This window comes from Streptomyces sp. NBC_01275 (genome assembly GCF_026340655.1).
In the GTDB taxonomy this organism is placed as follows: Bacteria; Actinomycetota; Actinomycetes; order Streptomycetales; family Streptomycetaceae; genus Streptomyces.
The window spans coordinates 9445777-9502055 of record NZ_JAPEOZ010000001.1 but is presented as its reverse complement, the minus strand read 5'-3'; the positions used below and the strand labels follow the sequence as shown (position 1 = coordinate 9502055).

Annotated in this window: 49 protein-coding genes and 7 pseudogenes (2 of these 56 only partly in view); 29 read left to right on the top strand and 27 right to left on the bottom strand. The window is 69.8% G+C overall.

All coding sequences use genetic code 11. The annotated features are described in order from the left end of the window. Positions 1–498, top strand: partial view of an NAD(P)-dependent oxidoreductase gene (locus OG562_RS41730; RefSeq protein WP_266407403.1) — the 3' portion only. Its footprint begins 330 nt before the window's first position; the window shows 498 of its 828 coding nt (coding positions 331–828); the start codon falls outside the window, past its left edge; it ends in the stop codon at positions 496–498. An 11-nt stretch (positions 499–509) separates the two neighbouring features. Here OG562_RS41730 and OG562_RS41725 read toward each other — a convergent pair whose 3' ends face one another. Continuing rightward, complete coding sequence (locus tag OG562_RS41725) at positions 510–665, bottom strand: hypothetical protein (RefSeq protein ID WP_266407401.1); 156 nt, start codon at positions 663–665, stop codon at positions 510–512. Between the two features lie 284 nt (positions 666–949). On the opposite strand from OG562_RS41725, the gene OG562_RS41720 reads away from it, so the two are divergent. Together OG562_RS41720 and OG562_RS41715 are read left to right on the top strand one after the other, a co-directional pair. Beyond that, positions 950–2416 carry an amidase gene (locus OG562_RS41720; protein WP_266407399.1) on the top strand — a complete coding sequence of 489 codons (1467 nt, stop codon included), beginning with the start codon at positions 950–952 and terminating at the stop codon, positions 2414–2416. Between the two features lie 423 nt (positions 2417–2839). Then, positions 2840–3055 (top strand): annotated as a pseudogene (locus OG562_RS41715) (AMP-binding protein); the annotation flags it as partial. 48 nt (positions 3056–3103) lie between these two features. Here the strand turns inward: OG562_RS41715 and lpdA are convergent. The 3 genes from lpdA to OG562_RS41700 form a co-directional block, all read right to left on the bottom strand. Beyond that, positions 3104–4516 (bottom strand): dihydrolipoyl dehydrogenase, encoded by a 1413-nt coding sequence (gene lpdA, locus OG562_RS41710; protein ID WP_266407397.1) that lies wholly within the window; start codon positions 4514–4516, stop codon positions 3104–3106. 91 nt (positions 4517–4607) lie between these two features. Next, complete coding sequence (locus OG562_RS41705) at positions 4608–6053, bottom strand: NF041680 family putative transposase (RefSeq protein WP_266404929.1); 1446 nt, start codon at positions 6051–6053, stop codon at positions 4608–4610. A 178-nt stretch (positions 6054–6231) separates the two neighbouring features. Beyond that, complete coding sequence (locus OG562_RS41700) at positions 6232–7407, bottom strand: saccharopine dehydrogenase NADP-binding domain-containing protein (protein ID WP_266407396.1); 1176 nt, start codon at positions 7405–7407, stop codon at positions 6232–6234. A 96-nt stretch (positions 7408–7503) separates the two neighbouring features. Between OG562_RS41700 and OG562_RS41695 the strand changes: the two genes are divergently transcribed. Next, complete coding sequence (locus OG562_RS41695) at positions 7504–8133, top strand: TetR/AcrR family transcriptional regulator (RefSeq protein WP_266407394.1); 630 nt, start codon at positions 7504–7506, stop codon at positions 8131–8133. Positions 8134–8183: 50 nt separating this feature from the next. On the opposite strand, the pseudogene OG562_RS41690 reads toward OG562_RS41695, so the two are convergent. Together OG562_RS41690 and OG562_RS41685 are read right to left on the bottom strand one after the other, a co-directional pair. Then, positions 8184–9245 (bottom strand): annotated as a pseudogene (locus OG562_RS41690) (LLM class flavin-dependent oxidoreductase). Next, positions 9245–9484: pseudogene (locus OG562_RS41685) on the bottom strand (SRPBCC family protein); the annotation flags it as partial. The pseudogenes OG562_RS41690 and OG562_RS41685, both read right to left, overlap by 1 nt. Positions 9485–9555: 71 nt before the next feature. Between OG562_RS41685 and OG562_RS41680 the strand changes: the two are divergent. After that, on the top strand, positions 9556–10452 hold the full coding sequence (locus OG562_RS41680) for an SDR family oxidoreductase (protein WP_266407392.1): 897 nt from the start codon (positions 9556–9558) through the stop codon (positions 10450–10452). A gap of 48 nt (positions 10453–10500) precedes the next feature. Here the strand turns inward: OG562_RS41680 and OG562_RS41675 are convergent, their stop codons facing one another. Then, positions 10501–11184 (bottom strand): TetR/AcrR family transcriptional regulator, encoded by a 684-nt coding sequence (locus OG562_RS41675; protein WP_266407390.1) that lies wholly within the window; start codon positions 11182–11184, stop codon positions 10501–10503. A gap of 209 nt (positions 11185–11393) precedes the next feature. On the opposite strand from OG562_RS41675, the gene OG562_RS41670 reads away from it, so the two are divergent. The 3 genes from OG562_RS41670 to OG562_RS41660 are packed head-to-tail and all read left to right on the top strand — an operon-like array spanning position 11394 to position 14798. Continuing rightward, positions 11394–12368 carry an enoyl-CoA hydratase/isomerase family protein gene (locus tag OG562_RS41670; protein WP_323187621.1) on the top strand — a complete coding sequence of 325 codons (975 nt, stop codon included), beginning with the start codon at positions 11394–11396 and terminating at the stop codon, positions 12366–12368. A gap of 7 nt (positions 12369–12375) precedes the next feature. Then, positions 12376–13296, top strand: coding sequence for an alpha/beta hydrolase (locus OG562_RS41665; RefSeq protein WP_266407388.1), 921 nt, complete (start codon positions 12376–12378; stop codon positions 13294–13296). Positions 13297–13331: 35 nt separating this feature from the next. Next, positions 13332–14798 carry a class I adenylate-forming enzyme family protein gene (locus OG562_RS41660; RefSeq protein ID WP_266407386.1) on the top strand — a complete coding sequence of 489 codons (1467 nt, stop codon included), beginning with the start codon at positions 13332–13334 and terminating at the stop codon, positions 14796–14798. A 229-nt stretch (positions 14799–15027) separates the two neighbouring features. On the opposite strand, the gene OG562_RS41655 is transcribed toward OG562_RS41660, so the two are convergent. Further along, complete coding sequence (locus OG562_RS41655) at positions 15028–15900, bottom strand: alpha/beta fold hydrolase (protein WP_266407384.1); 873 nt, start codon at positions 15898–15900, stop codon at positions 15028–15030. Between the two features lie 65 nt (positions 15901–15965). Between OG562_RS41655 and OG562_RS41650 the strand changes: the two genes are divergently transcribed. Continuing rightward, the gene (locus tag OG562_RS41650; RefSeq protein WP_266407382.1) at positions 15966–16571 is read left to right on the top strand and encodes an ABATE domain-containing protein; all 606 of its coding nucleotides are present in this window, start codon (positions 15966–15968) and stop codon (positions 16569–16571) included. A 34-nt stretch (positions 16572–16605) separates the two neighbouring features. Here OG562_RS41650 and OG562_RS41645 read toward each other — a convergent pair whose 3' ends face one another. Next, the gene (locus tag OG562_RS41645; RefSeq protein WP_323187671.1) at positions 16606–17079 is read right to left on the bottom strand and encodes a helix-turn-helix domain-containing protein; all 474 of its coding nucleotides are present in this window, start codon (positions 17077–17079) and stop codon (positions 16606–16608) included. A 139-nt stretch (positions 17080–17218) separates the two neighbouring features. Between OG562_RS41645 and OG562_RS41640 the strand changes: the two genes are divergently transcribed. From OG562_RS41640 to OG562_RS41630, 3 genes are all read left to right on the top strand, one after another. Beyond that, positions 17219–18232, top strand: coding sequence for an NADP-dependent oxidoreductase (locus OG562_RS41640; RefSeq protein ID WP_266407380.1), 1014 nt, complete (start codon positions 17219–17221; stop codon positions 18230–18232). A gap of 360 nt (positions 18233–18592) precedes the next feature. Next, the gene (locus OG562_RS41635; RefSeq protein WP_266407379.1) at positions 18593–19093 is read left to right on the top strand and encodes a hypothetical protein; all 501 of its coding nucleotides are present in this window, start codon (positions 18593–18595) and stop codon (positions 19091–19093) included. Between the two features lie 315 nt (positions 19094–19408). Further along, the gene (locus OG562_RS41630; RefSeq protein ID WP_266407377.1) at positions 19409–19870 is read left to right on the top strand and encodes a hypothetical protein; all 462 of its coding nucleotides are present in this window, start codon (positions 19409–19411) and stop codon (positions 19868–19870) included. A gap of 639 nt (positions 19871–20509) precedes the next feature. Here the strand turns inward: OG562_RS41630 and OG562_RS41625 are convergent. Further along, positions 20510–21349 carry an alpha/beta fold hydrolase gene (locus OG562_RS41625; protein WP_266407375.1) on the bottom strand — a complete coding sequence of 280 codons (840 nt, stop codon included), beginning with the start codon at positions 21347–21349 and terminating at the stop codon, positions 20510–20512. A 145-nt stretch (positions 21350–21494) separates the two neighbouring features. Between OG562_RS41625 and OG562_RS41620 the strand changes: the two genes are divergently transcribed. Further along, on the top strand, positions 21495–22109 hold the full coding sequence (locus tag OG562_RS41620; protein ID WP_266407373.1) for a TetR/AcrR family transcriptional regulator: 615 nt from the start codon (positions 21495–21497) through the stop codon (positions 22107–22109). 87 nt (positions 22110–22196) lie between these two features. Here the strand turns inward: OG562_RS41620 and OG562_RS46110 are convergent. Together OG562_RS46110 and OG562_RS41615 are read right to left on the bottom strand one after the other, a co-directional pair. Continuing rightward, positions 22197–22393, bottom strand: a pseudogene (locus tag OG562_RS46110) (IS5/IS1182 family transposase); the annotation flags it as partial. A gap of 109 nt (positions 22394–22502) precedes the next feature. After that, the gene (locus OG562_RS41615; protein ID WP_266407372.1) at positions 22503–23090 is read right to left on the bottom strand and encodes a TetR/AcrR family transcriptional regulator; all 588 of its coding nucleotides are present in this window, start codon (positions 23088–23090) and stop codon (positions 22503–22505) included. Positions 23091–23150: 60 nt separating this feature from the next. On the opposite strand from OG562_RS41615, the gene OG562_RS41610 reads away from it, so the two are divergent. Then, positions 23151–23969, top strand: coding sequence for an SDR family oxidoreductase (locus OG562_RS41610; protein ID WP_323187620.1), 819 nt, complete (start codon positions 23151–23153; stop codon positions 23967–23969). Between the two features lie 244 nt (positions 23970–24213). Here OG562_RS41610 and OG562_RS41605 read toward each other — a convergent pair whose 3' ends face one another. The 4 genes from OG562_RS41605 to OG562_RS41590 form a co-directional block, all read right to left on the bottom strand. Beyond that, positions 24214–25047, bottom strand: a complete 834-nt coding sequence (locus tag OG562_RS41605) for an enoyl-CoA hydratase/isomerase family protein (protein ID WP_266407369.1) — start codon at positions 25045–25047, stop codon at positions 24214–24216. 116 nt (positions 25048–25163) lie between these two features. Then, positions 25164–25970 carry a strictosidine synthase gene (locus tag OG562_RS41600; protein WP_266407368.1) on the bottom strand — a complete coding sequence of 269 codons (807 nt, stop codon included), beginning with the start codon at positions 25968–25970 and terminating at the stop codon, positions 25164–25166. A gap of 31 nt (positions 25971–26001) precedes the next feature. Beyond that, complete coding sequence (locus OG562_RS41595; RefSeq protein ID WP_266407367.1) at positions 26002–26868, bottom strand: alpha/beta fold hydrolase; 867 nt, start codon at positions 26866–26868, stop codon at positions 26002–26004. 83 nt (positions 26869–26951) lie between these two features. Continuing rightward, a complete protein-coding gene (locus tag OG562_RS41590) occupies positions 26952–27947 on the bottom strand; it encodes an NADP-dependent oxidoreductase (RefSeq protein WP_266407365.1) in 996 nt (331 codons plus the stop codon). Positions 27948–28105: 158 nt separating this feature from the next. Here OG562_RS41590 and OG562_RS41585 point away from each other — a divergent pair, with 158 nt between their 5' ends. Then, positions 28106–28729, top strand: a complete 624-nt coding sequence (locus tag OG562_RS41585) for a TetR/AcrR family transcriptional regulator (RefSeq protein WP_266407363.1) — start codon at positions 28106–28108, stop codon at positions 28727–28729. A 204-nt stretch (positions 28730–28933) separates the two neighbouring features. Here OG562_RS41585 and OG562_RS41580 read toward each other — a convergent pair whose 3' ends face one another. Together OG562_RS41580 and OG562_RS41575 are read right to left on the bottom strand one after the other, a co-directional pair. After that, positions 28934–29944 (bottom strand): enoyl-CoA hydratase/isomerase family protein, encoded by a 1011-nt coding sequence (locus tag OG562_RS41580; protein ID WP_266407360.1) that lies wholly within the window; start codon positions 29942–29944, stop codon positions 28934–28936. Positions 29945–30010: 66 nt separating this feature from the next. Continuing rightward, positions 30011–30625, bottom strand: a complete 615-nt coding sequence (locus OG562_RS41575; protein ID WP_266407357.1) for an iron-containing alcohol dehydrogenase — start codon at positions 30623–30625, stop codon at positions 30011–30013. A 147-nt stretch (positions 30626–30772) separates the two neighbouring features. Here OG562_RS41575 and OG562_RS41570 point away from each other — a divergent pair, with 147 nt between their 5' ends. The 4 genes and pseudogenes from OG562_RS41570 to OG562_RS41555 all read left to right on the top strand — a co-directional run bounded on the left by OG562_RS41570 (position 30773) and on the right by OG562_RS41555 (position 35542). Next, positions 30773–31684: an alpha/beta hydrolase gene (locus OG562_RS41570; RefSeq protein WP_266407355.1), complete on the top strand. Its 912-nt coding sequence runs from the start codon at positions 30773–30775 to the stop codon at positions 31682–31684. Positions 31685–31867: 183 nt separating this feature from the next. After that, complete coding sequence (locus OG562_RS41565; RefSeq protein ID WP_266407354.1) at positions 31868–33757, top strand: propionyl-CoA synthetase; 1890 nt, start codon at positions 31868–31870, stop codon at positions 33755–33757. 76 nt (positions 33758–33833) lie between these two features. Beyond that, positions 33834–34232, top strand: a pseudogene (locus OG562_RS41560) (ATP-binding protein); the annotation flags it as partial. A gap of 242 nt (positions 34233–34474) precedes the next feature. Next, the gene (locus OG562_RS41555) at positions 34475–35542 is read left to right on the top strand and encodes an alkene reductase (RefSeq protein WP_266407352.1); all 1068 of its coding nucleotides are present in this window, start codon (positions 34475–34477) and stop codon (positions 35540–35542) included. 202 nt (positions 35543–35744) lie between these two features. Here the strand turns inward: OG562_RS41555 and OG562_RS41550 are convergent. Together OG562_RS41550 and OG562_RS41545 are read right to left on the bottom strand one after the other, a co-directional pair. Continuing rightward, positions 35745–36071: pseudogene (locus OG562_RS41550) on the bottom strand (PaaI family thioesterase); the annotation flags it as partial. 1 nt (position 36072) lies between these two features. Further along, positions 36073–36495, bottom strand: a pseudogene (locus tag OG562_RS41545) (TetR family transcriptional regulator); the annotation flags it as partial. A 271-nt stretch (positions 36496–36766) separates the two neighbouring features. Between OG562_RS41545 and OG562_RS41540 the strand changes: the two are divergent. Beyond that, a complete protein-coding gene (locus tag OG562_RS41540; protein WP_266407350.1) occupies positions 36767–37663 on the top strand; it encodes a ThiF family adenylyltransferase in 897 nt (298 codons plus the stop codon). A gap of 353 nt (positions 37664–38016) precedes the next feature. Here the strand turns inward: OG562_RS41540 and OG562_RS41535 are convergent, their stop codons facing one another. After that, positions 38017–39195 (bottom strand): acyl-CoA dehydrogenase family protein, encoded by a 1179-nt coding sequence (locus OG562_RS41535; RefSeq protein WP_266407348.1) that lies wholly within the window; start codon positions 39193–39195, stop codon positions 38017–38019. A gap of 184 nt (positions 39196–39379) precedes the next feature. Here OG562_RS41535 and OG562_RS41530 point away from each other — a divergent pair, with 184 nt between their 5' ends. Both OG562_RS41530 and OG562_RS41525 read left to right on the top strand, forming a co-directional pair. Further along, positions 39380–41359 carry a PE-PGRS family protein gene (locus OG562_RS41530; RefSeq protein ID WP_266407346.1) on the top strand — a complete coding sequence of 660 codons (1980 nt, stop codon included), beginning with the start codon at positions 39380–39382 and terminating at the stop codon, positions 41357–41359. A 61-nt stretch (positions 41360–41420) separates the two neighbouring features. Then, complete coding sequence (locus OG562_RS41525) at positions 41421–41984, top strand: histidine phosphatase family protein (protein ID WP_266407345.1); 564 nt, start codon at positions 41421–41423, stop codon at positions 41982–41984. A 131-nt stretch (positions 41985–42115) separates the two neighbouring features. On the opposite strand, the gene OG562_RS41520 is transcribed toward OG562_RS41525, so the two are convergent. After that, entirely contained in the window at positions 42116–42490 is a 375-nt protein-coding gene (locus OG562_RS41520; RefSeq protein ID WP_266407343.1) for a ferredoxin, read from the bottom strand. Positions 42491–42589: 99 nt separating this feature from the next. Here OG562_RS41520 and OG562_RS41515 point away from each other — a divergent pair, with 99 nt between their 5' ends. After that, positions 42590–42955 (top strand): DUF6479 family protein, encoded by a 366-nt coding sequence (locus tag OG562_RS41515; RefSeq protein WP_266407340.1) that lies wholly within the window; start codon positions 42590–42592, stop codon positions 42953–42955. Between the two features lie 55 nt (positions 42956–43010). On the opposite strand, the gene OG562_RS41510 is transcribed toward OG562_RS41515, so the two are convergent. Next, positions 43011–43871, bottom strand: coding sequence for a fructosamine kinase family protein (locus OG562_RS41510; RefSeq protein ID WP_266409809.1), 861 nt, complete (start codon positions 43869–43871; stop codon positions 43011–43013). Between the two features lie 187 nt (positions 43872–44058). Here OG562_RS41510 and ppk2 point away from each other — a divergent pair, with 187 nt between their 5' ends. Beyond that, entirely contained in the window at positions 44059–44862 is an 804-nt protein-coding gene (gene ppk2 / locus OG562_RS41505; RefSeq protein WP_266407338.1) for a polyphosphate kinase 2, read from the top strand. Positions 44863–44982: 120 nt separating this feature from the next. Then, entirely contained in the window at positions 44983–46737 is a 1755-nt protein-coding gene (locus OG562_RS41500) for a PAS domain S-box protein (protein WP_266407336.1), read from the top strand. A 120-nt stretch (positions 46738–46857) separates the two neighbouring features. Here OG562_RS41500 and OG562_RS41495 read toward each other — a convergent pair whose 3' ends face one another. From OG562_RS41495 to OG562_RS41485, 3 genes are all read right to left on the bottom strand, one after another. Next, on the bottom strand, positions 46858–47829 hold the full coding sequence (locus tag OG562_RS41495; protein WP_266407335.1) for a RimK family alpha-L-glutamate ligase: 972 nt from the start codon (positions 47827–47829) through the stop codon (positions 46858–46860). A gap of 482 nt (positions 47830–48311) precedes the next feature. Then, a complete protein-coding gene (locus OG562_RS41490) occupies positions 48312–48803 on the bottom strand; it encodes an RpiB/LacA/LacB family sugar-phosphate isomerase (RefSeq protein WP_266407333.1) in 492 nt (163 codons plus the stop codon). 337 nt (positions 48804–49140) lie between these two features. Beyond that, positions 49141–50031: a hypothetical protein gene (locus OG562_RS41485; RefSeq protein ID WP_266407331.1), complete on the bottom strand. Its 891-nt coding sequence runs from the start codon at positions 50029–50031 to the stop codon at positions 49141–49143. A 133-nt stretch (positions 50032–50164) separates the two neighbouring features. Between OG562_RS41485 and OG562_RS41480 the strand changes: the two genes are divergently transcribed. Together OG562_RS41480 and OG562_RS41475 are read left to right on the top strand one after the other, a co-directional pair. Further along, entirely contained in the window at positions 50165–50689 is a 525-nt protein-coding gene (locus tag OG562_RS41480) for an SMI1/KNR4 family protein (protein WP_266407329.1), read from the top strand. A 295-nt stretch (positions 50690–50984) separates the two neighbouring features. Next, positions 50985–53987 (top strand): glycosyl hydrolase 115 family protein, encoded by a 3003-nt coding sequence (locus tag OG562_RS41475; RefSeq protein WP_266409807.1) that lies wholly within the window; start codon positions 50985–50987, stop codon positions 53985–53987. 33 nt (positions 53988–54020) lie between these two features. Here OG562_RS41475 and OG562_RS41470 read toward each other — a convergent pair whose 3' ends face one another. Beyond that, positions 54021–54743: an IclR family transcriptional regulator gene (locus OG562_RS41470; protein WP_266407327.1), complete on the bottom strand. Its 723-nt coding sequence runs from the start codon at positions 54741–54743 to the stop codon at positions 54021–54023. Positions 54744–54930: 187 nt separating this feature from the next. Between OG562_RS41470 and OG562_RS41465 the strand changes: the two genes are divergently transcribed. Together OG562_RS41465 and dmpG are read left to right on the top strand one after the other, a co-directional pair. After that, positions 54931–55875 carry an acetaldehyde dehydrogenase (acetylating) gene (locus OG562_RS41465; protein ID WP_266407325.1) on the top strand — a complete coding sequence of 315 codons (945 nt, stop codon included), beginning with the start codon at positions 54931–54933 and terminating at the stop codon, positions 55873–55875. After that, positions 55872–56279: the beginning of a 4-hydroxy-2-oxovalerate aldolase gene (dmpG, locus tag OG562_RS41460; RefSeq protein WP_266407324.1), read on the top strand. Its footprint extends 615 nt past the window's final position; 408 of the gene's 1023 nt are visible here — the first part of the coding sequence; the start codon lies at positions 55872–55874; its stop codon lies off the right edge, out of view. The genes OG562_RS41465 and dmpG overlap by 4 nt, the downstream gene beginning before the upstream one ends.

The window sequence follows — 56279 nt, the reverse complement described above, 5'->3', positions numbered from 1 at the left end:
GAGACGAAGCGGTACGACCTGATGCAGGACATCAACACGCGCGGCACGTTCCTGCTGAGCAAGGCCGCTATCCCGCACCTGCGCAAGGCGGGCAACCCGCACATCCTCACGCTCTCCCCGCCGTTGAACCTCGCGCCGCACTGGGTGGGGAAGCACCTCGGTTACACGCTGTCGAAGTACGGCATGAGTCTGTGCACCATCGGGCTCGCCGAGGAGCTCGCCGCCGACGGCATCGCCGCCAACTCGCTGTGGCCGCGGACCCTGATCGACACAGCCGCCGTGCGCAACGTGGTCGGCGGCGCCGGACAAGCCCGTAGTCCGCGGATCATGGCGGACGCCGCGTACGCCATCCTCACGCGTGACGCGCGGAAGTGCACCGCCAACCTGTTCATCGACGACGAGGTCCTGTCGGACGAGGGCGTCACCGACCTGTCCGTCTACAGCCCTGCCGACTTCGAAGGTGATCTCGCGCTCGACATATTCGTCGATCCGGCCTGATCCCACACTGCTCAGTCGATGAACGCGAGGGCGTTCTCGATGCCCTTCTCGATGCCCTTCTCGAGGACCTCAGCGGCGAGCTTCGAGTCGAAGGCGGCACGGGACAGCTGCAGCGACCCAGGCCTTCGCAGCGGCCGGTCTAGTCGAGCAGGGCTGCGGAGGGACATCCGCCGCCGCGCTGGTCCCGGCGCTCGGGCGACAGATAGCCGCGAACGAGATCCTCGAGTCCCGGGCAGCCGGGCAGCCGGGCAGCAGAGTGCCGTACCGCGCCGCCTGCGTGCGTAGCTCCTCCGCGACGACGTTGGCGACGAGGTCGTCCCTTGATGCCACAGGATCCTCCGTTCATTCCGCAGGGCCATTGCCTTGCACGTCGTCCCGAGCCTATGGTCTGTCGAATGTAATGTTATGACTCACATTTGATGGTGCGTCAGAGTCAGAGATGAGGCATGCCGTGAGTGACGTCCCCTTCCAGCCCGCAGTGGAGCAGTCACGCGCGCTGGCCGCGGGTGAGATCTCGAGCCGGGAACTCGTCGAGCTCTATCTTGAGCGGATCGCCACCCATAACACCGCGTTGAACGCGGTGGTGACCCTTGACCCCGAGCGGGCCCGTCGCGAGGCCGGGGAAGCGGACGCCGCGCGGGCGGCCGGGCGAGACCTCGGTCCTCTGCACGGTGTGCCGATCACGGTCAAGGACAGCTTCGAGACAGCCGGGATGCGCACCGTCTGCGGGCGAACAGACCTCAAGGACTACGTGCCCGACCAGGACGCCGAGGCGGTCAAGCGGCTGCGTTCGGCCGGTGCCGTGATCATGGGGAAGAGCAACATGCCTCCGGGCAACCAGGACGTCCAGGCCGACAACCCGGTGTTCGGTCCTTCATCGAACCCGTGGGACACGACCCGTACCTCGGGCGGATCCGCCGGGGGCGGCGCCGTCGCCACCGCCGCGGGCCTCACGACGTTCGACTTCGGCTCGGAAATCGGAGGATCGACCAGGATCCCGTCCCACTTCAACGGCCTGTACGGGCACAAGTCGACCTGGCGGTCGATACCCCTCATCGGGCATGTGCCCTACGGCCCGGGCCCGGGACGATGGACCGAGGCCGACATGGGCTGCGGCGGCGCGCAGGTCCGCGACGCCCGTGACCTCGTCCCGATCCTGCGGGCAACGGTCGGGCCCGCCGACTACGACGGCGGTTTCAGCTACACACTCGCACCGCCGCGCGCGACCAAGCTCGCCGACTTCCGGGTCGCCGTCTGGAGCGAGGATCCCTCGTGTCCGGTCGACAGCGACGTCGCGGCAGCCGTGGACGATGCAGTCACTGTGGTGCGGGCGGCCGGCGCGAAGATCACGGTCCAGCCCGCCGGCCTCCCTGTCGACATCGCGACGAATCACGGGAAGGCCTTCCAGCCCCTGCTCTTCGGCGCGGGCGACCGCACCGGCCTCGCTCCTGCCTCCAGCGCCGCAGTGCTGGCCCGGTTCGTCCAGCACCCGCGGGGTGACGCCGGTCCCGCCCTGCTCGGAACCTTCCAGTCCCACTATCACTGGCTGCAGGCCCACATGGTGCGCAATGAGATCCGGCAGCGATGGTTCGAGTTCTTCCAGGACTTCGACATTGTTCTCATGCCGGTCACCCCGACGGCCGCCCCCGCCCACCACAACAAGCTGATCGACTGGTTCGGGCGGCCATTCGAAGTCGAAGGTGTGCGACGCCCTTACTGGGACCAGGTCAAGTGGAGCGCCGTCGCCAACGTCTCCGGGGGGCCGGCGACGACCATCCCGGTGCGCCGAGGCAGGAGCGGACTGCCCATCGGTCTGCAGGCCATGGGCCCGAGCGGGGGCGATCTCACCACCATCGAGTTCGCCGCCCTGCTGGGCCGGGAAGTGGACGGCTTCGTGCCGCCTCCGGCCTTCGTCTAGATCCCCACCACTGGACCCTGACCACCCGCCCGAAAATCCCGAAGAACGACGATGCACAGCTTGAGCCGCAACGCGTCACGACTGCTGACGGATTCCGCGTCCCGCTACCCGGAACGCATCGCGATCGTCTTCGTCGACGACCGCATCACGTAGGAGGCCCTCGACGCCGCGGCCAACCGGGTGGCGAACCTGCTCGTCTCGCGCGGGATCCAGCCCGGGGACAAGGTCGCGCTGTCCTGCCCCGATTCTCCAGCATCTACTTCGGCATCCTCAAGGCCGGGGCCGCGGTCGTGCCGCTGAACGTGCTGTTGAAGGGCCGCGAGGTCGCCTACCTCCTTACCGGCTTCGACGCGAAGGGTGTACTTCGCCTTCGAGGGAACCCCGGAGCTGCCGATCGGGAAGGCCGCCTGGGAGAAATTCCGGATGAGGGACTGCACTGAGTTCTTCCTGATCGAGAGCGGCGGCGCGCCATGGTCCGGGGACGAGACGCCGGAGTCCAACACCTCGGTCGTAGCCGAGCAGCCCGTGACGTTCCGGACGGTCGAACGCGACGAAGACGACACAGCGGTGGTCCCCTGCACGTCCGGCACCACCGGCCACCCCAAGGGCGCGGAGCTGCGTCACCGCAACGTGTATGACAACGCGCTCGCCGGCATCGACCTGTTCGTTCGAGGGGGCAGCGCCCTGCTACATGTTGATCATGTGGCCCGCGAGGCCGTGGACGGCTTCCTTGACCGCCTCGCCGAGGGTGGGGTGGGCGTGGACGTTGCGGGCGACCTCATGGACGGTGAGGTCCCACTGCTGGGCCAGCGTCAGTTCGGGGAGCAGCTCGGTGACGTCCGGGCCGATGAGGTGAGCGCCTATGAGCTCGCCGTACTTGGCGTCACTGATGAGCTTCACGAAGCCGGTCGCATCACCCAGGCCATGAGCCTTGGCGTTCGCGGTGAACGGAAACTGAGCCACCTGGACGTCGAAACCCTGCTCCCTCGCCTGTTCCTCGGTGTAGCCGAAGCTGGCGATCTGCGGCTGGCAGAAGGTGGTGCGCGGGATCATGACGTAGTCCAGCTCCATGGTCTCCGCGCCTGAGAGCGTCTCAGCGGCGACCACTCCCATCGCCTCAGCGGCGTGCGCGAGCATGAGCTTCGCGGTGACGTCACCGATGGCGTAGATGTGCGGAACGGACGTACGGCAGCGCTCGTCCACATCGATGGCGCCGCGCTCCGTGACCTTGACGCCGGTGTTCTCCAGGCCGTACCCGGTCACGTTCGGGGCGAAGCCGATCGCTTGGAGGACCTTGTCCGCCTCCAGGACCTGGCGGGCACCGTCCTTTCCGGTGACCGTGACGCGGACCTGCTGCCCGGAATCATCGATCGACTCGACACGGGTCGAGGTGAGTACGTCGATGCCCAACTTTCGGTACTGCTTGGCGAGTACAGCGGAAACCTCGGCGTCCTCGAGGGGAGCGACTCGGTCCAGGAACTCCACGATCGTGACCTGCACACCGTAGTTGTGCAGGACGTACGCGAATTCGATGCCGATGGCGCCGGCGCCCGCGATGACGATCGACTGCGGGAGGTCCTCCGCGAGGATCTGCTCCTCGTACGTCACCACGCGCGCGCTGCGCTTGGTGCCGGGTAGCAGCTTCGGGGTGGCGCCCGTCGCGATGATGCAGTGGTCGAAGCCTATGGTGCGGGAGTTGCCGTCGTGGTCGGCGACCAGAAGCGTGTGCGGGTCGAGGAACGTACCGCGGCCGGCGACTTCCGTGATCTTGTTCTTCTTCATCAGGTAGTGGACGCCCTTGACCCGGCCGTCCGCGACCTTCCGACTACGGCGGAACGCCTCCCCGTAGTCGAAGGAGACCTCACCGTCGACCTTGATGCCGAAGGTCTTCGCCTCGCGCGTGAAGAGGTGCGCCAGTTCGGCGTTGCGCAGCAGGGCCTTGGTGGGGATGCAGCCCACGTTCAGGCAGACGCCGCCCCAGTACCTCTCCTCGACGACCGCGACGCGCTTGCCCAGTTGGGCGGCCCTGATGGCGGCCACGTACCCGCCTGGGCCCGCGCCGAGTACGACGACGTCGAAGTGCTCACCCTGCTCGTCCATGGACCTTTCCTTTCCACTGGGACGGTCGACTCCACGTCAGTGGCCGACTCGCTCCCGATCGCACAACCTGTTCATCAACTCAGCTTGGCGTTTATCCTCGGCGGGCTTGGTGTTCCTTGATCGATTCAGCACGTTTGACCGTCTTGCCGACGTCGTGACGTGTGGCCCGCTGCCTGTTCTTCGAGCCGGGAGGCCGTCCCGGTCCCGGCTTGGACGGTTTCGGTGCGGCCGACGGACGGGCCGCCGTCGCGCGGACGTTGCGAAACCCCCGGCGGACGCGGGCGGGGGTGAGGCGGCGGGGTGCGGCGGGTCGCTCCCAGGGGCGGCGCAGGTCCTCGGTGAGTGGGCGGGCGAGGCGGAGCTGGGTGTGGGCGGCGATGATGAGCCAGGTCCACAGATCGGCGCTGTCGGCGTGGCGGACCTTCGGTGCCGTCCAGCCGAGGGTCTGCTTCAGGAGTCTGAAGGTGTGCTCCAGGTCGAATCTGCGGAGAAAGGACTGCCACCAGCGGTCCACGTCCGCCGGTGTTGCGGCGTTGGCGGAGCACCACAGCCAGACCGGTTTCGGGTCGCGGTCGCCCGGCAGGCGCTCGACCTGGAGGCGGATCAACATGCCGTGCAGGATGGGCAGTTCCTCTTTGGCGTGGTTCAGCCACGGGCCGCGGTGGGTGAGCCTGGGGTGCATGCGGTCCCAGGCGATCGTCTCGGCCTTGCCGTAGCGGGTGGTGTCCGTGACTGTGGTGACGTCGGGCTCGTGCCAGCTGTCAGGCTTGGCGAAAGTAAGGACACCGCCGTGCCGACGGGGTCGCCCGCCCTTCGGGCCGGAACGGGTCGGGCCCGGGTCGCGGAGCATGACCCGGTCCGAGCGCAGGCGCCCGAGCAGCATCACCGGCAGGTCGGCCAAGGCGTGGGTGAGGTAGGCGACGTCGTAGCCGGCATCCATCACGATGAGGATCTCCGGGTCGCCCGGCCGCCAGTGCCCGGCCTGCGTCAACCGCTGAACGACATCGCGCAGTTGGGCGGCAGTGACGAGCGTCGCGTCGTCGGCGGGTCCCAGGCGCACGGCGTCCAGCAGCGCGACCCAGGAGGTGCGGCCGGACTCCAGCGCGGCAACGAAGGAGTACGGCCAGCCCGGCACGAACTGGTCCGTCTTGCGGTCACCACGTCCGTAGACGTGGCAGAACAGCCGATCGTCGCTGGTCGGGGCATCAGGACGGAGCCAGTTGCTCACGTCCACGGCCAACACGATCCGCCCGTCGGCCGCCTTCGGCAGCGGCAGGCCGGCCAGCGTGCGACGTAGGCGCGTCGGCTCCAGCCAACCGCGGTCCAAAGCCGCGTACAGCGCACCGTGCCCGCGCCGGTGCTCGACCGCCAGCGACAGCTCGACCAGCGTCTTCACCGGCCCGTCCGCGCACAGCACCGCGTCAGTGAGCTCGAAGAGCGCATCCGCGCGAGCGTAGAGGCATTCGTAGAACTCGACCCGAAAGCGGGACAACACGTCCAACGCCTCACCCGCGGGCGCATCAGCAGACAGACTCATACACAGCGGCCGTTCTCTTGTACTTCGTGACTCGACATCTCGAAGCGTGGAGAACGGCCGCCTCCGCTGTCCCGGAAAGAACCGCAGATCAGCAGGTCGGGTGACCTGCAACGTTAAACGCCAAGCTCAGTCGCTGTGGTTCAACGCCCCGGTGCCGTGATCAATGCCCACGCAGCGATCACCGACGTGCCGAGGCCCCGTCGACTTCGTGTACTCCCGCCTCGGCGGCACCGAGCCTGAGGGTGTCGAGCCCGAAGGCCGCGACCGGACCGTGCACACCGGGCTTGAGGACGGCATCCGGCGCCGCCGCACGGACTGCGCCCCACGCCAGGAGGGAGCCCGTCATCTCGTAGGGATCAGGTCCGGTGAGGGCCGTCGTGGCCAGGGGACGACCCTGGCCGTCGCGGGCGACCGCGATCACCAGGGAACGGCCGTCGGTGTCCGGCTCACGATGTGCTCCCGGGAGCCTCCCGGACCACCGCGTCAGGGCAGCCCGCACCTTCGCCGACCTCAGCAAGGGCGCCTGGAGCGTGGCGGCGATCTGTACCGGACGCGTCCACCGCCCGAGCCAGCCCATCCCCACCTCGACGCTCTCCAACCGAGGGAAGACCTCAGGCAGGCCGAGATGCTCCGTGCCCGGGACGGTTATGGCCGGGCGTCGCACACCGGCGTAGCGGAAGGTGAGGACACGCTTGGCGGCCCGCTCGTCGACCAGTCGGGAAGAGGCTCCAGGGCGTGGAGAGCGGTAGGCGAACCCGTCCTCGGCCGCCGCGGCGACCAGCGTCTGGCGCGTGCCACCCGTGGTCAGGTCCCAGGAGTCGCGCAGGGTGCTCCGGTAATGCAGCTCACTCCCGCGCCCCGAACGGGTGATGAAGTAGCCGATCTCGACATGGCATGCGCGCTCGCCCGCCTGTTCCAGGGCCAGGGCGCCGGCGAGATTGCCGGGCACGTAGTCGTAGCCGAACGCGGGCACGAGAGTCGCTCCCCGGGCGGCCGCGACGGAGTCCAGCTCAAGGAGGACCCGGCGGGCGAAGGGGCCCTCCCCCGTGGAGTCGAAGTAGCGCGCTCCCGCCCGCGCGGCAGCCGTGACCGTGGCCATGCCCAGTTGCATGAACGGCCCGACCGTGGAGACGACCACATCGCTGGGGCCCAGAAGGCGCGTGAGGTGGGCGGAAGAGGTGAGGTCCACTTCTGCCACCGGCAGTTCCGCCTCGAAGCGGTCGGCCAGGGTCAGCATCTTCGTTCGGCTTCGCCCGACCAAGGTCGGCTTCTCACCTCGTGCGAGCAGTTCCCTGAGAACTCGCCGCCCCGTGTACCCCGTCGCGCCGAGCAACAAGATTCTGCGCTTTTCCACGGCTACGTCTGCCTTCCGGGGGGCACTGTCACGACGACGACTGACCGACCACGAGTCATTCACTGACTCCCGGTCATTGAATATACGATGGTCAACATGAGAGGGCCAAACCGACGACAGCTGTATGCGGAGCAGACCCGGGCGGACCTGGTGGCGGCCGCGCGCAAACTCTTCGTCGAAAACGGGTTCGCGGACACGTCGGTCGAGGCCATCACCACGGCGGCGCAAGTGAGCAAGGGCACCTTCTACCACCACTTTCCGGACAAGAAGGCGATGTTCGCCGAGCTCTACACGGAGCTGCTCCAGCGGGTCGGAGCGCTCGCCGACGCGGCGTCCGAGGCGATCCGTGCGACGCCGGGCGAGCCTGCCTTGGCCGCCGTGTCGAACCTCACGCACGCCTTCTTGCGGCGGACCATCGACGATCCCCTGCATCGAGAGCTGATGGCCCAGGCGCCCTCGGTGCTGGTGGAGCAGTACCGGCACATCAACGACACGGTGGCCCAGCCGCCGATTGAACGGCTCTTGACCGTCCTGGCCGAACGCGGTGACGTGGAACCGGACGTTCCGGTCGCCACCGTCGCCCGGATGCTGTTGGCCGTCCTGTGCGAGGGCAACCAGATCATCGCCGCCGCGGCGGACCGGGAGGACGCCCTGGCCAGGACGTTCCACACGATCACCCTGCTGGTGTCGGGCCTGGCGGCAAACGGCGTCAGCGCGCACGGTTGACGTCGACCAACGCCTGCAACAGCACTCCTCGACTGCACCCGGCCGTGCCGCTACCGTGCCGCCTCGTCCTCGATGTCACGGACCAGGTCGATGGCCCGGCCGAGAGTGGTGAGCCGAGCGTCGAGAGTCTCTCCGGCCGGATAAAAACGTACGGTGTCCACACCGGCGTCGCGCCACACACGCAGCCGCTGGCGCACCATGGCCTCGGTTCCGATCAGAGTGGTCGCCAGGACCATTTCGTCGGTGACCAAGCCGGCCGCGCCGTCCCGGTCCCCGGCCTGCCAACGTGTCCGGACTTCGGCCGCCACCTCGGCCCAACCCTGGCGGCTGTAGGCGCTGTTGTAGAAGTTCGTGGTCGCGGAACCCATGCCGCCGAGGCTGAAGGCAAGTTCCTTCTTGCGTCCGGCCACCATCGCGCTCAGCGCGTCCTCGTCGTCCGCGAAGGCGACCTCGGCACCTTGGCAGATGTCGAGGTCGGCACGGGCGCGACCGGCGGCGGCCAGGCCCTGGTCCAGGTGGTCGAAGTACGCCTCCTTGGCGCCCTCGGGCACGAAACTGGTGCCCAGCCACCCATCGGCGATCTCACCGGTCAGGTGCAGCATCTTCGGCGAGAGAGTGGCGAGGTAGACCGGAATGTCATGCTCGGCACGCATCGACAGACGCATGGGCTTCGCCTCCGCGCCCGGCAGTGGAATCCGGAACTCCTGTCCTGAGTAGGAGACTTTGCCGCCCGCGGCGGCCTCCCGCACGATCTCGACGGTCTCCCGCATCCGCACCAGCGGCCGGACGAAGGGCACGCCATGCAGCCCCTCGATCACCTACGGCCCGGAGGGGCCCAGTCCGAGAAGGAAGCGCCCCTGGGAGATCTGCGACAGTGTGATCGCGGCGCGGGCGATGGCCATCGGCGTGCGGGTGCCGAGTTGGATGATTCCGGATCCGAGGAGCATGCGCTCGGCCTTCGCCGCGAGGTAGCCCAACGGCGAGGGAGCCTCGGAGCCCCACGCCTCCGCCACCCAGCAGATGTCGAGACCGAGCTTCTCCGCCTCGGTGACATAGGCGACGATCTCCCGCCAGTCGCTCCCGGAAGCTTCGATCGTGGTGGAGGTACGCATCACAGCCTCGCCTCGCCCGCGGGCTGGGCCCTCTCGGCCAGCTTCTTGATCTCTTCGAGGGTGATGGTCATGTTGGCCTCGAACTCCCGCATGCGCACGAAGACGATCTTCTGCTCCTTCTCCGGCATGCGATCGATGGCGAAGGAGAGGCCCGAACGGGCCGGCCCCATCTGCATCCATTCGCTCAGCAGAGTGCCACCGCCCTGCGGCTCCAACGTGAACCGCCAGATCGCCGTTGGGTTCTGCGAGCGACGACAGTTCATACAGGCGACATCTTGCGCTCAATAAATAACGAAGTTATGTTGCGGCCATGAAACGTGACTTGCTGGGCAGAAAGCTGGTTGTCACCGGAGCGGCGCGCGGCATCGGCGAGAAGGTGGCCCGCCTGGCCATCGCCCGAGGCGCTCAGGTGACCTTGATCGGACTGGAGCCCGATCGGCTCCGTGACCTCGCCCGCGATCTGGGCCCCGCCGCTTCCTGGCGTGAGGCCGATGTGCGCGACGGCGCCGTCCTGCGTTCAGCGATCGACGAGGCTGCGGGGGTCATGGGCGGCATCGATCTCGTCGTCGCCAATGCCGGCGTCGTGGCGTACGGGACCGTGCGACAGACGGACGAGGCGTCGTTCGAGCGGGTCCTGGACATCAATCTGAACGGTGTCTTCCGGACCCTCAAGTACGTGACGCCCCATCTGGAGCGCAGCCGGGGACACGTGCTGGTCGTGGCGTCCGCGCTGTCCTTCATGCCGCTGGCGGCGATGGCCTCCTATGGCGCCAGCAAGGCCGCGGCCGAGCTGCTCGCCCTGACCTATCGCCAGGAGGTGGCGCACCTCGGCGTCACGGTCGGCCTGGTGCACCCCTCCTGGATCGACACCGACCTCGTCCGGGGTGCCGAGGCGGACCTCCCCTCGTTCCAGGGCCTGCGCAACCGGCTTCCCTACCCGGGCAATGTCACCACGAGTGGCGACCGGGCGGCTGCCGCGATCGTCGACGGGCTCGTGCGCCGCCGCAGCCGCGTGTACGTCCCGCGCGCGGTCGTCGTGGCCAACTGGGCCAAGGCAGCGCTGAATTCGCCACTGGCCTGGCCATGGGCGAGGCGCTTCGCGGCCCGTGCCGTTCCGTCCCTCGAACGGGAGGTCGCGGCGCTGGGGAGGCATGACCAGCTCACGCCGGGCACCGGTACCTCTGCCGCGGAGACCAAGTCGCCCTAGCCGCACATGGGTGGTCCCGCGCGGGACAGCGACCTGCCCTACCGACTTTCACCGACCTTGAACGATCGAGTCGTAAAGGCGCGCGCCCGCCTCGTGCGAGGCTTCGGCCCGTTCCCGCTCGTCGCCCAGACCGACAGAGAAGTTCACGCCCATCGGCAGCATCACCTGCACCACGGGGTCCTCGAACTCGCCGAAGTGCTCGGCCAGCTCAAGGGTGACGTACCCGTGGACCAGACTCCACAACTGGGCGGCTATGACTTCAGGTTCCTGCCGCTCGGCCCTGCCCGAGTCCACGAGCCGTTGACATGCCGCGGTGATATGGACGTGGGCATCCCGGAAGGCCGGCGAATGTCCGCTCAAGCGAAGGTCCGCGTCCGACAGCGGCCGGTACGTCGCACGAGTGGACAGGCCGAACATCAGGTCGTACAGGTGAGGGTTCTCGTGGGCCACTCGACGGCAGGTCAAAGCCATGGCGAAGAGATCCGCGATCGGATCATCCGTCACCGGCACCTGGGCGAACGCCGCGCCGAGCTCCCTGAAGCCGCGGTCGGCGACGGCGCGCATCAGTTCGGGGATCCCACCGAAGTGGCCGTAGACGACCATCGTCGACAGCCCGCTCGCGGACGCCACCGTACGCGCCTTAATGGCCGACGGCCCCTGTTCGGCCAGCAGGCCGACAGCGGCTCGCACGAGCCGCTCCGGTGCGTCATCGAGTTTCGGCCGCCCTGCCATGCCTCTCGCGCCTCCACCATTGACACTCTTGAAATAACTTGGTTATCTAACTCGTCACGGCAATAGTACACATCTCTAGTGACGTGCCGTTTTGGACACGGGTGCGCTCCCCGGACGGGCTTCACGCACTGTCCCGGACTCCTGGCGCCGGCAGCCCCTCCCTCACCCGCTTTGCCCTCCCCCATGAACCCAGCACGGGAGCAGAATCCATGCCATACAAAGACAAGGGTCATCTGGAGATCGAGGACCGCGGAGCCATCCTCGTCGTCCGGGTCGACGGCGGCCCGCACCAGTTGTTCGGCCTCGACATCGCCCAGCAGCTGGACAAGCTGGTGAACCGGGTCGACCGCGATCCGAGCATCCGTGCCGTCGTCTTCACCGGGGCACATCCCGAGCGGTTCGTCAGCCATGCCGCGGTCCGGTGGCTGCAGGAAGAGGGCGCCGCGAGCCCGACGGTCGGCCGACGCGGTGCCGCCGCCGTCGTGCGCATGGCCAAGCACGTGGACCGGTCCCGTCTCCTCGGGTCCGTGATGCGCAGAACCCCTATGCGCGGGGCCCTCCAACTGGAGCGTCTGCACACGACCTTCCTCCGGATGAACGCCAGCGGTGTCCTCTTCGTCGCCGCCCTCAACGGTTCGGCTCTCGGCCTCGGCGCCGAGTTCGCCTGGGCCTGCGATCTTCGGGTCATGGCCGACGGGGACTTCTTCATCGGCCAGCCCGAAATCCTCCTCGGCATCATCCCGGGCGGAGGCGGCACCCAGCGGCTGACCCGCCTGATCGGCACCCACCGGTCCCTGGCCGCGATCCTCGAAGGCAAGCCGTTCACGCCCGCGGAGGCGCTCGCCAACGGGGCGGTCGACAAGGTCGTGCCCCAGGACAAGGTCGTCGCGCAGGCGGTCGAACTCGCGGAGCACTTCGGGCGGCGGTCGAAGGGGTCGGTCGCGGCCGCCAAGAGGTCGGTGTACCTCGGCGGCTCGATGCCCCTGGAGGACGGACTCCACGTCGAACGCGCCGAGTTCTTCACCCGAGTCATGTCGAAGGACGGTCAGGAACTGATGCTCGACTACATGAAGACGACGGACGCAACCGGCGAGCTCCCGCTCTACAACCCGGACACCTACGGCCAGGCGCTCGCCTCGGGCAGCGTGCCCGGGCACCGCTCGACGAAGACGACGCGGCGGTGAGCAGACGATGACCACCGCGCACTCCTTCACCCGCCACGACATCACCTTCCCCTCCGGCGACAGCACCTGTGCCGGATGGCTCTACCTCCCGACCGGCGTCACCTCCCCGCCCGTCGTCATCCTCGGGCACGGCCTCGGCGCCACCCGCGAGATGCGCCTGGACGCCTTCGCCGAGCGTTTCGCCCAGGCCGGCATCGCCGCCGTGGCCTTCACCTACCGGCACTTCGGCGACAGCGGCGGCCACCCGCGCCAGCTCCTGTCGATCAAGCGTCAGCTCGCCGACTGGGACGCCGCCATCGCCTACGTCAAGGCCCGCCCCGACGTCGACCGCTCCCGCGTCGCGGTGTGGGGCAGCTCCTTCGGCGGAGGCCACGCCATCACCGTCGCCTCTCGGCATCCCGAACTGCGCGCGGCCGTGTCCCAGTGCCCGTTCACCGATGGTCTCGCCTCCGCGCTCGCGCTCGGCCCGGTCGCCTCGCTCAAAATGACCCCCGTGCTCGCTCGGGACATGGCGGCCAGAGTGCGCGGCAAGGCACCCGCGATGGTTCCCATCGCCTCCGCCCCCGGTTCGCCGGCCCTCATGAACGCTCCGGACGCCCTGCCCGGATACCAGGCGCTGCAACCGGCGGGGACGACGTTCCGCAACGAGGTGGCGGCACGGGTCATTCCGACCATCGCCACCTACCGGCCCGGGCGTGCGGCGAAGAAGGTCGCCATGCCGATCCTCTTCTGCGTCAGCAACACCGACTCCGTCACGCCTCCCGCCCAGACCCTCCGGTACGCGCGCACCGCACCCCGGGGAGAGATCAGGAGGTACGACGCCGGCCACTTCGACTTCTACACCGGCGAGACCTTCGAGGCCCTGGTCCGCGACCAGATCGAGTTCCTCACCCGGCAGCTGCACCCCGCGCCGGCATCGACTCCTTGACCGGATCGCACAACACCGAGACAGGTACGCCCGCCATGAACTTCGCTTCACTGCCCGACCGTCGCGCCGCTCTCGACCCCGATGGGGCAGCGGTCTCGGACGGGCGCCAGTCACTCACCAACACTCAGTTGCTGGACCGCGTCCGTGCGGCAGCGCGTCAGCTCCAGGACCTCGGCGTCGGTCCCGGTGATGTCGTGGCCCTCAAGCTGACGAACCGCATCGAGTTCGTGCTGCTGTTGTTCGCCGCCTGGCGGATCGGCGCCACCATCACGCCGGTCAACCCGAGCATGACCGACGTCGAGGTGGACCGACAGGTCAAGGACTCCGGTGCGCGTCTGCTGGTGGTCGAAGACCGCGAGGCGCCCGTCACGGACGGTACTGCCCTACTCGCCGTCGGCGCACTGTACAAGGAAGGGGCGAGTTCGGATCACGCACCGCATGTGGACTCGTCCGCGCTGGCTCTTCTCATATACACCAGCGGCACCACCGGGATGCCCAAGGGCGTGATGCTGGACCACGCCAACATCGACGCCATGACGGAGATGGGCCGCCTGTCCCTGGACATCGGGCCCGCCGACCGGTGCCTGCTGATCCTGCCGCTCTTCCACGTCAACGGCATCGTGGTCAGCATTCTCACCCCTCTTCTCGCGGGGGCGAGCGTCGTCATCGCGGGCCGCCGGTTCGACCCACACAGCTTCTTCGACCTCGTCGAGCAGGAGCGCCCCACCTTCTTCAGCGCCGTGCCGACGATCTACGGCATGCTCGCTGCGCTCCCGGACGACGTGCGGCCCGACACATCGTCGCTGAGGTTCGGAGTCTGTGGCGCCGCACCTGCCTCCACCGAGCTGCTGAACCGGTTCGAAGCCCGGTACGGGTTCCCTCTTGTCGAGGGGTACGGCCTGTCCGAAGGAACCTGCGGGTCCACCATCAACCCCGTCGCGGGCCCGCGACGTGCCGGCACCGTGGGACTTCCCTTCCCCGGCCAGGAGATTCGGATCGTCGACGCCGAAGGTTCCGAGGTGGGGCCGGGCACGGACGGTGAGGTCCTCGTGAAGGGCCCCAACGTCATGCGCGGCTATCTCGGCCGCCCCGAGGAAACGGCCAGAGTCATCGTCGACGGCTGGTTGCACACGGGCGATGTGGGTCACCTCGACGCCGAGGGCTATCTGACCCTGGTCGGGCGCTCGAAGGACATGATCATCCGCGGTGGGGAGAACATCTACCCCAAGGAAATCGAGGACGTCCTCACAGGCGACCCGTCGGTGCTCGAAGCCGCCGTGATCGGCGTACCCGACGAGAAGTGGGGAGAGGTGGTCGTGGCCTACATACAGCCGCGACCAGGCGTGGCCGTCGATCCGACGGCGCTGCGGGAGCTCTGTGCGCGCAGCCTCACCGGCTTCAAGCGTCCGACCGAGTTCTTCGTGGTGGAGGCCATAGCGAAGAACGCGGTCGGGAAGATCGACAAAGTCTCCTTGCGCGCTGCCCACGTCGCGGCTTCCTGAGATTCACCGCGCGCCGAACCTGGATGCCCAGGCAGCGCCTATCCGACAGCGCGGCCGCGGGGACGCTTCGGCGGGTGTCCCGGTCTCGGCCAGGATCTGACTGAGGGGCGGCCCAACCGGAAGCAACTGGGCCGCCCCCTCGGTCCGGGAGGCTGCTCGGACGACTTGCCCCGGCCGGCCAGTGAGACTGTGGACCCGCAGGGGCGCCGCTCCCGTCACGATGGCAGGGTCACCGACTCGCCTCGTCGGCCAGGAACGACCGCAAATGGCCCAGCAGCGCCTCCGGTTGCTCTTCCGGGATGAAGTGGCCGCACTCCGGGATTTCCGCTCCGGTGACGTCGTCCGCGTAGTCGCGCCAGATCTCCAGCGTCGGCAGGCGGGAGGGCAGCCCTGCGGAACCCCAGAGCGCCAGTACCGGCATGGTGAGGCGGCGGCCCTCGGCGGCGTCGATGTCGTCGAGGGCGACGTCCTGCTCCATGGCGCGGTAGTCGTCGAAACTCGCGCGCATCGCACCCGGGCGGGAAAAGGCTCGGACATATCCGTCGACCGCTTCGGGTGTCAGCCCGTGCCGGTTATAGGTCCACCGCTCGAAGAAGTACTCGAGATACCCGCGTACGTCGTGCCCCACGAGCCGCTCGGGAAGGTCGGGCTGCATCTGGAACAGCCAGTGCCAGTACCCGGAGGCGAGCGAGGCGTCCAGCCGGCGGAACATCTCCCGGGTCGGCACGATGTCGAGCACAGCCAGCCGTTCCACCTGCTCGGGGCGGTCCAGAGCCCAGCGGTGCCCCACGCGGGCGCCCCGGTCGTGACCCACGACGGCGGTCGTCTCGAAGCCGAGTGCTTCGACGAGGCCCGCTATGTCGGCGGCCATCCGCCGTTTGTCGTATCCGGTCGAGGGCTTGTCGCTCAGGCCGTAGCCACGCAGGTCGGGTGCCACAACGGTGTGGTCGGCGGCAAGCTCCGCCAGCACCGGCTGCCAGCAGTCGGAGGTCTGCGGCCAGCCGTGGAGCAGGACGAGCAGAGGACCGGATCCCGCTCGGAGGTAGTGCAGGCGGACCCCGTCCACCTGCGTCACGCCTGTGGTCACAGTGGGCTGTCCCATGGATGCGCCTCCCCGGCATGAACTAACCCTCTTAGGGGGTTAAACCTAACGTGCAGAATGAAGGCGTGGCAACGGACGACACGTGGATCTGGGACGGCGGGCGGGTCTGTCTGGACTTCACCAACACCCTCCGCCACCGGTGGCGACCCACACCGGGGGAGACGCTCCGGAACCCGGGCGATCTCACCCTCTGGCTTCAGCGGGCCGGACTGCTCACACCGGGCATCCCGGATCCCGTGGACGCCGCCGTCCTGGCATCGGGCCGACGGCTGCGCGAGGCGGTCGACCGGGCCGTACTCGCGGTCTCCGACGGCCGACTGCCCTCCTCCAGCGACGTCGTGCTGCTCAACGGATCGGCAGCACAGGCGCCGCGGTCGGCGCCGCAAATCACCATCAAAGGCGGCCACTTGGAGCCCGCTGGCACCACGACCATGGCACCTGATCCCGCGACCGCGCTGGCACTGATCGCGCAGGACGCCGTAGACCTGCTCCTGTCGACCGAGATCCGGCGCGTACGCGTGTGCGGCGCGGACACGTGCGCCCTACGCTTCCTGGACCGCTCCCCCGCCCACAACCGCCGCTGGTGCTCGATGTCCCGCTGCGGCAACCGCACCAAAGTCCGCCTCCACCAGGCCCGAGCCGGACGGAGTGAGCGCACCCCGGCGGACTGAGCCCACCCGGACTCCTACCGCCACCGCGCTCGGCTCACTCCGCGGGCCTCAGACGAAATGCGGGGCCGGGGACACTCTCGATGTCCTCCGCCTGCACGGCGTGGCCGCGTTCGCAGCGGATCTGGGCATCGACGTGCGCACCGCATCCGCGGTGTCGCGTCAGTACGGCAGGGCCCTCCGGGTCGGCGCGGTAGCGGTCGCCCCACTGCAGGAGCCCCATCACAGCCGGGACCAGATCCACGCCCTTGGGTGTGATCACGTACTTCGGCCGACTCCGCGAACCCGGCTCCTTGTAGGTCTCGGTGGCCAGGATCCCTTCCTCGACAAGCATCCGGAGCCGGGCAGCGAGAAGGTTGCGGGGACAGCCGAGGACGCGTTCGAAGTCGCTGAAGCGGGACGAGCCGTACCAGACCTCGCGCAGGATCAGGATCGTCCACTTCTCACCCACGACCTCAAGGGTCCGGGCGATCGAGCAGTTCGACATGTCCCGGTCGAGTCGGGGGTCCATGCCGGCGTCCTGAAGAGCTTCGGTCCTCGCATCCATGGGGGTGATTCTAACTCGACCTGAGTTTACTTTTCCATACTCAACAAGTAGCGTCATGACCGCACGCAGGCTACCGAGAAGATCATGTGGAAAGGCGGCCGGCATGAAGGCATTCGTCGTCGAGAAGTACGGCAAGGACGGCGTGCGCGCCGCCGAGGTACCCGAGCCCAGCGTCGGAGACCGCGATGTTCTGGTCAGGGTGAGCGCCGCGAGCATCAACCCGCTGGACAAGATGGTCCGCAACGGGGAGTTCAAGCAGCTGTTGAAGTACAAGCCTCCGTTCGTGCTCGGTCATGACGTGGCCGGCGTCGTGACGCGCGTCGGTTCCGCCGTACACGGCCTCGAAGTCGGCGACGAGGTCTACGCCCGTCCGCGCGACCTGCGGATCGGAGGCTTCGCGGAGTACATCGCGATCGACATGGACGACGTCGCGCCCAAGCCGGCCTCGCTCACCCCGCAGGAGGCGGCCGCGGTGCCGCTGGTGGCCCTGGCCGCCTGGCAGATCCTCGTAGACCAGGCCCATGTGAAGCAGGGCCAGAAGGTGCTCATCCACGCCGGTGCCGGCGGTCTCGGATCGACGGTCATCCAGCTCGCCAAGCACCTCGGTGCCACCGTGGCGACGACCGCGAGCACTGATTCCGAGAAGCTGGTCAGGAGCCTCGGTGCCGACGTCGTCGTCGACTACACCAAGGAGGACTTCTCGAAGGTGCTGTCCGGCTATGACCTGGTGCTGGACGCCGTGGGCGGGGCGAACCTGGAGAAGTCGCTGACCGTGCTGAAGCCCGGCGGCCTGGCTGTCAGTGTCGTGGGCCCGCCGGACGCCGGGTTCGCCAGGCAGCTCGGCGCTCCCTCCTTCCTGGGTCTGGTCATGAACGTGCTCAGTCGCAAGATCCGCAAGCAGGCGAAGGCGCTGGGCGTGCGCTACCAGTTCTTCTTCATGCAGGCCAATGGCTCCCAGTTGCGCGAGCTCGGTGCCCTCTACGACAGCGGGAAGCTCCGCCCGGTCATCGACAGCACCTTCCCCTTCGATCAGACGCTCGAGGCGATGGCGTACGTCGAGCAGGGTCGCACCACTGCGGGCAAGGTCGTGGTCTCGATGACGCCCGACAGCAACTGAGATCAGGCCGGCCACACGGCTCCTCCTGACATGATCACGCGGGGCCGACGACGCGACGGCAGGGGCGAGAGACGCTCGCCGCGTCGGGCGGAACAACATCGACGGCTCGCGTGTCTCGACGCTCATGACGGACACGGGAGTTGTCCAACGGCGCCCTCTGCTCCGACCTCGAATCCGAGGGCTGCCGGCGGCCGCGGCAGTCTGCGGAGCCCCGTGCCCCGCGTGCCTTGTTGTCGCGTGCCTTTGGTTATGCGCTGTTGAGCTGTCCACGGACTGTCGTCCAACGTCATGTCGATCACCGGTTGGCGAGCGCATTTCACCCGTCGAGACCTGGCGTGGCCGCGCGAAAGGACCCCGTTCATGCGGGAGTTCAGCTCCCTGTTCGCCGATCTCGGTGAGGGGTTGGACGATCTGGGGGTGCCCGAGGGGCAGCCGTTCCTGATCAGCCCGGCGGGCGGGTACGACGTGGCGCTGAACCGGTATTTCTCGGTGTGGCCGGCGTCTTCGCCGTGGAACACCCAGGCCGCCCGTGCACCCGGGACCTGCGCACGTACTTCGACTTCCTGTGGTTCGTGCGAGGCAGGCGGGACTGGCGTGATGCGTCCATGGACGACCGGGCAGCGTTCGAGTGGTGGCGTCGTGACGAGCGTGGACCTCGTTCGGAAGACACGGAGTTGGGACCGGGAGGTGTCCACGGTCGACCAGTTCTACCTGTGGGCGATCGAGCAGAACCTCGTCAGGGCGAGTCCCATCCGTCAGCGCGCGGCTTCGGTGGGTCGCCGTGACGGGACGGGGCTGCCGGCACGATGGTGCGGCAAGTGCCGGCCGAGACGTCGCGCATGGGGCCACGACGCGAGGTGAAGCGGCTGCCACCGAAGTCGTATCGGCTGTGGCCCAATGTCGGGCTGTGCGGCTTCGACTCGAAGGAGATGCCAAGGCGCGGGTTCCGTGGGAGGTGGGCGGCGCGGAACGCGGCGTACGCGGATTCGATGGTTCGTACGGGGCTGCGGTTGTGCGAGCACTCGGCGCTGACGGTGTTCGATCTGCCGCAGCTGCCGTCTGCGGATCAGGGATCGTCAACGCGCGAGCGGTGCTGCCGCACGCGATCTCCAACGGGAGGTCGGGCCGGGCGGTGTACTGGCCGGTGCCCCGCAGTACCGCCACCAGCGCACCCAGATGTTCGAGGGCTACGCCGGCACTGGCGACTCCGGCTTCCGCGACAAGGCCGAGGCCGAGGCCGAAGAAGCCTTCGCCCGCGGCCAGTTCCTCGCCGAGCTGGGCGCAGACGACGACCGGCCGTCCCTCACGGGGCCCGCCGGAGAGGAAGCCGAAGCCCGGCTCGCCGAGCTCGCCCGCCACACCGTCTTCGACGGCCGGGTCGTCACGGACGAAGCCCGCCTGCGCCGCATCCCGGCGCCGGCCCGGCCTACGACGCCGACGGAACCCTCCGGATCCGACGTACGTACGGAAGCCAACCTGAGCCGGCTACGGAAGGAGCACACCGACCTGCGCCGCACTCTCGCTCCGTACGAGGAGGCCGTCCGCCAGCTGGCTACCGAAATCGACGCACCGCGCAGCGGCGGCACCGTTCTTCCACTGCCCAACCGCAGCAGGCCCGCGGCACCCGGGCCCTCCTGAATCCGACACCCCCGCAGGCGCCTGGCGTGCGAAAGGACGCTGGGCGGGGCGCGAGCCGACTACCGATGATCAAGGAATCACCGGCTGGACAGCGGACGAGATCCAGACCGGCGTTGCGCTGATGACCGAGCTCGGGCAGTTCGGCGCCGGCCGGTCGGGCCCTGTACGACCCTCGTCTCGGCGAGCGGAGCCTCTGGGACTGGTCCGGCGACTCTCCCTGCCGCCCCGGGCCGACTCGCCCAGCAGACCGGCCCGGGGCACGCTGGAAGGAGCGGCGTCGCCCACGTCCTCAAGGCCGGCAGCGAGGACATCGAGTGGCTCTACCCGGACACCACGATCGAGCGGATCGCCGCCCAGTGGCTGGAAGTCAGGTGCTCGTCGTCGTGGTCACCGACGGCGCGGCCGACGCCCACGTCTTCCACGCCCGTGCGGCACGTATCAGCCGTCCCGGCCGGAAGGTCGCGGCGGTGGACACCGTGGGAGCGGGCACGGCTGCCGGGCGATGGCACACCCCGCCTCGATCACGTGGGATGCGCCTACCTCAGCCAGCCGCTCCGGCGGCCGGGGTCCGGCCTGCCGGATTCTCGCGCAGCTGGTCAAGCCGGCGAAATCAGCGACTGCGCCGAAGCCCCGCAGGTCTTACTCGTCGAGGAACTGAATGGCGTGCTTCAGGAACCGCTCGGGATACTGGAACTGCGCTCCATGCCCGGCATCGGGGTAGATCAGCAGCTGAGCGTTGGGGATGTTCTGGGCGAGGTGCCAGGAGTTGATCGAGGCGATCATCACGTCGTTCTCGCCGTTGAGGACCAGCGTCGGCTGGGTGATCGCGTTCAGGTGGGCGTAGGGGTTCTCGCCCGGCAACGGTTCCGCGTAGGCGACGGTCGCTTCGAACTGCGCCTGTGCGACTTCGGGCGAGCTCGGCGGGTCCTGGTCGACCCGCTGGTGGCGGCGCTCCCAGAAGGCCTTGCCCGCTTGCTTCGCGGCTTCCGAGCGGCCGAAGAACAGGAAGAGGAAGTCCTCCAGGGTGGGGACCGGGTTCAGGGCGTACTGAGGCACCTCGGGGTCACTTGTCGGGTCCCCGCCTCGGAGGCCGGTGCCGAGCAGGAGGAGCTTGCGCACCAGCTGGGGGTGGCGCAGCGTGACCTCCTGCGCCTGGAAACCGCCGAGCGAGAAGCCGAGCAGGTCGACCTGCTCCAGCCCCAGCGCCCGGATGACCGCGGCGATGTCATCGGCCATGTCCTCGATCCGGTTACGCGGCGTGCCCGACGACGAGGCGACGCCGCGGCCGTTGAACAGGATGACCTCACGGCCTTCGGCCAAGCCGTCGGTGAGCAGCGGGTCCCAGTTGTCCATCCCCCCGCGGAAGTGCTGGACCAGGAAGATCGGAACGCCCGAGGGCTTGCCCCAGCGCCGGTAGGCGAATCGGTCGCCGTCGACCTCGATGTACTGAGTCGGTGCGGTCACATGCCTGTCACTCATGGCCTGAGCCTTTCTGGAGGGGGTGAGCAATAGAATGACGATCGTAATCTAAAAAGTCAACCTCTTTGATGTCGATCGACATCTATGCATGGTGGACCGTCGAGCGACGAGCGACGAGCGTCGACCGAAGAAGGGACGGCTGGACATGCGGGTCACCAAGGCACAGGCAGAGCAGAACCGTGCCCACATCGTCGCGACAGCCTCCAGGCTGTTCCGGGAGCGCGGCTATGACGGTGTCGGCGTGGCAGAACTGATGGCAGCCGCCGGGTTCACCCATGGCGGGTTCTACAAGCACTTCCGCTCCAAGGCCGACCTGATGGCCGAAGCGTCCGCAATCGGGCTCTCGCAGACCGCGGCGCAGGCCGAGGGCCGGGACGCCGCCGAGTTCGTCGAGCGCTACGTCTCGCGGGAGCATCGCGACGGGCATGGTGACGGCTGCACGATCGCGGCCCTCAGTGGCGATGCCGCACGTCAACCGGCGGACATCCAGAAGGAGTTCGCGGCGGGGATCGAGAGCCTGCTGACGGTTCTCCAGGCCGCCGCCCACGGTGACGCGCCTGGGGATGCGGACGGGCGCGCGGCCCGTATCGCGATGATCGACATGCTCGCCCATTCGGTCGGCGCGATCATGTTGTCGCGGGCATGCCCGGACGGTTCTCCGCTGGCGGATGAAATCCTCGATGTCTGCCGCAAGGAGATTCTCGCGTCACTGGCACAGGGCAACAGCGACCAGCCGGCGGCAAGGCGTCCAGAAACCTGACTGCAGCCGACCGACGCAAGCCCAGCTCAGTTCCATGAGCAGCACGAGGCCGGCTCCCAGTCGCCTCAGTAAGAACACCGGCAGGGCCACCCCGCCGCCCTTTCGGGCGATCTTCTGCAACGCGCGGTCCAGGCGCGGGGCACGGGCGGCCAGCAGGCCCACGACCGCCGCACCCACCGGCTCACGGTGGTGCGGCGCACCCCGTTCCCGCCGGCCAGATCGCCGGGCCGCTGGTCACAACGCAGCACCGCCAGCACGATGCCGACGATCTTCCAGGCGAGCAGATGCCGGTATGGGCGGCAACGGCCGGATGACCTGCCATTCGGGGATTCGGGCCATGCCGCAGCCTAGGACTACCCGGATGGTCGCCTGGGCCTGAGGCCGGGCCGCGCTTCAGCGAGGCAGCAGGACCTCAACCTGACCCCGGATGTCCTGCACGATCTCCTCGACGCTCAAGGCGATGTTCACGCTCGCCGCCATGCTGAGGAACATCACGGCGGACACGATGTGTGCCAGCGTCGCGGCGTCGCCCTCTGCGACCCGCTCGTCTCGGCGCAGCACGGCGGCGACGGCCTCCTCGGTCTGCGCGACGATGGCGAGTGCCGCGCCGTGCCGGGGCTCCTCGGGGTCGCCGAAGACCATCTCTCGCAGGTAGGTGCGTCCGTTGTCGATCTGGATGCGGTTGCACTCGACGATCGGCCGGACGATCGCCAGCACCGCGTCCAGCACGACTGGGACGGTCTCGGCGTCCGCCCGGCCCCGCTCAAGTGCTTCGACGTACTTGGCGTTCTGGACAAGGAGGAGGAGTTCGCCCTTGGTCTTGGCATAAAGGAACAGGGTCCCGGTGCCGATGTCGGCCTTGTCCGCGATCTGCTGGGTCGTGACCTCGTCGACGCCGCGTTCGGTGAACAGTTCACTGGCGGCAGCGACGATGCGGTCGAGTTTTTCTTGCTTGTTCCGCTCGCGCCGTCCGAGAGGCATGGCGGTGTCCTCCAGGTATAGTTTCTGACTGCAATCAGTTATGATTGTACTCAATATAACGTGGGCTCAAATGTGGCTCCGCTCATTCTCCCATCGCGGGACGACGTTCGTCGCTCCATCCGTGCACCGTCACGCACGTCGCATCCCCCTCGGAAAGAAGGAACCCATACCCTCCCTCGATGGAGCAGTCGTCCTCGTCCCGGCGCCAATGGCGGTCTCGGCACCCACTTCGTCCACGACGCCCTGGCGCGCGGCGCCGTCAAGGTCTACGCCACCGCCCGCTCCCCCCGCGCCTGGGACGATGACCGCATCGTCCCCCTGACCCTTGACGTCACCGACCGCACGTCGATCGACGCGGCCGTGGCCGCCGCGGCGGATGTCACCGTGCTCGTCAACAACGCGGGCGCCACCCCGCCGAGCGCGAGCCTGCTGGACGTCACCGAGGCGGACATCCGGGCGAACATGGAGACGAACTTCTTCGGACCGGTCTTCCTCGCCCGCGCCTTCGCACCGATCCTCGCCGCCAAGAAGGGGTCCGCCCTCATCGACGTGCACTCCGTTGCCAGCTGGTATGCCTTCGGCGGCGCCTACAGCGCGTCCAAGGCCGCACTGTGGTCGGCCACCAACTCGCTGCGCATCGAGTTCGCACCCATGGGCGTCCACGTGACGGGTGTGCACATGGGCTACGTCGACACCGATATGGCCGCGCACGCCGAAGGACCCAAGATGCTGCCGACGCAGCTGGTGACGACGGTCTACGACGCCGTCGAGGCCGGAGAATACGAGGTCCTGGCCGACGACTTGACCAAGGGGGTCAAGGCGGCTCTGAGCGGCCCGGTCGAGGCACTTTACCCGGACCTGCACAGCACGGACGCCTGAGCTTGATCTTCGGTCCCGACGTGATCTCTTCACGTCGGGACCCAGTGATCCCTGTTCGAAAAGTTGGACGGCCGGTGTCCAGAAGCGGTGCACCGTCGCGGCCGTCGAGCGGTGGATGACATCGGCGGTCGATCCGGCAGCCCGATCCGACCACGATGCCGAAGACGTCGGAAATCAGGTGGGCCCCGCGGCAAACGAGGACGGACGCGGCATCGGCCGCGTCCGTCCTCGTTTTCGATGGGTGTCAGCGTTGCTGGTTGGCGATGCCGATGTAGTGCCCGAGCCGGTACTCGAAGTCGATGCCTGCCTGTTCGACGACGGCCTGCGTGCCTGCGGCCCGGGTGAGGAAACCAGGGAGGGTGAGTGAGTGGGCGAACTCACCGTACGCGGCGACCAGGTCCGCGTCCGGGGGCAGGGTCGCCCGGTTGATCTGGGCCTTGGCCGAGGCGAGTGAGGTGCGGTCGAAGGAGGCGAGTCGGGCGACGACGGTGCCGACGAAGGCGTCGAGTTCGCTGTCGGGGAGGGCGCGGGTGACCCAGCCCCAGCGTTCGGCGGTGTCGGCGTCGTAGTCGTCGCTGGTGAGGATGGCCTCCAGGGCGCGGTCGCGTCCGATGGCCCGGGGGAGGCGTTCGGAGCCGCCACCGCCGGGCAGCAGTCCGCTACCGACCTCGGGCTGTCCGAAAATCGCCTTCTCACGACTGGCGTAGCGCAGATCGAGGGCGAGGGCGAGCTCGTTCCCGCCCCCGCGGGTGCGTCCACGGATGGCCGCGATCGTGATGTACGGCGCTTTGGAGAGTTCCAGGACCAGATTCGTCCATGCCGGCACCGCGTCCGGGTCCTCAGAGGCGGGGAAGTCGGCGGCGGCGGCCAGGTCGAAGTGGTTGTAGAAGAAGTCGGGGGTGGCGCTGTCGAACAGCACGACCTGGATGTCCGGGTCGGTGGCCAGTTCGGTGACGATCTCGATGAGACGCAGGACTGTCTCGCCGACGATGAGGTTGACGGGCGGGTTGGCGAAGGTGATCTTCGCGATCTGCGGTGAGGTGCGCTCGTAGTGGATGGTGCTCTGCTGCTCGCTCATGGTTGGCTCCGGATGCGTGAGGGGTTCAGACGGCGATTTGGGCGCGAGGAGGGGAAGGACGCCGGGGCGGATGGACTTGCCGAGCAGGTCCGGCGGTCCCGCCCCACCTGCACTGCTCACTCCTCGTAGTGCGGGAGGATGTCGCCGTTCTTGACGTAGGTGAGGGCGGCGGCGACGTCGTAGGCGTGGATCGCGGAGACCTGCGGTGCCAGCCGGTTGGACAGGTCCTCGATCGCGTTGCCGGTGAAGAAGGCGTCCCGTGCCGCGGTGTCGGTGAAGCCAAGGCTGACCGAGGCGTGGAAGTGCTGGTCGTGGGGGTTGTCGTGGGCGACGTCCGGGGTGTCCCAGAGCTTTTTCGTCCAGGGCAGGAACGTCTGCGTGCGCAGTTCCTTCAGCACTCCGGTGCCGGCGAGCGCAGGGGCGAGCTGCTCATTGACGAACTTCCGGAAGGCGCCGGCGCCGACCCCGTCTCTGCGGCGCAGGTAGATCAGAGCGCGGGCACCGACCGTCTGTCCGGGGCCTGCGACGTCGTACCAGCGGGACGAGTTCGGCGGGCCGGCGTAGAGCAGGGTGCGGCGGAACACGTTGATCTCGTCCGCGTAGGCCAGCTTCGTCTGCTTGCGTCCGTGCAGCGGTGCAAGCGCCGACTGGAAGGTGACTTCCGCGACGCCGTCGATCTTCCGGTCGGCGGGGATCGAGGTCTCGACCCCGTCGGTCACCGGCCACAGGCCCGGATTGTGCTCGGCGAGGTGGATCTGCCGGTACTCCTCCAGGCCCGGGGTGGCGGAGATGATCCCAGAGTGCGGGCCCTTCCAGTGGTCCATGCCGGTCTGGCGGGGCTGGTCGGTGCGCACCCACAGCAGGATCGAAGAGGTGAGAGGCTTCTTCACTTCCAGGGGCGCGGCGACCGGTGACGTGCTCATGATGTTGCCCTTTTTCCTGGTCAGGTGGTGGTCATCGCGCCAGGAACTCGACCGCTACGGGGGCGAACTCCTGGTGGTACTGGAAGATGCCGCCGTGCCCGGAGTCGGGGTAGATGATCAGCTCGCTGCCCTTGATGCGCCGGTGCAGGTCCTCCGACAGGACCGACGGCACCATGCGGTCGTTGTCGCCGTTGGCGATCAGGGTGGGCTGCGTGATCGTCGACAGGTCGTCGGGGGCGGAGCGCCCCCACTTCTTGATGGCCTTCAGCTGCGTCTGGAACGCCTTGGTCTTGATGTCCGCGTCGCGGTCGACGGTGCGCTCCTTGAGCCGGTTGACGAACGCGCGTGCGGCGGGCTTACCGGTGGCATTGCGGTTGAAGAACAGGAACTCCTTGGGGTCCGAACGGGTCAACGTGGCACGCAGGATGTCCCAGTAGGTGACTCTGGCGACCTTGTCCATGTCCTTGCCGCCCTTGGGCCCGGTGCCGGTGAGGACCAGCTTGCGGACGAGCTCGGGGTGCTTCACCACCAGGGCCTGAGCGACCATGCCGCCGAGGGAGAAGGAGAAGACGTCGATCTTGTCGTACCCGAGCGCCTTGATGAAGGTGTAGGCGTCGTCGGCCATCGCCTCGACGCTGTCCGGCACCTGACCGGTGGATGCCCCGACACCGCGGTTGTCGAAGGTGATGACGTGACGGCCCTTCGCGATGGGATCGATGATGCGGGGGTCCCAGTTGTCCAGGGTCGCGGCGAGGTGGACGAAGAAGACGACGGGGATGCCGCCCTTCGGGCCCAGCTCGCGGTAGGCGTAGGTGACGCCGTCGACGCTGACGGTGCGGGCCGGGGCCTTCGCGTACGAGGTGATGACGGCTTCGTTCGGGGTGTCGGTGCTGCTCATGACGGATTCTCCTTGCGTGTTCTGTGTCGCTGTGTGTTCTGTGTCGCTGTGTGTTTCGTGTCGCCCGTCGCGGTTGCGGCGGGTCAGCTGTTGCCGATGACGGCCTTGCCGCGGGTGCCGCCCTGGGACAGGGATCGCAGCGCGTCCGGGGTCTGGTCGAAGGGGAACACCTTTCCCACCACCGGGCGCACCGCGCCCTGGTCGATGAGGGCGGTGATCTGGCGAAGCTGGTCGCCGCTGGCGCGCATGAACAGGAACTCATACGTCACGCCGAGCTTCTTCGCCTGCTTGCGGATCTTGCGGCTCAGGCCTGCGACCGCCAGGCGCAGCAGCGGGTTCAGGCCGGCCTCGCGGGCGAACGCGGGGTCCGGGGGACCGGCGATCCCGATGGCCTTGCCGCCGGGCTTGAGCACCCGCAGGGACTTCTCGAGAGTCTCCCCACCGAGGCTGTCCAGCACCAGGTCGTAGCCGGTCAGGAGCTGCTCGAAGTCCTGGGTGCGGTAATCGATCACCGTGTCCGCGCCGAGTGCGCGCACGAAGTCCGCGTTGGAACCGCTGGCGGTCGTGGCGACGCTCGCACCGAGGTGCGCGGCGAGCTGGATCGCGATCGAACCGACCCCGCCGGCGCCGGCGTGGATGAGAACCTTCTGCCCGGGCCGCACCCTCCCGCGCTCCACCAGCGCCTGCCACGCCGTGAGCGCCGCCAGCGGCAGCGAGCCCGCCTCTTCCATGCTGATCGAAGCGGGCTTGAGCGCCAGGTCGCCCTCCGCTACGGCGATGCGCTCGGCGAACGTGCCTATGCGGCCGGCGTCGGGCCGGGCGTAGACCTCGTCTCCGGGCTTGAAGCCGCGAACCGCCGTCCCGACGCGGACGACGGTGCCCGCGACGTCGTTGCCCAGGATCAGCGGCAGCTTGTAGGGCAGGATCTGCTTGAACTCACCGGCGCGGATCTTCTCATCCAGCGGGTTCAGTCCGGCGGCCTCCATCTGCACCAGCACGTCGTGCTCCTCGACGGTGGGCTCGGGGACGTCCGCCTCCTGCAGCGGCTCCTTGTACTTGGTGACGACGAACGCTCTCATGGGGCGCCGCTCCTAATTCTTGTCCTATTTATCCAGGTATGAGACTGAATCGGCAAACCCGGCGCGACATCCGAGGACCTCGCAACCTCGCCCCACGCCGCTAATCCGAGTACACTCAACTATGAGTCCACTCAGAAATATTGTCAAGGGGGGTCCCCATGGGAAGCGGTCACATGCCGATCGGGCGCCGCGAGAGGGCCAAACAGGACAAACGCGAGCGCATCATGACCGCAGCCCGCGAGCTGTTCGTCGAACACGGCGTCGACAGGGTCACGACGCAGCAGGTCGCCCGCCGGGCCGATGTCGCGATCGGGACGCTCTACCGGTACGCGTCCACGAAGGCCGAGTTGCTGATCATGGTGCAGAACGAGAAGTTCGCCGCCGCCGTCGACGACGGCCTCGCCGCCGCGAACGCCGCCGTCGGACAGGGCGCGCTGGAGCCGGTCATCGCTCTCATCCGCCCCGTGGTGGAGTGCGTGAGGGAGCACATCGAGAACGGCCGCACCTACCTGCACGAACTCGTCTTCGGCGACCCGGCCGAGCCCTACCGGCAAGTAGGCCTGACCCTTGCCGGCCGCCTCGAGGACGGCATCACCGGCCTGCTCACCCGCAACGAGGACATCGGCGCCGCCGACGCGGCAACGCTGGCGCGGGTAATCACCGCGATCATCCACATCAGCACCACCGCCACCGTGTGCCTGCACCGCAGCGACGAAGCCGTGCTCGCCGACATCCGCGACCAGATCCACGCCACCCTGGCGCCACACATCCGCGCCGCATGACCGGTCGCTCCACGAGCCGACCATGTCCTCGGAACGGGGGCACTTCGTGAGCACGCACTAAGGCGTCGTCACCATCGGCGCCGGAACCGCGGGCACGTCACCGCGATCCGCGCCGCGCAACTCGGCATGAACGAACCACGCGCCGATTTCGGCAAGCTCCGCCTCGCCCCGGTCAGTTCTGAGGACCTGCTCACGCGCACATGCTCAGGCGGGCAGTGTCTGTCCGCCCTGCACCTCACGTTCCCAGGTGGGACTGCGGTCCTTGTCGACCAAGGCCGCTCGGACGCCCTCCAGGAAGTCCGGCGTGCGGATGGTCGTGCGCGTGAGAGTGAGCTCGGTGTCAAGGCACCCGCGCAACGTCTGCTGTCTGCCCCGGGCCAGCAGGTCGTGAGTGATCTCCAAGCTCTGCGGCGAGGCGGACTCCAAGGCGATCAACGCGTCTGACGCCCAGGCGGTGTCGAGGTGACGCAGGCGTTTCTCGATCTCGCCGAGGGTCGGCGCGCCGAACGCCCAGTCCGTCTCCCCACGTACCTCCGCCAGCCTGCTCTCCCCCACCGGGGAACGGTCGGCAAGACGGTTCAGGACGACGTCCACCGGGGCGCCGGGGCTGTCTGCCAGGGCATCTCCGACCGCACCGAGCCTGTCCGTGGGGACGAAGTGCGTGGCCAGACCCGTGTACAGGGCGTCGGCCGCGTCGAGCCGGTGCCCGGTCAGTCCCAGGTACATGCCGATCGCGCCGGGCAGCCGCGGCAGAAAGTAGCTGGCCCCGACGTCGGGGAAGAAACCGATGCCGGTCTCGGGCATCGCCAGCACCGCACGCTCGGTGACGACGCGGAAGGCGCCGTGGACCGACAGACCGAGACCACCGCCCATGCACATGCCGTCTATGAGCGACACGACCGGCACGGGATACTCGGCGATCCGGGCGTTGAGCCGGTACTCGGAGGCGAAGAACCGCTCACTGGCCTCGGCATCCCCAGCGAGGCTGTGCTCGCGGATCGTGCGGATGTCGCCGCCGGCGCAGAAGGCCTTCACACTGGTGCTGGCGATCACCACAGCGGACAGCGGTGTGTGCTCCCATGCGGCGAGCGCACCGTCGATGGCCGCGACCATGCCTGTCGTCAGGGCGTTGAGCGCCTTGGGTCGGTTCAGAAGGATCCGGCCGACGCCCCGGTGCACGTCGGTGAGAACCTCGCCCTCAGCAGTGTCAGTCATGCGTCTCATCTCGCACTCCGCGCGGACCTGGCTATTGTGCCGTCACCGTTCCTCAGTCGCCGGCCTTCAGCCGTAGATCTGCGCGCAGAGGTCCTGGATCTCGTCCACGGGGGGCCCAACGGGGTTGTCGGCGGGGGATCCGGACGCGAGCGCCTGCTCAGCCACGAGGGGCGACAGACGGAACCACTCGTCCTTGGCGATGCCGTTGACCCGAGGGGTGGGCACCTCAAGATCCTCGCACAGGTCGCGGAGCGCCTCCACGAACTTCCCGGCTGGCAGGACATCGCAATCGCCGTCGCCGGCAACTCCGAGCGCGCGGGCGCAGTCGGCGTACCGGCTCTCGGCGGCCGGTACGGAGAACGCCGTCACCGCGGGGAAGAGCATCGCGTTCGACAGACCATGAGCGACGTGGAAGTGCGCGCCGATCGGGCGGCTCATGCCGTGCCTGAACGCCACGCCGGCCTTGGAGAAGGCGATGCCGGCCTGGGCCGCGGCGAGCATCATCGCCTCGCGAGCCTCGGAGCCTCTCCCCCGTCGGCGCAGACGCGGCGGAGGTGGTGTCCGATGGTCCGGGACGGCGTTCAGCGCAAGGCCTTCGGAGAACGGATTGGCCTTGCGGCTCACGTACGCCTCGACGGCATGAGTGAGCGCGTCGACGCCGGTGTCGAGGGTCGCCCGCACAGCGCCGCCGCGCCCCCGCAACCAGAGGTGATCCCGATCCCTTCTGAGTTTACTTTTCTATACTCAGACAGTAGCGTCAGGACCAGCACATCAACCTGGCTGCACGCGGGACGTGGGCGTGGCAGCAACCTGCGAAGGAGCACCACCATGGGAGCAAGCCCAGAGGCACACGAGTTCGCGGAGTTCCTGGCGAGCGTGAGCGCGAAGTCGTCGACACCGGGTCTCGACCTGGCCGTCATCCGCGACATCGTCGACTCCAACCACAAGGCGTCGACCGAGCCGGAAGGCGTCACGTACGCCGAGGTGGACGCGGGCGGCGTCCCCGCCCTGTGGGCCATCCCCGAGGGAGCCGATCCCGACCGGGCTCTGCTCCACTTCCACTTCGGCGGGTCGGTCACCGCCTCCATGCACTCGGACCGCAAGGCTGCGGGCCATATCGCGAAGGCGGCGGGAGCCCGCTCGCTCGTCGTGGACTTCCGCCTGGCGCCCGAACACCCGTACCCGGCGCAGCTCGACGACGCCGAGACGGCGTACCGGTGGCTGCTCTCGCAGGGCTACGAGCCGCGGAACATCGGCAGCACGGGCCACTCGATCGGCGGCACCCTCGCGGTGATGCTCCCGCTGCGCCTGCTCGCGCAGGGGGAGGCGACCCCGGGCGCGATCGTCAGCGTCTCGCCGTGGACCGACCTCACCATCCAGAACGCGTCGGTGGACGAGAACGAAGACAACGACAAGATGCTCAGCAGGAACACTCTTGAGCTCTTCCGTGGAGCCTGGCTCCAGGAGCCCGGAGTGGACTTCGCCGATTCGAAGATCAGCCTCGTGAACGCCGATCTGACTGGCCTGCCGCCCACGACCGTCCACTACGGCGAGTACGAGACCCTCGCCGACGACGGCGCCCAACTGGGCCGTCGCCTCAAGGACTTCAAGGTCACCTCCGAGGTCCACCCGCTGCCCGAGGGACAGCACTCGTTCGTCCTGGGCGCGGGGCGCGTACCCGAGGTGGACGAGGCGATCCAGCAGATGGGTCAGTGGCTCCGCAAGCACCTCGGCGCGTGAGCTGAAGCCACACCGGGCGGAGCGGCCTTTCGGCCGGACCGCCGCACCACCGCGATGCCGGTGACCGGTCCGCCGGTCGTCGGCATCCTGCTCGACCATGTAGGCCGGCATGCGGTACTTGTGTCCGACACCGTTCCGCAAGCAGCCCCGCCACCGTCCCTTGATGCCACAAAGGAGTGAGCGATGGGAACGTACGAGGATGTCTTCCGCTCGAGTACCGAGGATCCGGAGAACTTCTGGTTGAAGGCGGCGGAGGGCATCGACTGGGATGTCGCCCCACGACGCGCCCTGGACTCCTCGGGTGCCCCCTTCTACCGCTGGTTTCCCGACGGTCGGCTCAACGTCTGTTTCAACGCGGTCGACCGGCACGTCGAAGCCGGCCGCGGCGAACAGGCTGCACTCATCTACGACTCACCCGTGACCGACACCCGGCGCACCTACACCTTTGTGCAGCTGAGGGACGAGGTGGCGGCTCTCGCCGGCGCACTCGCGCGGCTCGGTGTCGAGCACGGCGACCGTGTAGTGATCTACATGCCGATGGTCCCCGAGGCCGTTGTCGCGATGCTGGCCTGCGCACGTATCGGCGCGGTGCACTCGGTCGTCTTCGGCGGGTTCGCCCCGCGCGAACTCGCCCTCCGCATCGACGACGCGGCCCCCAAGGTGGTCGTCTCCGCCTCCTGCGGCATCGAGGGCAAGCGGGTCATCGCGTACAAGCCCCTGCTCGACCAGGCGATCGAACTCGCGGTCCACAAGCCGGAGAAGAACGTGATCCTGCAACGCCCGCAGGAGACAGCAGAGTTGGGGCCTCACGATCTCGACTGGGCCGACCTGGTCGCCGCCGCGCCGCCGGCCGACTGTGTTCCCGTCCCCGCAACCGACCCCCTCTACATCCTCTACACCTCCGGAACCACCGGAAAACCCAAGGGAGTCGTGCGCGACTGCGGCGGCTACGCGGTCGCCCTCCACTGGTCGATGGGGGCCGTCTACGACGTGGGCCCGGGCGAGACGATGTTCACCGGCTCCGACGTCGGCTGGGTCGTCGGGCACTCGTACATCGTCTACGCGCCATTGCTGGTCGGTGCGACGACGGTGCTGTACGAGGGCAAGCCGGTGGGTACCCCGGACGCGGGCCAGTTCTGGCGCGTTGCCGCCGAGTACGGGGTCAGGACCATGTTCACGGCACCCACCGCGTTCCGTGCGATCAGGAAGGAGGACCCGCAGGGAACGCTCACCGCGGGCTACAACCTGACCGGCCTGCGCCACCTCTTCCTCGCCGGTGAGCGCCTCGATCCCGAGACCTATCACTGGGCGACCGATCTGCTGGGCGTCCCGGTGATCGACCACTGGTGGCAGACCGAGACCGGCTGGCCCATCGTCGCCAACCCCGTGGGCATCGAGGCCGCTCCCCTCAAGCCGGGGTCTCCCACCCGCCCGCTGCCGGGCTGGGACGTCCGGGTCCTCGACGCTTCGGGCGAGCCGGCACCGCCGGGCGTCGACGGCGCGATCGTCGTGCGGCTCCCGCTGCCGCCCGGCGCGCTGCCCACGCTCTGGAAGGACGACGACCGGTACGTCGCCTCCTACCTCTCCGCCTACGACGGCTACTACCTCACCGGCGACAGCGGTCACATCGACGACGACGGCTACGTCTTCGTCATGGGCCGCACCGACGACGTCATCAACGTCGCCGGACACCGGCTGTCCACCGGCAGCATGGAAGAGGCCCTGGCCGCCCACCCCGACGTCGCCGAATGCGCCGTCATCGGCGTCGCCGACGCCCTGAAGGGACAGGTACCGCGCGGCTTCGTCGTCCTCAAAGCCGGCGTAGACCGCGAACCGGGCGAGGTCGAGGCCGAACTCGTCCAGCTCGTACGCGAGCGCATCGGCGCCGTCGCCTCCCTCAAGGACGTCGCGGTAGTAGCCGCCCTGCCCAAGACCCGCTCGGGAAAGATCCTCCGCAAGACGATGCGCGGCATCGCCGACGGCCACGACGAACCCATCCCCTCCACGGTGGACGACGCCGGTGTCATCGAGGTCCTGCGCCCTGTTCTCCGCCGCGCCGGTCACACCCCGTGATCGAATGTCGCCATACCTGGCTGACGGTGGGCGGGCGCGCCCGGCGGACTGCCCCACCGGAGCCTTTGACGCCGATCATGTCGCGACCTGGGTCTCCCCAGCGACCCGGCAGTCGTCTCCACGGCCCGCGTCCAGGCATCCGATCAACTGACCGTCTGAGGGCTGGAAGAACCGGCCTTCACCGCCGAACTCGTGGTCAGCGAACTGGTGACGACCGCCATCCGCTACGGCAAGAACCCCATCAAACTGCGGATGATCCTTCAGCCCACCCTGACGTGCGAAGTCTCCGACGCCAACAGCACCGCCCCGCACCTGCGCCGTGCCCGGGACTTCGACGAGGGCGGCCGCGGCCTGCTCCTCGTCGCCCACCCCACCGAACACTGGGGCACACGGCACAACCACGAGGGCAAGTGTCATCTGGGCGGAGCAGGCGATTCCAGCTTGCGTTGCGGAACTCCCATCCGCTCCGGCGTGAGGTTCTTGCGCGAGCTGCACCGCGCGACTTCGTGCCCCATGCCGGGACTCACTTGCCACAGCCCACCCGACCACATAGCATTACGATCGTAATTTGATAGGCCGGTGCCGGCTCCGACTCGGCCGGCGTGCGCAGGGCGGGTGCGTCTTCGGACCCGGAAGCAGAAGAGCCCGGTGTCCACGTCCACGCGGTGTCCGCCCCCGCCCTTTCGAAACCACCACCCATCACCTGAGGAATCACCCATGCTCAACGCCCTGTGGAACCCCACCGTCGTCGGAGAGATCGCCCTGCCGCACCGGCTGGCCATGGCACCCCTGACCCGCAGCCGGGCCACCCCGGACGGCGTGCCGACCGAGCTGAACGCCGAGTACTACGCCCAGCGCGCCTCACACGCCCTCATCGTCACCGAGGGCACCCAGCCCTCCGCCGACGGACAGGGCTACCCGGTGACCCCGGGCATCTACACCGAGGACCACATCGCAGGCTGGCGCAAGGTCACCGACGCCGTACACAAGGCCGACGGACGCATCGTCATCCAGCTGATGCACACCGGGCGCATCTCCCACCCGGACAACACCCCTCACCACCGGCAGCCTGTGGCACCCTCCGCGATCAAGCCGGCCGGCCAGATGTTCACCCCGTCCGGGCTCCAGGAGATGCCGGAGCCGCGCGAACTGTCCACCGAGGAGGTCGCCGCGACGGTCGACGACTTCCGGCGCGCCGCCGCGGCCGCCATCGCGGCCGGCGCCGACGGCGTCGAGATCCACGGGGCCAACGGCTACCTGATCAACCAGTTCCTCTTCCCCAACACCAACCAGCGCACGGATCAGTACGGGGGCTCCCTCGACAACCGCATCCGTTTCGCGGTGGAGGTTGCCACGGCCGTGGCCGACGAGATCGGCGCCGGCCGCACCGGCATCCGAATCTCTCCCGGCAACCCCTTCCAGCTCAACGACCTCGCGGAGAGCGACCCGCACGAGCTCTACCCGCACCTCCTGCGCGCCCTCGCCCCCCTCAACCTCGCCTACCTGCACATCGCTCACGGCGGCGACGAGGAACTCCTGCACACCCTCCGCAAGCTGTGGCCGAGCACCCTGGTCCTCAACCGGGCCGGCACCGACATCGCCACCCGCGCCAAGGACGTCGAAGACGGCGTCGCCGACGTCGTCACCGTCGGCACCATGGCGCTCGCCAACCCCGACCTGGTCGAGCGCATACGCTCCGGCGCGCCGCTGAACACCCCCGACTCCGCCACTTTCTACGGCGGCGACGCAACCGGCTACACCGACTACCCCACCCACGCCGCCTGACGAAGAGCAGCCAGGCACCCGAGGGAACCACCACCTTCGGGCGCCTGGACACATCTGCGGCGCACGGAGGCCGGCGACCCGAGGAGTTACGGGCCGCGACCGACGTGCGCCACAGCGGTTTCACCTCACACCCCGGCGTTCTGCGCCGCGATCGAGGGAGTCCGGCATCACGGCCCAGACCGATACCGGTCGCCGCTGAGGCTCACCCCTGCGAGGGAGGCACCGGGAAGAGCATGCAGCTACTGGTGGCATGGGCGAGCAGACGGTCCGTGCCGTCGACCAACTGCGCCTGGGCCAGGGCGGTTTGACGGCCCTTGCTGACCACCGTACCGATGGCGCGTACCGTGCCCGTGTCCACGGTGATCCGTCGCAGGAACTTCACCGTGAGATCGAGCGAGGTGTACGCAACGCCCTGCGGAGGGGTCGACTGGACTGCGCAACCAGCCGCCGAGTCGAGCAGGGTGGCGAAGATGCCGCCGTGCACGCTGCCGATCGGGTTGTAGTGCTCCTCACCCGGTGTCGGGGAGAACGGGTGCCAGGCGGGCGGCGATGCCGTCGACGACCATCAGTACGCCGTCGGTGTAAGCCTGCTTGGTCGGGTCTGTGCAGCGCCGGATTTCGTCGAGCAGGGCGGCGGCGGGGCAGCCGTCGTCGGAACTGTCGCGATGCTGGGCGGACAGGTACCAGCGCACGATCTGCTCAAGTCCTGTGCGACCGGGCGCCGCCTGCGCGACGATGCTCGCGTTCTGCGCCTGCAATTGGTCGGCGACCGCGGTGGCCACGAGGTCGTCTTTCGACGTGAAATGGGTGTAGAAGGCGCCGTTGGTGAGCCCCGCGTCCGTCATGAGGGTTGAGATGCCCGAGCCGTCGATGCCGTCCCGCTTGAACCGGCGTCCGGCCGCCTCGATGACCCGCTGCCGGGTCGCCTGCTTGTGCTCTTTCCCGTAGCGCACCGCGCGCTCCCTTTCCTCGTCGGAGGGGCTGCCTGCTCTTGGCGGGCGCCCTCGTCATATTGCATTTCGATCGTACTGCAATAGATTCGAGGCTCCGGTGGCTGCCCGTTCGGCGGCGAGGTGCCGTGCTGGGTGGCGCGATGCCCCCTCGCTGGGGGTGTTCATTGCGCGTCGTGGAGTGCGGTCGACTGCGAGGGCTCGCTTGCGATCCATCGCCCCCGTGCACAGTATTATGATTGTAATGCAATGACCCTCGGTCAGCGCCGCCTTAGTGCTCGGCGAGGCAGATGCGGGGGTGATCAGAACGAGCCGGCTGACATGGGTCGGTGCCCGCCAGCTTCTGGGCGACCGCGGGCAAGAAACACTTGCCCGGCTGCGCGTCGCCATCGTCGGCCTTGGCGGTCTCGGCAGCATCCTCGTCGAAGAACTCGCACGGCTCGGCGTCGGGGAACTCGTCCTCATCGACAACGAAACCGTCGACGCGACCAACCTCCCACGGCTGCTGGGAGCCGAGCGCAGCGACATCGACAAACTCAAAACCGATCTCGCCGCCCGTAACGCAATCCGAGCAAATCCACAGATCCGCCTGACCACGGTCCCACGAAGAGTCGAGGACCCCGAGGCACTGCGTGAGCTGGTGCTCTGCGACTGGATCTTCCTGGCCGCCGACAGCCATTCAGCCCGGCACTGGGTCAACGCCGTCGTCCACGAGTTCCTCATCCCCGCCACTCAAGTCGGCGTGAAGATCCCCGTCTCCCCAGACGGTGACGTCGGGCAGATCCACACCGCCACACGCTTGATCGCCCCGGGCATCGGCTGCATGTGGTGCAACGGCCTCATCGACCCGACCGAACTCGCCATCGAGATGCACCCCGAGACCGAGCGCGAGCAAGCCCGGTACATCCCCGGTGTACCCGCGCCCAGCGTGATGCCTTTGAACACACTCGCCGCCGGCGAAGCCGTGACCCAATTCCTGATCGCATCCGCCGGCCTGCACGAGAACGACAACGATCTGGGATCAGTCATCCACCGCCCTCGAGTCCGCGAACGGCATCTCCAAGATCCCCGCCAGAACGGCGGCTGCCGATGGTGTACGCCCACGGGCAACCTCGGACGCGGCACCAGCGGAGAACTCTCAGCCTGGCAGGCGGTAAGTTCTCGATCTTGAGTTGGAGCCGCCATCGCCGCGAAGTCGCAGTCGACGGCGTTTCCAGTGCTCGCGGTGAAGTGCCAACTGCCGCATCACGGCTCGGCCGTCATCCTGATCCCACAGAATCACGGTGCCAACTATCCTCGGTATGTGACATCGGCCTGGCGCCGTTCAACATCCGGGACGCCGGTGACCTGAGTATCGGCCACCGCCTCAGCCCCGCACGTCCCAGTAGCGCTGGCCCTGAGAAATTAGCAGGTCAGCTGGCCCAGGACGCCAACAAGCCAAGCCCATCGCGCGTGAGGCCAAGCACTCCGCTCAGTGCCAACCGTCCCGCTTTTGTGCCAACTAAAAAGCCTCGTCACACACAGCTAGCGCCGTACGCGCGGCATCCCCAGGCCGATCCACGAGATGATCTCGCGCTGGATCTCGTTGTTGCCGCCGCCGAAGGTGAAGATCACGGCGGAGCGGTAGCCGCGTTCCAGTTCACCGTGCAGGACGGCGCCGGCCGAGCCCTCCTGGAGGGCGCCGGGGGCCGCGACGACCTCCATGAGCCAGGCGTAGGCGTCGCGGCGGGCCTCGGAGCCGTAGACCTTCACGGCCGAGGCGTCCTGTGGGGTGAGGGTGCCGTTCTGGAGGGCGCCGACCATCTGCCAGTTGAGGAGTTTCAGGGCGTCGAGCTTCACATGGGTCTGGGCGAGGCGGCGGCGCACCCAGGGCAGGTCGACGACCCGGCGGCCGTCGGCGAGCTTGGTCTCCGTCGCCCAGCGCTGTACGTCGTGCAGGGCGCGGATCGCCATGGTGCCGTGCGCGGCCAGGGTGACGCGTTCGTGGTTGAGCTGGTTGGTGATCAACCGCCAGCCCGCGTTCTCGGCGCCGACCCGGTGGGCGACGGGGACGCGGACGTTCTCGTAGTAGCTGGCGGTGGTGTCGTGCGAGGCGAGGGTGCGGATGACCGTGCAGGAGTAGCCGGGGTCGGTGGTCGGCACCAGGAGCATGGTGATGCCCTTGTGCGGCGGGGCCTCCGGGTCGGTGCGCACCGCGAGCCACACCCAGTCGGCGGTGTCGCCGTTGGTCGTCCAGATCTTCTGCCCGTTGACGACGTAGTGGTCGCCGTCGCGCACGGCGCGGGTCTTCAGCGCGGCGAGGTCGGTGCCGGCGTCGGGCTCGCTGTAGCCGATGGCGAAGTCGATCTCGCCGGAGAGGACCTTCGGCAGGAAGTACGCCTTCTGCTCGTCCGTGCCGTACTTCATGATCGTCGGGCCGACGGTGTTCAGCGCCATCAGCGGGAGCGGTACGCCGGCCTGCGCGGCCTCGTCGAAGAAGACGAACTGCTCGATGGGGGTGAGGCCGCGGCCGCCGTACTCCTTGGGCCAGCCGACGCCGAGCCAGCCGTCCGCGCCGAGCCGGCGGATGGCGGCGCGGTAGAAGCGTTTCGCGGCGACCGGGTCGATGTGCCGGGCGTAGGCGTTGTGTGGCACCAACTCGGCGAAGTAGGCGCGCAGTTCGGTGCGCAGCCGCTGCTGCTCGGGCGTGTGGTCGAGATGCACGGCGCCTCCTGGCTTCCCACGGCCGGTGTCCTGACGGCGCACACGGTAGAACGTGTTGCAGAAATTGGGAATGGCGGCGCGGCAGATCACCACGGCGGGGCGGATCCCCCGCCGGAACCGTTCCCGTGATCATGATGCCGGACGGGCGGGGAACGCGGGGGCCCGGTCCGGCAGGATGGCCCTCATGACCGGAGAAGAGCTCAAGGCACTGTTCGCCCGCGCCGGGTTGGAGGTCACCGGGCCCTGGGAGGAGGTGGGCGTGCTGCCGCCGCGCGCCGCCTGGCGCCGGATCGTCTCGGGAGAGACGGCGCCGACGGTCACCGTACGGGCAGACCGGCCCGCCGAGATCGACGCGCAGTGGCATCGGCTCGCGACCGGGGCCGGTCTCTTCGGCGGGGACGGGGTGTTCCTCATCGACGTGGAGGGTGCGGGGCCCGGTTGTCCGCCCCGGAGGTGGACCCGGGTCCGGCTCGATCCGGGCTGGCGGCTCGCCGACGTACTGGGCGAACTCCCCGGTTCGCAGCCGGAGTTCGTCACGACGGCCGTCGACGGGGACACCGTGGTGGGGGTGACCGCGGGCGAGGACGGGATACGGGTCACGGTGGTGGACCGGATCGCCGAGCGCGTCGAGGCGGAGGCGCGGGCGGCGGCCGAGGAGACCGAGCAGGAGCGGGCGGCCGCTTGGGAGGCGCTGTTCGAGGTGCCGGAGAACGGCGACAAGCTGCGCGCACGGTGGGTGAACGGCCTGGGCGGCAACCCGGGCGTGCCCGACGACCTACGGGTCGACCTGGTGGGCCTGTCGGACTACCTGATGTACAGCCCGCAGCCGACCGCGGTCGTGGAAGCGGCCATGGTCCACCCGGACTGGAGCATCAGGGGGGAGATGGCCGAGCACCAGCCGAACCTCACGCCGGAGCAGCGGGCCCGGATGATCCTGGCCGAGGACGACGCCAAGCGCCTGCGGTCCCTCGCCTGGCTGGTCCGGTACCGGCGGGCCGAGCTCACCGCCCCCGGGTACCGGCGGCTCGCCACCGCCCCCTCCGCACAGGTGCGCGAGCAGGCCGCCGATCTCCCCGGTCTGCCGGCGTCCCTGCTCACGGCCCTGACCGCAGACTCCCACGCCTCCGTCCGGGCCACGGCCTGCAAGCGCGCCTGGCCGCAGCTGGACCAGCACGAGCGGGAGCGCCTGCTGAACGACCCCGACGGCACCGTCCGGTCCGCCGCGCTGCTCCGCCATCACGAGGACCACCCGATGCCGCGGGCCGTGTTCGAGGCCAGGGGCTTCGAGGTCCGTGCGGTGGAGCGCTGCCGTCTCGAGCGCGACCTCGCCGAGGCGCTGGTCCACGACCCCGAGCCGGAACGGCGCTGCTCCCTCGCCCGCAACCCGCACATGGACACCGATCTGGTCCTCCTGCTGGGCCGGGACCCCGACGACCGCGTCCGCTGGGAGGCGTCCCTGCACCCCGGCCTCACCGAGGAGGAGCGCGCCACCATCGACTTCCCGTTCGATCCGGGGATCCAGTATCACGCCCTCGACTGGATCGTGGCCCTGCACGACGACCTTGACGCCCTGCGCCGCCTGGCCGTCTCCGCCCACCCCCTGGTCCGCCGGAGCGTCGCCCATGCCCGGCGGCTGCCGGCGGACATCGTGGAGCGCCTGGCCCGGGACGAGGACCGCGTCGTCCACCTCTTCCTCGCCGAGAACTGCGACGACGCCCCCGCCGACCTGCTCCTGTCGGTGTGGCAATGGTGGACGGGCAGCCTGAGCACCCCCGACCGCCCGCACGGCCACCCCAACTTCCCCCGCCGCGACCTCCTGCGCCACGCCGACGACCCCAGTCCCCGGATGCGCCGGCTGGCCCTGGACGACCCGGACTCGACGGCCGAGCTGGTCGAACGCTTCAGCCGGGACCCGAGCGTCGAGGTCAGACGCCGGGCGGCCGAGGACCCCCGGCTGTCGGTCGCCTCGGCGGTACGGCTGCTCGAGGACCCGTACGACCGGGTCCGGTACGCGGCGTCCCAGCACCCGGGCCTGCCCGCACGCGTGCTGACGCGACTCCTGCGCGACCGCGAGACCGCGCAGGAAGCGGCCCGCCACCCCGGCCTGCCCGTCCCGGTCATGCGCCGGATGCTGGACGAGGCACGGGGGCGAGGGGCCGTATGACGAGTACGACGACTGCTACGACGGGTATCACGGGTGTGATGGGTGTGATGGGTGTGACCGTATGACGAGTCGGCTGGTGCTGGTCTCCCCCGCGATCACCGCGGCCCTGCGCGAGGCCCGTTTCGACGACGGCAGCCCGCTCGACGCCGTCGGGCTGCGGCAGGCGCGGGCGGCGGCCGGGACGCTTCCGGCGGCCGAGCGGGTCTGGTGCTCGCCCACCGTGCGCTGCCGGGAGACGGCGACCGCGCTCGGACTCGACGCCGTGGCCGTAGCGGAGTTGGCGGCCATGGACGCGGGCCGCTGGCGGGGCGAGACCCTGGCGGAGGTGCAGACGCGCGAGCCGGAGGCACTGGGCCGCTGGCTGACGGACCCGTCGGCCGCGCCGCACGGCGGGGAGTCGGTGTACGCGGTGTGCGACCGGACGGCCGCCTGGCTGGACTCGGCCGCCCGGGCCCCCGGGCGGACCGTCGCCGTCGTCGAGCCCGAACTCGTCCGCGCCGCGGTGGTACGGGCGCTGGGGGCGCCGGAGTCGGCGTTCTGGCGCACCGACGTCCCGCCGCTGACGGCCGTGGAGCTCAGCGGCCGGACCGGGAGGTGGAACGTGCGGGTGGGGCGGACGTTGTGAACGTGCGGGTGGGGTGGGCACTGCATATGTGCGGCTGAGGCGGGCGCTGTACATGCGCGGCTGAGGCGGGCGCTGTACATGCGCGGCTGGAGCGGGCGCTGTCAAAACCGGGCGCCTGCTTCCCGGGCCGCTCAGGCCAGCGTCGCGAGGAAGTCCGTGCACGCCCTGGCGCAGGCGCGGCACGCGGCCGCGCTCCGTTCCGCGCCCGGGTGCCGGTCGAAGACGTGCGCGCACTCCAGGCAGACGGTGCGGCACCACTCCAGCTGGACGCGGAGGCCGTGCTCGTCCAGCCGGTCCTCCTCGAACAGCGCGCGCCAGGTGGCGTCGCACACCTCCGCGCACATGATGCCCTTACGGCGCACGAGGTCCTGCTGTCCGGCGCGGGCCGGGTCCACGAGGCTCGCGCGCCGCGCACAGGCCCGCGCGCACTCGGTGCACGCCTGCGCGCACGTGAAGCGGTCCTCCAGGAACCGGATGGGTTCCTGCGCGGAAGTCGTCGAAGTCACCCCTCGCGGGTAGCCGGGACGCGCCGTGTCAAACACGCCGACGCCGAATGACGGGGGGCAAGAGCGGTTCGACGTCCACTTTGCGGGTATTCGCCTGGTATGAGTACTGCGAGCATGCAGCTGGCCGCCGCGAGCGGACTGCTCAGCCTCGGGCTGTTCGCGGTCGGTATGGTCGTCTTGGCCGTGCTGGCCGGCAGCTTCTGGCTGGGCGCGCGCGTCAAGACGCACGAGTCGCCCCGGCCGCGCCCCGATGAGCAGCCGCACCTGCCGCCGGAAGGCCCGGTGCACGAGATCCGCGAGAACCGTGAGCCCGACGAGGTGCCCCGGACCCCCAAGGGCGGTCGCCCCCTCACCCCGTACGAACTGACCAACAGTGCGACCCGGCCGAGCGCCTCCAAGGACCGGCCACGATGGAGCAAGGGCAGCAGCGGCTCCTTCGGCGGAGGCGGCCTGGGCGCCCACTGAACGACCGCTTGCACCTCGCTTGCACCTCGCGTGAACCCCGGTTGCACCCCGGTGCCTACCGCACCCCCCGCGCCACCGCCAGCGCCTGCTCGGCGTACGCCCGGCCGAACAGCACCGCGTGCACGAGCAGCGGAAAGAGCTGGTGGAGCCGCACGCGGTCCCGCCAGCCCTGCGCGAGCGGCGCGGCCTCCTGGTATCCGGCCAGCACCCGGTCCAGGTACGGACAGCCGAACAGGTGCAGCATCGCGAGGTCGGTCTCGCGGTGTCCGCCGTGCGCGGCCGGGTCGATGAGCCGGGCCTGTCCGTCCACGCCCCACAGCACGTTGCCGCGCCACAGGTCGCCGTGCAGCCGGGCGGGCGGCTCGGCGGGACCGGCCAGCTCGGGCAGCCGCGCGCAGAGCCGCTCCACCACGGCCGCCTCGGCCGGGCTCGCCGTGCCGGCGTCGACCGCCGTCCGCAGATAGGGCAGCACCCGGTGTTCGGCGTACCAGGCGGGCCAGTCGTCGCCGGCCGTGTTCCGCATGGGGGCGAGCCCGATGTACGCGTCCCGCGGTCCGCCCGGCGGGGCGGCGCCGAAGGCGGGGGCTCCGGCGGCGTGCAGCGCGGCCAGGTCACGGCCGAGGCGGAGGGCGGCGCCCGGGCCCGGCGGCCCCGTCGTCACCCGCTCGCTCACCAGCCACCGCTCGTCGTGTCCGTGCACGGCGGGCACCCGTACCGCGCCCGCGTCGGCCAGCCAGGCCAGCCCCGCGGCCTCGGCCCGCACCGCGCCCGGCGCGTCGCCGCGCTTGACGATCACCGCCCGCCCGTCGTCGAGCAGGACCTCCGCGACGGCCCCGGACAGCGTCTCTTCCCGCCGCACGGTCCCTCCGGCGAACCGGATCGCGGCGGCGCCGGGGGTCGAGGGGGACGCGGTCATCCGGTCGCCGGTCGCGCGGTACGGACGTGACACCTCAACACGCCGACCAGCGTACGTCGACGCACATCGACGCACGTCGGCGTACCTCGGTGCAGGACCGCCAGGGGCCGATCTCCGCCGGTCACGTGCGGTGATCACGTACCGTGGGACGCGCCCGTAGCACCACGTCGGCGAGGGGATCAGGCGCATGGCCAAGAAGACGACGGCGAAGCTGCCGCGCATGGCGTATGAAAGCGAACTGCTGCGGCTCCAGACGGAGTTGGTGAAGCTTCAGGAGTGGGTGCGGGCCGAGGGCGCACGGGTGGTCGTCGTCTTCGAGGGCCGGGACGCGGCGGGCAAGGGCGGGACCATCAAGCGGGTCGCCGAACACCTCAACCCCCGCGTCGCCGGCATCGCCGCCCTGCCGAAGCCCAGCGAGCGCGAGCGCACCCAGTGGTACTTCCAGCGGTACGTCGAGCATCTGCCGGCCGCCGGGGAGATCGTGCTGTTCGACCGGTCCTGGTACAACCGGGCGGGCGTCGAGCATGTGATGGGCTTCTGCACGAAGGAGGAGCACCAGCTGTTCCTGCGCCAGTGCCCGATCTTCGAGCGGATGCTGGTCGAGGACGGGATCCTGCTGCGCAAGTACTGGTTCTCAGTGAGCGACACCGAGCAGCAGGAGCGTTTCCGCAGGCGGCTGGAGGACCCGCTGCGGCGCTGGAAGCTGTCGCCGATGGACCTGGAGTCGATCACCCACTGGGAGGCGTACTCGCGGGCCAAGGACGAGATGTTGGTGCACACCGACGTCCAGGAAGCGCCGTGGTACGTCGTGGAGAGCGACGACAAGCGGCGGGCCCGGTTGAACATGATCGCCCATCTGCTGGACTCGGTGCCGTACCGGGAGGTGCCGCCGCCGGTACTGGAGCTTCCCGAGCGGCCGGCGTCGACCGGATACCAGCGTCCGCCACGCGATCTGCAGAACTACGTTCCGGATCACGCGGCGACCCTGTGACACACCGCTCAGGTTCCGACAGGGGACGGACACCCGGCGGACAGTAAACGACATCCAGGAGCGGGGGCGGTGCCGAAGCGCTGTGATGGCCTGAGTCGTCGCGCAGGGTGAGGTGGACATATGGCCGACGTGATGCAGGCTGGACCGGCGCGGCGCGCGAAAGCGGGCGTGAGCGCCGGGGCGGGGGCCGGTGCCGGGGCGGGCGGGGGTGCGCCGGAGCAGAAACGGTGCGCCTGCGGCGCGTCCGTGCCGCCGAGCGCGCCGGGCGGGGCCGAGGAGCGGTTCCGGGGTCTGCTGGAGGCGGCCCCGGACGCCATGGTCATCGTCGACGACGCGGGCGTCATCAAGCTCGTCAACGCCCAGACCGAGGCCCTGTTCGGCTACGGCCGTGAGGAACTCCTGGGCCACCGGGTGGAGTTGCTGATACCGCACCGCTTCCGGGGCCAGCACACCGCGCACCGGGGCGGCTACACGGACAACCGGCAGGTACGCCCGATGGGCGCCGGACTGGAACTGCACGGACTGCGCAAGGACGGCACCGAGTTCCCCGTCGAGATCAGCCTCAGCCCGCTGGAGACCGCGGACGGGCTGCTGGTGTCGGCGGCCGTGCGCGACGTCAGCGACCGCAAGGCGGCCGAGGCGCGGATCAACGAGCTCGCCGCGCTGGTGGAGTCGTCGCAGGACGCGATCCTCGCCACGACGCTGGACGGGTACGTCACCTACTGGAACGCGGCCGCGCAGCGTCTGTACGGCTACACGGCCGAGCAGGCGATCGGCCGGCACATCGCGCTGCTGGCCCCGCCACGCCTGCGCGGCGAGGTCCGCGCGCTGCTCAAACGGCTGCGGCACGGCGAGAAGGTCGAGCACTTCGAGACGCTACGACTGACCAGCGCCGGGACGCTGCTGGACGTGGACGTCACGCTGTGGCCGACCCCGGACGCGCACGGCACCGTCGTCGGGGCGTGTGCGATCGTGCGGGACATCAGCGACCGCAAGCGCGCCGAGGCGGAGCTGACCGCGCTGTACGAGCAGCAGCGGCACATCGCCCTGACCCTGCAGCGCAGCCTGATGGGCACCCCGCCGGCGCTGCCCGGTCTGGCCAACGTCAGCCGCTACCGGCCCGCCACCCAGGGCGCGGGGGTGGGCGGCGACTGGTTCGACCTGATCCCGCTGGGCGCCGACCGGGTCGGCGTGCTGATCGGCGATGTGATGGGGCGGGGCCTCGAAGCGGCCGCGGTGATGGGCCAGTTGCGCTCGGCCGCGCACGCGCTGGCGAAGACCGGCATGCAGCCGCACCGGCTGATGCGGGCGCTGGACACCTGCGTCGCCGACCTCGACGTACCCGACCAACTGGTCACCTGCTGCTATCTGGTGATCGCCCCGGACACCGGCACGGTGACCGTCTGCTCGGCGGGCCATCTGCCGGTGCTGGTCGCCGGGGCGGGCGAGGGCGTCACCGCGCTCCCCTGCCCCGTCAACACTCCCCTGGGGGTGGGCGACGTCGTGTACGAGCAGTCCAGTTCGGTGATACCGCCGGGCGCCACCCTGGTGCTCTACACGGACGGCCTGATCGAGACGCCGGGCAGCGACATCGAGGCCCGGATCGACGAACTCACCGCTCTCCTCGACAAGTTGTTCTTCGCCCCACCGTGTCTGGAGACGGCGGCGGACCATATCCTGGCGGGCCTGCTGCCGGACCCCGACGGCCACAACGACGACGTCACCCTGCTGCTGGCGCAGTTGCCTGCGGCCCCGCCGGCGGCCGTCGCCACCGCGCTGCCGGCCGAACCGGCCTCAGCACCGGCCTCCGAACCGGCCTCCGAACCCGCCTCCGAACCCGCCTCAGTACCGGAAGGGAGCGCCTTTCTGCACTAAGGCCTGTCCGGCGGATCAGGTCGGAGGACAGCTGCGGCAACCGACGACAACGCCGATCCCGGTCCGCGCCCTCGCCGCCGACTGGGGTACGGCCGACGGACGAGGGCAAGACCACCTGGTTCACGCCGAGGCGGTGAGCCCCCGGGGCAGGCCGTGGCCGGTCAGGGCGAACGCGTCCAGGTGCGCCTGTACGTACGGCACGGCCACCGACTCGAGTTCTCCCTCGACGAAGGCGGGCTGGACGTTGACCTCGAAGACGACCCCGCCGTTCTCGACGGCCAGGTCCACGCCGGCGAACGGGAGCCCGACCGACGCGGTGGCGGCGACGGCGAGTTCGGCGAGCCGGGGCTCCAGGTCGGGCGGCGCGATGTGGACGGGCGTCGCGCCCTGGCAGGTGTTGCACGGGGTGTCCGGTTCGGGCTGGAGGTGCTCGCGGGCGTGCACGACCCGGCCGCCCAGGACGAAGACGCGGAACTGGTGGCGCAGTCCGTCGGCGGTGACGTTGCCCGCGTCGCGAGAGAGCATCCAGTCGGTGCCGCGCTCGGCGTAGAAGGCGGTGGCGTCGGCGAGTTGGGCGGGGGTGGCGACATGGAAGGTGTCGTTGCCGCCGGTGCCGACGACGGGCCGGGCCCAGGTGTCGCCACCGAGCCGCTCGAAGGCGTCGGCCGCCTCCCGCGCGGACGGCCGGGAGAGCACGGCGGTCTCCATCTGGGCGACGCCGTCGCGCAGGAAACGGGCGACGGTGAGGTTCTTCTCCGTCGCGGTCCGCCAGGCCTCGGAGCCGGTGCCCAGGGTCACCACGTCGTGGCTCTCCAGGAGTTCCTGGAACGCGGCGAGTGCCGGGCGGCGGTGCGGCGGGATCTCGTAGAGCAGGACGACGTCCGGGGTGAAGTCCAGTCGCTCTTCGGGGACTTGAAGTCGTAACCGCCCTCCGTCGCGGACGCCTCGGCCGGTTCCGCCGGTGGCGAAGTGCCGGGAGTCGATCCGGACGGGCGGTGCGCCGGTGAGCAGTTCCACGGCGTCGGCCAGATACTCCCGGCAGCCTTCGGGCGACGTGGGGTCGGCGATCAGGGCGATGCACGGTCGGGACACAGCGGCCTCCAGTGGCTCTCGACGCACGCTCGTGCCGCGGGCGCCCAGCTGGCAGCCGTCGTGCGGCCCGAGCGGTGTCACGGATGGTGCCTGTCGCGCGGGGGTCCTCGCACCCGTCGCCCTGGGAGCCGCGCCGGTGTGCGCGGCCGTGCCGGAGCCGGACGACTGCCGGGCCGGGACGGCCGGTGACCACGGGGTGGTGGGGCATGCCCCGCCGGATCCGCGCCGCAGGGCTGGCCGACCACTGTAGGCACCCGGCGGGACGCCTCAACAGGGCGCACGACGGTCCGCCGCCTGCCCCTTCCTCTGCGCCGTCCGCCCCCGTCCGTGCGCCCTGCCCCGCCGCGGCCGAACTGCCGTCTCAGAGGCCGCAGGACCGGTCCGCGGCCTCGGGAAGGCCAGGTGGCCCGGGAAAGACGGATGGCCTCGGGAAAGACGGGGGCCCCGGGAAGAGCAGGTGGCCGCTCCGGGAAGGACAGGTCCTAGCCGCCCGTCCTGTCCGTCCTGTCCGTCCTGTCCGTCCTGTCCGTCCTGTCGCTGTCGAGCGCGTCGATGTGCGCCACGTTCCGCCGGTCCTCGGCGTCCTCGCCGGCCCCGGCGGCGAACCAGGCGTCGAGGATCTCCCTGAGCAGCGGCTCGGAGGTCAGGCGCAGGCTCAGGGCGAGGACGTTGGCGTCGTTCCAGCGGCGGGCGCCGTCCGCCGTGTAGGCGTCCGTGCACAGGGCGGCCCGCACGCCGGGCACCTTGTTCGCGGCGATCGACGCGCCCGTTCCGGTCCAGCAGCAGACCACCGCCTGCTCGCAGCTCCCGTCGGCCACGTCCCGGGCCGCCGCCTCCGAGCACACCGCCCACTGGGGGTCGGCGCCGGGCCGCAGCGCGCCGTGCGCGACCACGTCGTGACCGCGCCCGCGCAACTCCGCGACGAGGGCGCGGGCCACGGGTTCGTCCATGTCCGAGGAGACGGAGATCCGCATGCCGACGAGCCTACTGAGCGGCGACGGCGTCTGTCGCCCGGGGCGGGAACTCCGCGATCTCCGCGATCTCCGCGACCGTGCGCTGGAACGAAGGGCATCGGGTGACGTCCTCGTGGGCGCAGCCCAGGGCGCACTCGACGAGGGCGAGCGACGCCGGTGCGGCCGCGATACGCGAAAGCAGCTCCTCGGCCTGGGTCCGCAGGACGCCCTTGCGTCCGGCGGGGTCGGCGACGCGGATGATCGCCGCGGCATACGCGCGCCGGCCCGAAGCGGACTAGCCCCGAGCCTGGGTTCCCGTCGACGGCTGGACGAGGGAGCACACCGAAGGACGGCTGCCTCACCCGGTGAGGGAGCTTGAGCCGTTCGCCCAGGCCACCGAGAGCCCGACCGGGTTGCCGGCCGGGACGATGCCGGAGTCCAGGACGGTCCGGGCGAGAGGTCCGAGGAGGTGGGCCAGGCGGGCGGTGCCTTCGGCGCCCAGGGCCGTCCACGGCTGGGCTGCCGCCGCGTCGGTCTCGGCCTCCACCTCCTCGCGGACGGCGATCCCTTCCTTCGTGAGGCGTCCGTCCTCGCCGAGCCAGCCGCGCTCACGCAACTCCGCCCGTGCCGCCTGCCATTGCTCGACGTCCCACTTGCGGGTCTGCCGCTGGAACTCCTCGTCCGACTCCCCCGCCGCACTCTTCAGCAGCATGGCGGCGACCGGCCCCACGCCCCGCCCTACGAGCACCGCGACATGGCCGTCGCCACGGTGTTCGCGCAGGGTGGTCAGGGCCTGCCAGAGCCGGACATGGGGCTGTTCGGGGCGGGCGAGCGCCTGGTTGGCGGCGCCGAGCACCCGCCCCGCCGTGTCCGCGGCCTGCGCCGCCGCCCAGGCCAGGTCGGCGGCTTCGGCCGTCATGTCGGAGGCGACGACCTCAGGACCGTAGAGGCCGGTCATCGCGGCGTCCACGGCACGCGCGCGTGCCGCCACCACGTCGGCCGGCTCCGCGTAGCCCCAGGCGTCCGGTACGGCACGGGCCACGCGGTCGGGGTGGAAGACGTAGAAGCAGCTGGTGACGACGGATGCGGGGACGCGGCCGAGGGGGGCCGCGCGCAGGGCGAAGTAGCCCATCCAGTAGCCGCGCATCCCGAGTTCGTCCGTGGCCCGGCGCACCTCGGGGGCGAAGTAGACCAGGTCGTGGACCGGCTCGAACCGCTCCCACAGCGCCCGTGCGACCGTGTCACTCACTCCGCGTCCTCCCGGCTCGTCGGTGGCAGATGCCGAGAGGCAGCATCCACCATGACGGTGGTCATAACAACCCCGAAGCCATGGCCGCAACGACCCGGAACGCACTGTCAGTGGGCCCGGTTAGCCTGCGCTCATGACCGAGATCACCGACGACCGCCGCTTCCCGCCCGCCCTCGCCGAGGTCGCCGCGGTGGAGTTCCCCTACGACGACGGCGAGGGCTTCGACTTCGAGCCGTACGACGCCTTCGACTCCGCCGAGGAGACCACGGACTGGATCCGGAACTGGACCGGGAATCACGAACTCGACGGCGACGCCTACCGGGTCTTCGGGCAGGACGGCACCGGAGGGCTCGCCGCCCTGTGGTGCGTGCGCCCCGGGCGGCCCCTCGCCGAGCAGCCGGTGGTGTTCCTGGGCTCGGAGGGCGAGTGCGGGGTGGTGGCCGGAACCCTGTCCGACTTCCTGTGGCTGCTGGCCGACGGCTTCGGCCCGATGGAGGCCGTCGAATACCCCGACCGCGACATAGGTCCGCAGGCCGAGCTCGCCGAACTGGCCGCCCGGCACGCCACCACCCCGCGCCGGCCCGCCCCGGCCGTCATCGCCGAGGCGCGGGCCGAGTTCCCGACGTTCGAGGAGGACCTCTTGGGCCTGTGCCGCTGAGGGCGCCACTGAATGGGCCGCCGGGTGTGCTGCCGAGCGTGCCGCTGAGAGCTGCTCGGCTCCGCTCCGGCGGCCGGCCTGCCGACCTGCCGGCCGACCTGCGTGCCGGCCTGCCCGCGGGTCCGCCTGCCCGCTGCACGGTTCTGGACGCCATGGTCGGCGCTGTCCTAGGGTGCGAGGGGAAAGCGCTTTCTAGCATGGTCATGCCAGCCGTCTAGTCCGGGAGCGTCTCGTGCCGCACACCCCACCCCAGGACCCCTCGCAGCCGTGGACCCGCAAGGCCTTCCTCCGGGGCGTGACAGCCGTCGGACTGACCCCGCTGCTCCCCGCGACGCTTCCGGCGACGGCCCGGGCCGCGTCGGCATCGGCGTCCGCTTCCTCGCCTGCGTCCGCGTCCGCGTCGGCATCGGCCCGTCCGGACTTCGCGCTGGTGCGCGACGGCGTCGCGGTGGACGTCTTCGTGGACGCGGCCGACGACCCCGCGGTGGTCCGCGCGGCCGGCGACCTGGCGGCGGACGTCGAGCGGGTCGGCGGGGTGCGTCCGGAGTTACGGCACACCCTGCCGGACCGCGCCGCCGGGCTGGTCCTGGTGGGCGCGCTCGGCGCGAGCCCGGTCATCGACCGGCTCGTCGCCCAGGGCCGTCTGGACGTCTCGCGGGTGCGGGGGCGCTGGGAGGCGTCCGTGGTCCAGGTGGTGGACCGTCCGGCGCCCGGCGTGGACCGCGCGCTGGTGATCGCGGGCAGCGACCGGCGCGGCACGGTCTACGGCGTCTACGACACCTCGGAGCGCATCGGCGTCTCCGCCTGGCACTGGTGGGCCGACGTGCCCGTCGAGCACCGGGACACCGTGACCGTGTCCGCGGGCACGGTCAAGCGGCTTGAGCCTTCGGTGCGTTACCGAGGAGTGTTCCTCAACGACGAGCAGAACCTGACCACTTGGTCACACCGCACCCAGGAGCCGGACAAGAACATCGGCCCCGAGACGTACAAGCGCGTCTTCGAGCTGCTGCTGCGCCTCAAGGCCAACTATCTGTGGCCGGCCATGCATCCGTACTCCGACTTCTTCAACCAGTACCGGGAGAACCCCGAACTCGCCGACCGCTACGGCGTCGTCGTCGGCTCCAGCCACCCCGAGGCCCTGCTGCGCAACGGCGTCCACGAGTGGGAGCCGTGGGCCGAGGAGCACCGTGGGGCGGACGGCAGTCTGCCGGTGTACGACTACACGGTGAACCCGGGCGTCATCTCGGACTACTGGCGGGCCCGGGCCCGCGAGAACGCGGCGTACGAGAGCAGTTGGACGATCGGGATGCGCGGGCTGCACGACACCGCGCTGGAGACGAAGTACGCCACCACGATCCCGGAGAAGGTCGCGGTGATGAACGACATCGTCGCCGACCAGCGCCGGATCCTGGCGGAGGAGGTCGGCGCGGCGGCCGAGCCGCAGATCTTCATCCCGTACAAGGAGGTCCTGGACCTGTACAACGCGGGCGTCCGGGTCCCCGACGACGTCACGCTGATCTGGCCGGACGACAACCACGGCAACATGCGCCAGCTGCCGAACGAGGCGGAGCGGGCCCGCTCCGGCGGCAACGGGATCTACTACCACCTCTCCTACTGGGGCCGCCCGCGCAGCTACCTGTGGCTGGACACCACCCAACTGGCCAAGGTGGGCCAGGAGTTGCACCGGGTGTACGAGCACGGTGCGGACCGGATGTGGATCTTCAACGTCGGCGACCTCAAGTCGATCGAGACCGGCCTGTCCTTCTGCATGGACCTGGCCTGGGACATCGAGGGGAGGGGCCCCGGCGTCGCTCAGGGAGACACCCAGGGCGACGCGCGGAAGGACGCGCAGGAGGACTTCCTCGTGGAGTGGTACGGGCGGCAGTTCGGTCTCCGGCACGCCGGCGACATCGCGGCGCTGCGCACCGAGTACTACCGTCTCGCGGCCGAGCGCCGCCCGGAGTTCATCGACCGGAACATCTTCTCCGTGATCCACCACGGCGACGAGGCGGGCCGCCGCATGGCCGCGTACGACCGGCTGCTGGTGCGGACCCTGGCACTGGCCGCCGAACTCCCCGAGGCCTACCGGGACGCCTTCTTCGAGCTCGTCCAGTACCCCGTGCACGGTGCGTACTTGATGAACCTGAAGTACTACTGGGCGGACCGCAACGCGCTCGCGGTACGTCAGGGCCGCGGCGCCGGGGCCAACCGCTTCGCGGACCTCGCGGAGTCCGCGCACGCGGAGGAGGCGGCGCTCACCAAGCGCTACAACACCGAGGTGGCGGGCGGGAAGTGGGACGGCTACATCAACCCCTACCCCTCGCAGATCCCGAAGGCGCCGGGCCGGCCGAGCGTCACCCGGGTCGCCCGGCGGGAGACGTCCGGGCTGGGCGTCGCGGCCGAGGGCAACGAGACGGGCGCGGACCGGCCGCTGTCCTTCTCCTCGGCGACCCGTGACCGGCGCTTCGTGGACGTCTTCAACACCGGCTTTTTGACGCTGACTTGGGCTGCCGAGACCAGTCATCCCTGGGTCGGGCTGAGCTCGGCGGGCGGCTCGCTCTCCGAGCAGACTCGGGTGTGGGTCGACGTCGACTGGGACCTGGCGCCCGAGGGCGCGCACGAGGCGACGGTCGCCTTCACCGAGGGGGCGCAGCGCTTCGAGGTGCCGTTGCGCGTGGTCAACGACGGGGAGCGGGCGCGCAGACGGGCGCGCGGGTTCGTCGAGGCCAACGGATATGTCTCGATCGACGCCGTGCACGCCGACCGTCGGGTGGCCCGCGGCGGGGCCCGGTGGCGGACCGTGCGCGGGCTGGGCCGTCGTACGGCGGCGATGGCCGCGGGGCCGTCGACGGCCGCCCCGGTGACCGCCGACTTCGCCTCCCGCGCACCGGAGTTGAGATACCGGGTGCGCTTCGGCAGCACGGGGGTCTTCCCCGTCACCGTGTTCCGGCTGCCCTCCCTCGACGAGCGCGGCGCGCGGCGGCTCGCCCTCGCCCTCGACGACCAGCCGGTCACCGTCGTGTCGGGTCAGTCCGTCGCCACCGGCAACCGCGGGGACGCCTGGGCGCGCAACGTGGAGGAGGGCGTCGAGAAGCTGACGGCCACGGTGACCGTCGCCGAACCCGGCGAGCATGTGCTGCGGCTCTTCATGGTCGACCCGGCGATGGTCGTGGACCAGATCGTCGTCGACACCGGCGGGCTGCCCGCCGCCGCGTATCTCGCACCGCCGGAGAGCTATCACCCGGTGTTCAACCCCGATCCCGACCCCGGGGCGGGCCTGGACGCGCCGAGCCGGTAGCTCGGGGACCGGGCTCGTAGCCGGGGCGCCCGGTCAGGCGGCTGCGCGCAGGACGCGGGAGAGTCCCAGCGCCGCCGTCCGCACGGCGGGCGCCAGGTGCGCCGGGCTGAACCGGGAACGCGGCACGGCCACCGAGAGCGCGGCCACCGCGGCGCCGCCGGCGAACACCGGGGCCGCGATGCAGCTCACGCCCGGGGCCGCCTCCTGCTCCTCGTAGGCGAGGCCCGAGACCTGGATCTTCTCCAGGGCCGTGCGCAGGCGGGCCGGGTCGGTGATCGAGTGCGGGGTGAGGCTCGGCAGCGGTCGCGCCAGCAGCTCCTCGGTCAGCTCGGCGCCCGAGAAGGCGAGCAGGGCCTTGCCCACGCCGGTGCAGCTCAGCGGCAGGCTGCCGCCTATGCGGGAGGGCAGGCGCAGGGCCTCGTGGCCGTGGATGCGTTCGAGGTAGACCACGTCCAGGCCGTCACGGACCCCGAGGTGGACGGTCTCCCGGGTGGCCTCGAAGAGGTCCTGGAGGAAGGGCAGGGCCGTCTCCCGGAGGTCGAGCCGGTGCGGCACCAGCGAGCCGAGTTCGAACAGCTTCGCGCCGAGCCGGTACTGCGGGCCCACCCGCTCCAGCCAGCCCAGCCCGATCAGGTCCGCCGCCAGCCGGTGCACCGTGGGCTTCGGCAGGCCTGTGCGCTCCGAGAGTTCCGACAGACGGTACGGACCGCCGCTCGGGCTGAAGCTTTCGAGGATGAGCGCGGCTTTTTCCAGCATGCTGCCGCCACCACTGTTCCGTGTCACGGAACAAAGATTGTCCCATCGAAGGAGTGCTGTCTATATCGGTGTCTGTAACGGCGTCCGGAGCGCCAGAAGAAGCGCCCGCATCGCCCCGTTCCCGTTCCCGTTCCCGTTCCCGTTCCCGTTCCCGTTCCCGTTCCCGTTCCCGTTCAGGAGGTAGCCCGTGAGCGGCACGACGAAAGTCGCCGTCATCGGCTCGGGCAACATCGGCACCGATCTCATGGTCAAGGTGCTGCGGCTGTCGGAGAGCCTGGAGATCGTCGCGATGGCCGGGATCGACCCGGACTCCGACGGACTGGCCCGCGCCCGCCGGCTGAAGGTGGCCACCACGCACGAGGGCGTCGAGGGGCTGGCGGCCCTCGACGAGTTCGCCGACGTCGAGATCGTCTTCGACGCCACCTCGGCCGGCGCCCACCGCCGCCACGACGAGGTGCTGCGCCCGCTCGGCCGCACCCTCGTCGACCTCACCCCGGCCGCCCTCGGCCCGTACGTCGTCCCGCCGGTCAACGGCGACGCCCACCTCGGCGCCCCCAACGTCAACATGGTCACCTGCGGCGGCCAGGCCACCATCCCGATCGTCGCCGCGGTCCACGCCGTCACCCCGGTCCACTACGGCGAGATCGTCGCCTCCATCGCCTCCCGCTCCGTCGGTCCCGGCACCCGGGCGAACATCGACGAGTTCACCGAGACGACCGCCGCCGCCGTCGAGCAGGTCGGCGGCGCCGCCCGCGGCAAGGCGATCATCGTCCTCAACCCGGCCGAACCCCCGCTGATCATGCGGGACACCGTGCACTGCCTGGTCTCCGACTGCGCCGCCGAGGCGGTCACGGCGTCGGTCGAGGAGATGGTCGGCCGCGTCCAGGCATATGTGCCGGGCTACCGGCTCAAGCAGAAGGTGCAGTTCGACCGGGTCACGGCCGACGACCCGCTGCTCACCCTGGCCCCCGGTGCCGACAAGGCGCTGAAGGTGTCGGTCTTCCTCGAGGTCGAGGGCGCCGCCCACTACCTCCCGGCCTACGCCGGCAACCTCGACATCATGACCTCGGCCGCGCTGCGCACCGCGGAACGCATGGCCGCCCGCCGCTCCACCGAGGGGGCCGCACGATGACCACGCGTCTCTACCTCCAGGACGTCACCCTGCGGGACGGCATGCACGCCGTCCGGCACCGGTACACCGTCGACCAGGCCCGCACCGTCGCCGCCGCCCTGGACGCGGCCGGCGTCTCGGCGATCGAGATCGCCCACGGCGACGGACTGTCCGGCTCCAGCGTCACCTACGGCGTCGGCGCGCACACCGACTGGGAGTGGATCGAGGCCGTCTGCGACGTCGTACGCCGGGCGATCCCCACCACCCTGCTGCTGCCCGGCATCGGCACGGTCCACGATCTGAAGCGGGCGCACGCGCTCGGCGTCCGTTCGGTGCGCGTCGCCACCCACTGCACCGAGGCCGACGTCTCCGCCCAGCACATCGCCGCCGCCCGCGAGCTGGGGATGGACGTCGCCGGGTTCCTG

What these genes read in the sequence shown, in the direction of transcription:
- OG562_RS41570 (WP_266407355.1), top strand. Translation starts at nt 30,773, where the DNA reads ATGGGAGCAAGCCCAGAGGCACACGAGTTCGCGGAGTTCCTGGCGAGC.
- OG562_RS41665 (WP_266407388.1), top strand. Translation starts at nt 12,376, where the DNA reads ATGACCACCGCGCACTCCTTCACCCGCCACGACATCACCTTCCCCTCC.
- OG562_RS41580 (WP_266407360.1), bottom strand. Translation starts at nt 29,944, where the DNA reads ATGACTGACACTGCTGAGGGCGAGGTTCTCACCGACGTGCACCGGGGC.
- OG562_RS41630 (WP_266407377.1), top strand. Translation starts at nt 19,409, where the DNA reads ATGTTCGAGGGCTACGCCGGCACTGGCGACTCCGGCTTCCGCGACAAG.
- OG562_RS41695 (WP_266407394.1), top strand. Translation starts at nt 7,504, where the DNA reads ATGAGAGGGCCAAACCGACGACAGCTGTATGCGGAGCAGACCCGGGCG.
- OG562_RS41705 (WP_266404929.1), bottom strand. Translation starts at nt 6,053, where the DNA reads ATGAGTCTGTCTGCTGATGCGCCCGCGGGTGAGGCGTTGGACGTGTTG.
- OG562_RS41555 (WP_266407352.1), top strand. Translation starts at nt 34,475, where the DNA reads ATGCTCAACGCCCTGTGGAACCCCACCGTCGTCGGAGAGATCGCCCTG.
- OG562_RS41640 (WP_266407380.1), top strand. Translation starts at nt 17,219, where the DNA reads ATGAAGGCATTCGTCGTCGAGAAGTACGGCAAGGACGGCGTGCGCGCC.
- OG562_RS41615 (WP_266407372.1), bottom strand. Translation starts at nt 23,090, where the DNA reads ATGCCTCTCGGACGGCGCGAGCGGAACAAGCAAGAAAAACTCGACCGC.
- OG562_RS41525 (WP_266407345.1), top strand. Translation starts at nt 41,421, where the DNA reads ATGACGAGTCGGCTGGTGCTGGTCTCCCCCGCGATCACCGCGGCCCTG.
- OG562_RS41480 (WP_266407329.1), top strand. Translation starts at nt 50,165, where the DNA reads ATGACCGAGATCACCGACGACCGCCGCTTCCCGCCCGCCCTCGCCGAG.
- lpdA (WP_266407397.1), bottom strand. Translation starts at nt 4,516, where the DNA reads ATGGACGAGCAGGGTGAGCACTTCGACGTCGTCGTACTCGGCGCGGGC.
- OG562_RS41645 (WP_323187671.1), bottom strand. Translation starts at nt 17,079, where the DNA reads ATGGACCCCCGACTCGACCGGGACATGTCGAACTGCTCGATCGCCCGG.
- OG562_RS41600 (WP_266407368.1), bottom strand. Translation starts at nt 25,970, where the DNA reads ATGAGCACGTCACCGGTCGCCGCGCCCCTGGAAGTGAAGAAGCCTCTC.
- OG562_RS41620 (WP_266407373.1), top strand. Translation starts at nt 21,495, where the DNA reads ATGCGGGTCACCAAGGCACAGGCAGAGCAGAACCGTGCCCACATCGTC.
- OG562_RS41680 (WP_266407392.1), top strand. Translation starts at nt 9,556, where the DNA reads ATGAAACGTGACTTGCTGGGCAGAAAGCTGGTTGTCACCGGAGCGGCG.
- OG562_RS41655 (WP_266407384.1), bottom strand. Translation starts at nt 15,900, where the DNA reads ATGGGACAGCCCACTGTGACCACAGGCGTGACGCAGGTGGACGGGGTC.
- OG562_RS41635 (WP_266407379.1), top strand. Translation starts at nt 18,593, where the DNA reads ATGCGGGAGTTCAGCTCCCTGTTCGCCGATCTCGGTGAGGGGTTGGAC.
- OG562_RS41670 (WP_323187621.1), top strand. Translation starts at nt 11,394, where the DNA reads ATGCCATACAAAGACAAGGGTCATCTGGAGATCGAGGACCGCGGAGCC.
- OG562_RS41585 (WP_266407363.1), top strand. Translation starts at nt 28,106, where the DNA reads ATGGGAAGCGGTCACATGCCGATCGGGCGCCGCGAGAGGGCCAAACAG.
- OG562_RS41595 (WP_266407367.1), bottom strand. Translation starts at nt 26,868, where the DNA reads ATGAGCAGCACCGACACCCCGAACGAAGCCGTCATCACCTCGTACGCG.
- OG562_RS41590 (WP_266407365.1), bottom strand. Translation starts at nt 27,947, where the DNA reads ATGAGAGCGTTCGTCGTCACCAAGTACAAGGAGCCGCTGCAGGAGGCG.
- OG562_RS41660 (WP_266407386.1), top strand. Translation starts at nt 13,332, where the DNA reads ATGAACTTCGCTTCACTGCCCGACCGTCGCGCCGCTCTCGACCCCGAT.
- OG562_RS41500 (WP_266407336.1), top strand. Translation starts at nt 44,983, where the DNA reads ATGGCCGACGTGATGCAGGCTGGACCGGCGCGGCGCGCGAAAGCGGGC.
- OG562_RS41490 (WP_266407333.1), bottom strand. Translation starts at nt 48,803, where the DNA reads ATGCGGATCTCCGTCTCCTCGGACATGGACGAACCCGTGGCCCGCGCC.
- ppk2 (WP_266407338.1), top strand. Translation starts at nt 44,059, where the DNA reads ATGGCCAAGAAGACGACGGCGAAGCTGCCGCGCATGGCGTATGAAAGC.
- OG562_RS41510 (WP_266409809.1), bottom strand. Translation starts at nt 43,871, where the DNA reads ATGACCGCGTCCCCCTCGACCCCCGGCGCCGCCGCGATCCGGTTCGCC.
- OG562_RS41530 (WP_266407346.1), top strand. Translation starts at nt 39,380, where the DNA reads ATGACCGGAGAAGAGCTCAAGGCACTGTTCGCCCGCGCCGGGTTGGAG.
- OG562_RS41725 (WP_266407401.1), bottom strand. Translation starts at nt 665, where the DNA reads ATGTCCCTCCGCAGCCCTGCTCGACTAGACCGGCCGCTGCGAAGGCCT.
- OG562_RS41470 (WP_266407327.1), bottom strand. Translation starts at nt 54,743, where the DNA reads ATGCTGGAAAAAGCCGCGCTCATCCTCGAAAGCTTCAGCCCGAGCGGC.
- OG562_RS41675 (WP_266407390.1), bottom strand. Translation starts at nt 11,184, where the DNA reads ATGGCAGGGCGGCCGAAACTCGATGACGCACCGGAGCGGCTCGTGCGA.
- OG562_RS41625 (WP_266407375.1), bottom strand. Translation starts at nt 21,349, where the DNA reads ATGAGTGACAGGCATGTGACCGCACCGACTCAGTACATCGAGGTCGAC.
- OG562_RS41515 (WP_266407340.1), top strand. Translation starts at nt 42,590, where the DNA reads ATGAGTACTGCGAGCATGCAGCTGGCCGCCGCGAGCGGACTGCTCAGC.
- OG562_RS41605 (WP_266407369.1), bottom strand. Translation starts at nt 25,047, where the DNA reads ATGAGCGAGCAGCAGAGCACCATCCACTACGAGCGCACCTCACCGCAG.
- OG562_RS41565 (WP_266407354.1), top strand. Translation starts at nt 31,868, where the DNA reads ATGGGAACGTACGAGGATGTCTTCCGCTCGAGTACCGAGGATCCGGAG.